This is a genomic window from Streptomyces sp. NPDC002888 (assembly GCF_042888465.1).
GTDB lineage: Bacteria > Actinomycetota > Actinomycetes > Streptomycetales > Streptomycetaceae > Streptomyces.
The window spans coordinates 1-57,671 of record NZ_JBIAPU010000022.1 but is presented as its reverse complement, the minus strand read 5'-3'; the positions used below and the strand labels follow the sequence as shown (position 1 = coordinate 57,671).

48 protein-coding genes (1 of these 48 running past the window's edge) are annotated in these 57,671 nt (G+C 72.1%); 28 read left to right on the top strand and 20 right to left on the bottom strand.

The annotated features are described in order from the left end of the window. Nucleotides 1-736 carry the final stretch of an FUSC family protein gene (locus tag ACFYWX_RS31535; protein ID WP_389427903.1) on the top strand. The gene continues 983 nt to the left of window position 1, outside the view, so 736 of the gene's 1,719 nt are visible here — the last part of the coding sequence; its start codon lies beyond the left edge, outside the window; the stop codon is at nt 734-736. Between the two features lie 70 nt (nt 737-806). Beyond that, a complete protein-coding gene (locus tag ACFYWX_RS31530) occupies nt 807-1,703 on the top strand; it encodes a LysR substrate-binding domain-containing protein (RefSeq protein WP_389427901.1) in 897 nt (298 codons plus the stop codon). 57 nt (nt 1,704-1,760) lie between these two features. On the opposite strand, the gene ACFYWX_RS31525 is transcribed toward ACFYWX_RS31530, so the two are convergent. Further along, nucleotides 1,761-2,051, bottom strand: coding sequence for a DUF6355 family natural product biosynthesis protein (locus ACFYWX_RS31525; RefSeq protein WP_389427899.1), 291 nt, complete (start codon nt 2,049-2,051; stop codon nt 1,761-1,763). 255 nt (nt 2,052-2,306) lie between these two features. On the opposite strand from ACFYWX_RS31525, the gene ACFYWX_RS31520 reads away from it, so the two are divergent. Beyond that, nucleotides 2,307-3,257 (top strand): alpha/beta fold hydrolase, encoded by a 951-nt coding sequence (locus ACFYWX_RS31520; protein WP_389427897.1) that lies wholly within the window; start codon nt 2,307-2,309, stop codon nt 3,255-3,257. Nucleotides 3,258-3,336: 79 nt separating this feature from the next. Here the strand turns inward: ACFYWX_RS31520 and ACFYWX_RS31515 are convergent, their stop codons facing one another. Genes ACFYWX_RS31515 through ACFYWX_RS31505 form a run of 3 tightly spaced genes read right to left on the bottom strand, consistent with a single transcriptional unit; the run spans nt 3,337 to nt 5,976 of the window. After that, nucleotides 3,337-3,867, bottom strand: a complete 531-nt coding sequence (locus ACFYWX_RS31515) for a cupin domain-containing protein (RefSeq protein ID WP_389427895.1) — start codon at nt 3,865-3,867, stop codon at nt 3,337-3,339. After that, nucleotides 3,860-4,975: a phosphotransferase family protein gene (locus ACFYWX_RS31510; RefSeq protein WP_389427893.1), complete on the bottom strand. Its 1,116-nt coding sequence runs from the start codon at nt 4,973-4,975 to the stop codon at nt 3,860-3,862. The genes ACFYWX_RS31515 and ACFYWX_RS31510 overlap by 8 nt, the downstream gene beginning before the upstream one ends. Continuing rightward, nucleotides 4,975-5,976, bottom strand: a complete 1,002-nt coding sequence (locus ACFYWX_RS31505; protein WP_389427891.1) for a C-terminal binding protein — start codon at nt 5,974-5,976, stop codon at nt 4,975-4,977. The genes ACFYWX_RS31510 and ACFYWX_RS31505 overlap by 1 nt, the downstream gene beginning before the upstream one ends. Nucleotides 5,977-6,590: 614 nt before the next feature. On the opposite strand from ACFYWX_RS31505, the gene ACFYWX_RS31500 reads away from it, so the two are divergent. Further along, nucleotides 6,591-7,862 carry an MFS transporter gene (locus tag ACFYWX_RS31500; protein ID WP_389427889.1) on the top strand — a complete coding sequence of 424 codons (1,272 nt, stop codon included), beginning with the start codon at nt 6,591-6,593 and terminating at the stop codon, nt 7,860-7,862. A gap of 92 nt (nt 7,863-7,954) precedes the next feature. Here ACFYWX_RS31500 and ACFYWX_RS31495 read toward each other — a convergent pair whose 3' ends face one another. Next, on the bottom strand, nt 7,955-8,734 hold the full coding sequence (locus ACFYWX_RS31495; protein ID WP_389428101.1) for a fumarylacetoacetate hydrolase family protein: 780 nt from the start codon (nt 8,732-8,734) through the stop codon (nt 7,955-7,957). 189 nt (nt 8,735-8,923) lie between these two features. Between ACFYWX_RS31495 and ACFYWX_RS31490 the strand changes: the two genes are divergently transcribed. Continuing rightward, complete coding sequence (locus ACFYWX_RS31490; protein WP_389427887.1) at nt 8,924-9,976, top strand: LacI family DNA-binding transcriptional regulator; 1,053 nt, start codon at nt 8,924-8,926, stop codon at nt 9,974-9,976. 116 nt (nt 9,977-10,092) lie between these two features. Here ACFYWX_RS31490 and ACFYWX_RS31485 read toward each other — a convergent pair whose 3' ends face one another. Continuing rightward, nucleotides 10,093-10,749 (bottom strand): NADPH-dependent FMN reductase, encoded by a 657-nt coding sequence (locus ACFYWX_RS31485; protein ID WP_389427885.1) that lies wholly within the window; start codon nt 10,747-10,749, stop codon nt 10,093-10,095. 386 nt (nt 10,750-11,135) lie between these two features. On the opposite strand from ACFYWX_RS31485, the gene eno reads away from it, so the two are divergent. The 5 genes from eno (at nt 11,136) to ACFYWX_RS31460 (ending at nt 16,267) form a co-directional block, all read left to right on the top strand. Further along, complete coding sequence (gene eno / locus ACFYWX_RS31480; RefSeq protein WP_389427883.1) at nt 11,136-12,431, top strand: phosphopyruvate hydratase; 1,296 nt, start codon at nt 11,136-11,138, stop codon at nt 12,429-12,431. 113 nt (nt 12,432-12,544) lie between these two features. Continuing rightward, nucleotides 12,545-13,537 (top strand): VOC family protein, encoded by a 993-nt coding sequence (locus ACFYWX_RS31475; RefSeq protein WP_389427881.1) that lies wholly within the window; start codon nt 12,545-12,547, stop codon nt 13,535-13,537. A 46-nt stretch (nt 13,538-13,583) separates the two neighbouring features. Then, the gene (locus tag ACFYWX_RS31470) at nt 13,584-14,126 is read left to right on the top strand and encodes a carboxymuconolactone decarboxylase family protein (RefSeq protein ID WP_389427879.1); all 543 of its coding nucleotides are present in this window, start codon (nt 13,584-13,586) and stop codon (nt 14,124-14,126) included. A 49-nt stretch (nt 14,127-14,175) separates the two neighbouring features. Beyond that, entirely contained in the window at nt 14,176-15,273 is a 1,098-nt protein-coding gene (locus ACFYWX_RS31465) for an alcohol dehydrogenase catalytic domain-containing protein (protein ID WP_389427877.1), read from the top strand. A gap of 88 nt (nt 15,274-15,361) precedes the next feature. After that, a complete protein-coding gene (locus ACFYWX_RS31460; protein ID WP_389427875.1) occupies nt 15,362-16,267 on the top strand; it encodes a LysR substrate-binding domain-containing protein in 906 nt (301 codons plus the stop codon). 23 nt (nt 16,268-16,290) lie between these two features. Here the strand turns inward: ACFYWX_RS31460 and ACFYWX_RS31455 are convergent, their stop codons facing one another. Continuing rightward, nucleotides 16,291-17,475 (bottom strand): acyl-CoA dehydrogenase family protein, encoded by a 1,185-nt coding sequence (locus ACFYWX_RS31455; RefSeq protein WP_389427873.1) that lies wholly within the window; start codon nt 17,473-17,475, stop codon nt 16,291-16,293. A gap of 83 nt (nt 17,476-17,558) precedes the next feature. Beyond that, complete coding sequence (locus tag ACFYWX_RS31450) at nt 17,559-18,776, bottom strand: CaiB/BaiF CoA transferase family protein (RefSeq protein ID WP_389427871.1); 1,218 nt, start codon at nt 18,774-18,776, stop codon at nt 17,559-17,561. A gap of 122 nt (nt 18,777-18,898) precedes the next feature. On the opposite strand from ACFYWX_RS31450, the gene ACFYWX_RS31445 reads away from it, so the two are divergent. The 3 genes from ACFYWX_RS31445 to ACFYWX_RS31435 all read left to right on the top strand — a co-directional run bounded on the left by ACFYWX_RS31445 (nt 18,899) and on the right by ACFYWX_RS31435 (nt 23,890). Next, a complete protein-coding gene (locus ACFYWX_RS31445; protein ID WP_389427869.1) occupies nt 18,899-19,825 on the top strand; it encodes a 3-hydroxybutyryl-CoA dehydrogenase in 927 nt (308 codons plus the stop codon). A gap of 155 nt (nt 19,826-19,980) precedes the next feature. Beyond that, complete coding sequence (locus ACFYWX_RS31440) at nt 19,981-23,175, top strand: glycoside hydrolase (RefSeq protein WP_389427867.1); 3,195 nt, start codon at nt 19,981-19,983, stop codon at nt 23,173-23,175. Nucleotides 23,176-23,368: 193 nt separating this feature from the next. After that, nucleotides 23,369-23,890 (top strand): MarR family winged helix-turn-helix transcriptional regulator, encoded by a 522-nt coding sequence (locus ACFYWX_RS31435; protein WP_389427865.1) that lies wholly within the window; start codon nt 23,369-23,371, stop codon nt 23,888-23,890. Here the strand turns inward: ACFYWX_RS31435 and ACFYWX_RS31430 are convergent. The 6 genes from ACFYWX_RS31430 to ACFYWX_RS31405 all read right to left on the bottom strand — a co-directional run bounded on the left by ACFYWX_RS31430 (nt 23,830) and on the right by ACFYWX_RS31405 (nt 29,786). Beyond that, nucleotides 23,830-25,620 (bottom strand): PP2C family protein-serine/threonine phosphatase, encoded by a 1,791-nt coding sequence (locus ACFYWX_RS31430; protein WP_389427863.1) that lies wholly within the window; start codon nt 25,618-25,620, stop codon nt 23,830-23,832. The two genes, ACFYWX_RS31435 and ACFYWX_RS31430, sit on opposite strands and share 61 nt — an antisense overlap. Further along, entirely contained in the window at nt 25,604-26,686 is a 1,083-nt protein-coding gene (locus tag ACFYWX_RS31425) for a SpoIIE family protein phosphatase (protein WP_389427861.1), read from the bottom strand. Before ACFYWX_RS31425 ends, ACFYWX_RS31430 begins: the two co-directional genes overlap by 17 nt. Further along, the gene (locus ACFYWX_RS31420; RefSeq protein ID WP_389427859.1) at nt 26,683-27,129 is read right to left on the bottom strand and encodes an anti-sigma regulatory factor; all 447 of its coding nucleotides are present in this window, start codon (nt 27,127-27,129) and stop codon (nt 26,683-26,685) included. The genes ACFYWX_RS31425 and ACFYWX_RS31420 overlap by 4 nt, the downstream gene beginning before the upstream one ends. Then, nucleotides 27,129-27,536 (bottom strand): STAS domain-containing protein, encoded by a 408-nt coding sequence (locus tag ACFYWX_RS31415; RefSeq protein ID WP_389427857.1) that lies wholly within the window; start codon nt 27,534-27,536, stop codon nt 27,129-27,131. The genes ACFYWX_RS31420 and ACFYWX_RS31415 overlap by 1 nt, the downstream gene beginning before the upstream one ends. Next, nucleotides 27,533-28,426 carry an STAS domain-containing protein gene (locus tag ACFYWX_RS31410; RefSeq protein ID WP_389428099.1) on the bottom strand — a complete coding sequence of 298 codons (894 nt, stop codon included), beginning with the start codon at nt 28,424-28,426 and terminating at the stop codon, nt 27,533-27,535. The genes ACFYWX_RS31415 and ACFYWX_RS31410 overlap by 4 nt, the downstream gene beginning before the upstream one ends. A gap of 199 nt (nt 28,427-28,625) precedes the next feature. Continuing rightward, entirely contained in the window at nt 28,626-29,786 is a 1,161-nt protein-coding gene (locus ACFYWX_RS31405; RefSeq protein ID WP_389427856.1) for a PP2C family protein-serine/threonine phosphatase, read from the bottom strand. Nucleotides 29,787-29,892: 106 nt separating this feature from the next. Between ACFYWX_RS31405 and ACFYWX_RS31400 the strand changes: the two genes are divergently transcribed. Then, nucleotides 29,893-30,378, top strand: coding sequence for a MarR family winged helix-turn-helix transcriptional regulator (locus ACFYWX_RS31400; RefSeq protein WP_389427855.1), 486 nt, complete (start codon nt 29,893-29,895; stop codon nt 30,376-30,378). Nucleotides 30,379-30,657: 279 nt separating this feature from the next. Here the strand turns inward: ACFYWX_RS31400 and ACFYWX_RS31395 are convergent, their stop codons facing one another. Both ACFYWX_RS31395 and ACFYWX_RS31390 read right to left on the bottom strand, forming a co-directional pair. Continuing rightward, nucleotides 30,658-32,682 (bottom strand): M36 family metallopeptidase, encoded by a 2,025-nt coding sequence (locus ACFYWX_RS31395; RefSeq protein WP_389427854.1) that lies wholly within the window; start codon nt 32,680-32,682, stop codon nt 30,658-30,660. Nucleotides 32,683-32,748: 66 nt separating this feature from the next. Continuing rightward, nucleotides 32,749-33,297, bottom strand: a complete 549-nt coding sequence (locus ACFYWX_RS31390) for a hypothetical protein (protein WP_389427853.1) — start codon at nt 33,295-33,297, stop codon at nt 32,749-32,751. 191 nt (nt 33,298-33,488) lie between these two features. Between ACFYWX_RS31390 and ACFYWX_RS31385 the strand changes: the two genes are divergently transcribed. Genes ACFYWX_RS31385 through ACFYWX_RS31365 form a run of 5 tightly spaced genes read left to right on the top strand, consistent with a single transcriptional unit; the run spans nt 33,489 to nt 37,411 of the window. Continuing rightward, on the top strand, nt 33,489-33,677 hold the full coding sequence (locus tag ACFYWX_RS31385) for a hypothetical protein (RefSeq protein WP_389427852.1): 189 nt from the start codon (nt 33,489-33,491) through the stop codon (nt 33,675-33,677). Nucleotides 33,678-33,685: 8 nt separating this feature from the next. Then, nucleotides 33,686-34,381, top strand: coding sequence for a hypothetical protein (locus ACFYWX_RS31380; RefSeq protein WP_389427850.1), 696 nt, complete (start codon nt 33,686-33,688; stop codon nt 34,379-34,381). After that, nucleotides 34,378-35,394, top strand: coding sequence for a DUF6895 family protein (locus ACFYWX_RS31375; RefSeq protein WP_389427848.1), 1,017 nt, complete (start codon nt 34,378-34,380; stop codon nt 35,392-35,394). The genes ACFYWX_RS31380 and ACFYWX_RS31375 overlap by 4 nt, the downstream gene beginning before the upstream one ends. Further along, a complete protein-coding gene (locus tag ACFYWX_RS31370; protein WP_389427846.1) occupies nt 35,391-36,314 on the top strand; it encodes a DUF6895 family protein in 924 nt (307 codons plus the stop codon). Before ACFYWX_RS31375 ends, ACFYWX_RS31370 begins: the two co-directional genes overlap by 4 nt. Continuing rightward, a complete protein-coding gene (locus ACFYWX_RS31365) occupies nt 36,311-37,411 on the top strand; it encodes a serine hydrolase domain-containing protein (RefSeq protein WP_389427844.1) in 1,101 nt (366 codons plus the stop codon). The genes ACFYWX_RS31370 and ACFYWX_RS31365 overlap by 4 nt, the downstream gene beginning before the upstream one ends. Before the next feature lie 28 nt (nt 37,412-37,439). Here ACFYWX_RS31365 and ACFYWX_RS31360 read toward each other — a convergent pair whose 3' ends face one another. Next, the gene (locus tag ACFYWX_RS31360; protein WP_389427842.1) at nt 37,440-38,819 is read right to left on the bottom strand and encodes an alpha-lytic protease prodomain-containing protein; all 1,380 of its coding nucleotides are present in this window, start codon (nt 38,817-38,819) and stop codon (nt 37,440-37,442) included. 153 nt (nt 38,820-38,972) lie between these two features. Continuing rightward, nucleotides 38,973-40,655 (bottom strand): alkaline phosphatase D family protein, encoded by a 1,683-nt coding sequence (locus tag ACFYWX_RS31355; RefSeq protein WP_389427840.1) that lies wholly within the window; start codon nt 40,653-40,655, stop codon nt 38,973-38,975. A gap of 292 nt (nt 40,656-40,947) precedes the next feature. On the opposite strand from ACFYWX_RS31355, the gene ACFYWX_RS31350 reads away from it, so the two are divergent. From ACFYWX_RS31350 to ACFYWX_RS31325, 6 genes are all read left to right on the top strand, one after another. After that, the gene (locus ACFYWX_RS31350; RefSeq protein ID WP_389428097.1) at nt 40,948-42,525 is read left to right on the top strand and encodes an acyl-CoA carboxylase subunit beta; all 1,578 of its coding nucleotides are present in this window, start codon (nt 40,948-40,950) and stop codon (nt 42,523-42,525) included. Between the two features lie 81 nt (nt 42,526-42,606). Continuing rightward, nucleotides 42,607-44,370, top strand: coding sequence for a fatty acyl-AMP ligase (locus ACFYWX_RS31345; protein WP_389427838.1), 1,764 nt, complete (start codon nt 42,607-42,609; stop codon nt 44,368-44,370). Next, entirely contained in the window at nt 44,367-48,374 is a 4,008-nt protein-coding gene (locus ACFYWX_RS31340; protein ID WP_389427836.1) for an acyltransferase domain-containing protein, read from the top strand. Before ACFYWX_RS31345 ends, ACFYWX_RS31340 begins: the two co-directional genes overlap by 4 nt. Nucleotides 48,375-48,435: 61 nt before the next feature. Beyond that, on the top strand, nt 48,436-49,383 hold the full coding sequence (locus tag ACFYWX_RS31335) for an alpha/beta hydrolase (protein WP_389427834.1): 948 nt from the start codon (nt 48,436-48,438) through the stop codon (nt 49,381-49,383). A gap of 122 nt (nt 49,384-49,505) precedes the next feature. Beyond that, nucleotides 49,506-50,726 (top strand): PucR family transcriptional regulator, encoded by a 1,221-nt coding sequence (locus tag ACFYWX_RS31330; protein ID WP_389427832.1) that lies wholly within the window; start codon nt 49,506-49,508, stop codon nt 50,724-50,726. Between the two features lie 145 nt (nt 50,727-50,871). Further along, a complete protein-coding gene (locus ACFYWX_RS31325; RefSeq protein WP_389427830.1) occupies nt 50,872-51,513 on the top strand; it encodes a cutinase family protein in 642 nt (213 codons plus the stop codon). 56 nt (nt 51,514-51,569) lie between these two features. Here the strand turns inward: ACFYWX_RS31325 and ACFYWX_RS31320 are convergent, their stop codons facing one another. Beyond that, nucleotides 51,570-53,288: a hypothetical protein gene (locus tag ACFYWX_RS31320; protein WP_389428095.1), complete on the bottom strand. Its 1,719-nt coding sequence runs from the start codon at nt 53,286-53,288 to the stop codon at nt 51,570-51,572. Between the two features lie 238 nt (nt 53,289-53,526). On the opposite strand from ACFYWX_RS31320, the gene ACFYWX_RS31315 reads away from it, so the two are divergent. The 3 genes from ACFYWX_RS31315 to ACFYWX_RS31305 all read left to right on the top strand — a co-directional run bounded on the left by ACFYWX_RS31315 (nt 53,527) and on the right by ACFYWX_RS31305 (nt 55,676). Continuing rightward, nucleotides 53,527-53,688 (top strand): hypothetical protein, encoded by a 162-nt coding sequence (locus tag ACFYWX_RS31315; protein ID WP_389427828.1) that lies wholly within the window; start codon nt 53,527-53,529, stop codon nt 53,686-53,688. 17 nt (nt 53,689-53,705) lie between these two features. Next, nucleotides 53,706-54,869, top strand: a complete 1,164-nt coding sequence (locus ACFYWX_RS31310; RefSeq protein ID WP_389427826.1) for a PP2C family protein-serine/threonine phosphatase — start codon at nt 53,706-53,708, stop codon at nt 54,867-54,869. Nucleotides 54,870-54,998: 129 nt separating this feature from the next. After that, entirely contained in the window at nt 54,999-55,676 is a 678-nt protein-coding gene (locus tag ACFYWX_RS31305; RefSeq protein WP_389427824.1) for a LuxR C-terminal-related transcriptional regulator, read from the top strand. A 93-nt stretch (nt 55,677-55,769) separates the two neighbouring features. On the opposite strand, the gene ACFYWX_RS31300 is transcribed toward ACFYWX_RS31305, so the two are convergent. Beyond that, complete coding sequence (locus tag ACFYWX_RS31300; protein WP_389427822.1) at nt 55,770-57,437, bottom strand: cellulase family glycosylhydrolase; 1,668 nt, start codon at nt 57,435-57,437, stop codon at nt 55,770-55,772. Nucleotides 57,438-57,671 lie beyond the last annotated feature (234 nt).

The following is a 57,671-nucleotide window of genomic DNA, read 5'->3' as shown; positions in this document are numbered from 1 at the left end:
GTGGCCCGGGCGGGCGGCGCGGCTGCGCTACACCGTCCTGTTGACGGGCTGCGTGCTCGCCGCCCACCTGCTCGCCGAGGGGCTGCACGGGCCGCGCGGCTACTGGCTGCCCATGACGGTCGCCTTCGTGTACAAGCCTGACTTCGGCCCGGTGTTCACCCGGGCGCTGCACCGCTGCGTCGGCACGGTCGTCGGTGTGGCCGCCATCGGGGCGGTGTCGCTGCTGACGAGCGGCACGTACACCGTCATCGCGGTGGTGGCGGTCTTCGGCGCCCTGATGGCCGTCGGTGTGCGCCACCACTACGCGCTCGCCACGCTGGGCCTGACCGCGGTGGTGTTCGTGCTCCTCGACCTGCTCGGCGACGAACGGCCGCTGCACGGCACGCGCATCCTCGACACCGCCCTCGCCTCGGCGCTGGTGCTGGTCGCGCACTTCGCGGTGTGGCCCGACTCCGCGGCGAGCCGGGCCGAGGCACAGACGGAGGCCGCCGTGGCCGCCGCCCGCCACTACCGCGACCTCGCCCCGGAGGCCGGCCCGATCCGGCGGCAGGCGCTGCGCCGTGCCGCGTACCACCAACTCGCCGAGGCCCGCCGCACCGTGACCCACGCCCGCGGCGAACCCGCCCGCCCCGGCCGGTCGCTGCCCGACTGGGAGGCCGCGATCACGGCGGCGGAGCGGCTGTGCGACCAGGTGACGGCGCAGGTGGTGGCGGGAGCGACGGCCGGTCGGTCGTAGCGGCGACCCGTGCAGACGCCTCCTGGACCCTCTCCGATCCATACGGGGAGGCGGCGGGGAGAATGGCCGCATGGACCTCCAGGTACTGCGCTCCTTCCAGTCCGTGGCCGAGGGAACCACGGTGACCGACGCCGCGGCGGACGCCCGTATCACGCAGCCCGCCCTGTCGCGGGCCCTGAACCGGCTCGAGGAGGAGGTCGGGGCGGAGCTCTTCCAGCGCGTCGGGCGCGTCCTGCGTCTCACCCCGGCCGGGCGGGTGTTCAAGGAGTACGTCGACTCCGTGCTCGACAGTTACGACCGGGGCCGGCGGGCCGTGGCCGAGGTGGTCGATCCCGACGCGGGTGTGGTGTCGGTTGCGTTTCTGCACACCCTGGGCACCTGGTTGCTGCCGAGGCTCGTGACCGACTTCCGGCGGACGTACCCGCAGGCCCGGTTCGAGTTGCACCAGGACGGTGAGATCGGGTTGGCCCGGCATCTCCTCGACGCCACCGCGGACCTGATCATCACGAGCAGCGAACCGGACGACCCTCTGATCACCTGGCGGCGGCTGCTGGTGGAGCCGCTGTGGCTGGCGGTCCCGGCCCGGCACCGGCTGGCCCGGCGCCGCCGGGTGCGCCTGGCGGAGGTGGCCGAGGAGCGGTTCATCCTGCTCAAGCCCGGATACGGGCTGCGCAGCATCACCGAGGCGCTGTGCCGCGAGGCCGGTTTCACTCCGTTCGTCGGCTTCGAGGGCGAGGAGGTGGAGACACTGCGCGGGCTGGTCGCCGCCGGTCTCGGCGTGTCCCTCATCCCGTCGACACCGGACACCGCGGCGACCTCCGACTTCCCGATCCGCTATCTGGAGATCACCGACGTGCGCAGTGCCCGGGACATCGGCATCGCCTGGCTGAGTTCGCGCGCCCTGCCGCCGGTCGCCCGGCGTTTCCTCGACCGGGCCCTGGAGTCGACCGCGGCGCCCGCGCCCTGACAGACGGCGGGCCCCGGACGTCGTGAGGTGGTCCGGGGCCGCCGTGGGGAGGGTCGGTCAGCAGGTGCGGTTGACGTAGTGGGCGCCCTGGATCTTGTCGGCCGAGCCCAGCCAGGTCTTGCCGGGGGCCACACATCGCTCGTAGTCGGAGCCCCAGGCGACCTCGACCTTGATGACGACCCGTGAGCCGTCGGAGGTGCAGTGGTTGTAGTAGGCGTCGGAACCGGTTTCGTAGAAGCCGCAGGGGTCGGCCGCCGCGGGGCTCGCGGTGGCCGTCATCGCGCCCAGTGAGCCGAGCACGAGAGCGGCGGAACCGAGGGCGTTGATCACCGTACGACGTACACGCAAGGGAAAACTCCTTGGCCAGTGGTGGGTTGAGAAGACCGTCCCAGAATCTCCCGCCCGGAGGCCGTACTTGATCGGCTGTCAGGTCGTTCACCCGAGGAATCGATTTGTCGCTACGCCGATGAGTTGATTTCGCACCGATGCGCAGCCGCCCGGCGTCCGGGCGTGGGAGAGGGCGAGGACGCGGCCGGAACTGCCGGGCGGGCTCCGGTCGAAGATCACGGTGTGTATACGCTGGTGCATATGGTTGAACACCGCATGGTTGATGTGAACGGGGTCCGGCTGCACATCGCGGAGGAGGGCGAGGGGCCTCTCGTCGTCCTGCTGCACGGCTTCCCCGAGTCATGGCACTCCTGGCGTCACCAGTTCGGCCCGCTGGCCGAGGCGGGCTTCCGGGTGGTCGCTCCCGACCAGCGCGGATACGGGCGCAGCGAGCATCCGGACGACGTGGCGGCGTACAGCATCCTCCACCTCGTGGGTGACGTCGTCGGGCTGATCCAGGCGCTGGGCGAGGAGAAGGCGTACGTCGTCGGGCACGACTGGGGCGCACCGGTCGCCTGGCACACCGCGCTGCTGCGGCCGGACGTGGTGCTCGGTGTGGCCGGCCTGAGCGTGCCGCCGCCCTTCCGGGGGACGGAGCCCCCGCTGGCCGCCATGGACGCGATGTTCGGCGGCCGCTTCTACTGGAACTACTTCAACCGGCCGGGCGTGGCCGACGCCGAGTTCGCCAAGGACACGCGCACCACCCTGCGGAAGTTCCTCTACTCGGCCTCCGGCGACGCTCCCGACGCAGGCCAGGGCAAGCAGCCGCTGATCGAACCGGGGCAGGGCTGGCTGGTGAGCATGCCGGACCCGGAGGTACTGCCGAAGTGGCTCACCGAGGACGACCTCGACGCGCTCACCGACAGCTTCGCCCAGGGTTTCACGGGGGCGCTCAACTGGTATCGCAACCTCGATCGCAACTGGGAACTCACCGCCCCCTGGCACGGCGCCGTCGTCAGCCCGCCCGCCCTGTACGTCTACGGCGACCTCGACCCCGTCCCGGCCTTCCCCGGCACGCCCGAACTCATCGCCGCCCTCCCCGGCCTGATGCCGAACCTGCGCCGGGCGCCGCTCAGGCTGGAGGGGTGCGGGCACTGGACGCAGCAGGAACGCCCCGACGAGGTGAACGCGGCTCTCATCGACTTCCTCACCGAGCTCAGGGGCTGAGCGAGCCCGCCGACTCCCCTCGTCGCGCCCTGAAGGCGCCGATGAGTGGGGCTGATCCGGGGCCCGGGGGCGGCCTCCGTCAGCGGTCGCGCTCCGCTCCGACCAGGACGAAGGCCACGGTGGCCGGGCGGGTGCCGTGGTTGCGCCAGCCGTGGCGGGTGCCGTTCTGGACGACGATGTCACCGGCGGACAGCGGGGTGAGGTGTCCGTCGTCGAGTTCGAGGACGACTTCCCCTTCGAGCACGATGCCGTAGTCCACCGTCGGCGTGGTGTGCATGCCGTCGGACTCCATGAGCTCCGCGAGCCCGGGGGAATCGGCCCGCTGCTCCCGGTCGAAGGCGACCGGGTCGAAGGCCGGGTCGCGCAACGCCGAGTCGGGCGGCATGGTCAGGACGACGAACCGCGTTCCGCCGGGCGCCGGCAGCAGGCTGGTGACCTTCGGCGTCGGGTCCTCTCCCCCGCGGCTGACGGGCTCCCCCGGTTCGGTGGCCCAGGGCAGGGCCGAGACCCAGCCCGGCAGGCTGGTGAACCGGCGGCTGCGGGGAACGGGGCCGTCGCTCACGACGACGGACCTGCCGTGCTCGTCATGGCCGGTGACGACTCTACGCACGGGTGCCTCCCGGGCCGCTCGGAGTGAGGTCGCTCTGCCCGTGCAGGCCTGACTCCCAGGCGTGCAGGACGCCCTCGACCGTCTCGGCGGGATCCCGCAGCAGGGCGGACGCCATGGTCCGTACGAACACCTTCGCGTGGTCGTCGGTGAGGTACTCCACCGGGGACTTGCCGTCCACCCGGGCCAGCAGCAGTGCCGGCAGGAGGGTCGCGGCCCGGGCCTCCAGGGCCGCCCCGGGCTCCCAGTCGACCTGGCGGACGTACGCCGCGGCCAGGGCGCGGGCCGCGCGCAGCAGGTCGGCGCGGTGTCCGGGCACCACCAGGGTCTTCAGCAGCAGGTGGTTGACGCAGAAGGCGAGGTCGAAGGCCGGGTCGCCGTACCAGGCGCACTCGGCGTCGAGGAGCACGGGTCCTGACGGGCCGACGAGGATGTTCTTGGGGCTGACGTCGCCGTGCACGAGGGTCAGGTGGGTGGCGGCCGTGCGGGCGGCGAGGTTCACAAGTGCCTCGCTCAGGCCGGGGTGGGCTTCCGCGGTGGCCAGCAGGTACGGCTCGATGCGCAGCGCGTGGAAGTTGTCGTCGCTGGCGAACCCGGCGGCGAGGGCGGCGTCGCCCGCGCTCGCCGCGTGCAGACTGCCGAGCACTTCTCCGACGGCCGCCGCGGTCGCCACGTCCACCTCACCCTCCAGCAGCCGCGCCTTCCACATCGGATACCGGTCCGGAGGCAGGTACGCCATGGCGAAGACGCCGGCTTCGGCGTCGTGGGCCAGCAGCCCCGGCACGCAGTCCGGCCGGTGCTGGGACGCGAACCGCATCCACGCCCATTCGTAGGCGTTGCGGGAGACGGGCGCCTGCCAGTCGGCGGCGACCCGCAGCCGGGCCAGGGCCCGTTTGACGCACAGGGAGCGGCCCGGCAGGTCCACCCGCCACAGGTCGGAGGAGACACCGCCGGCGAGTGGCGTCCAGTGGGCGGTCTCGCCGGGTTCGGCGAGGTCGTGGGCTTGCAGGAAGTCGGTCAGCGCGGTGTCGGGTGTGGCGTGGTCGACGTCGGCCGACGCGGTGTCGGGTGTGGCGTGGTCGAGGCCGGCCGGCGCGGGAGTCCGGCGCATCACCGGTCCCCCGCCCCGTCGGGCAGGCCCCGCGGGCTGTTGCAGGGGTGGGCGGGGGCCTCGCCCGCCAGGATCCGGACGACCTCCTCTGCGGCGCGGCGGCGCAGTTCCGTCACCGACGCGTCGGAGGAGAAGGCGACGTGCGGGGTGAGGAGGGCGCCCGGCTGGTCCAGCAGTCCGGCGGGGACGTGCGGCTCGGTCTCCAGGACGTCGAAGGCGGCCGCGTCCAGCTGCCCGGTGTCCAGCGCCTTGATCACCGCGTCGGTGTCCACCAAACCGCCCCGGCTGACGTTGACCAGCAGGCCGCCCGGACGCATCAGCGCCAGCTGCCCTGCCCCGATGACGTGGTGGGTGTCCGCAGTGAGCGGTACGTGGAGGATCACCACGTCGCTGGTGCGCAGCAGCTCCTCCAGGCCTGCCATCTCCACCCCGGGGGCGTCCTTGGGCGGGTGCGGGTCGTGGGCCAGGATCCGGCAGCCGAACGCGGCCAGCTTGCGCGCGGTGGCCCGCCCGATGCGCCCGTATCCGACGACACCGCAGGTCAGCGTTGACAGTCGGCGCAGCCTGGCGCTCGCCGGGTCCCATCGGCCCGCGCGGACCTCCCGGTCGAACACGGCCAGGCCTCGCGTCCAGGCCAGCACCATGCCGACGGCGTGGTCCGAGACCTCCTCCACGCAGTAGTCGGGGACGTTGGTGACCCACACGCCCCGCTCCGTGGCCGTGTCCACGGCGATGTTGTCCAGGCCGACGCCGAGTCGGGCCACGATCCGCAGGTGCGGCGGGGCCGCGACCGCGCTGCCGGACACGGGCGCCCAGCAGGTGAGGATCGCGTCGGGCCGGTGCTCGGCGACCAGTTCCTCGATGACCTCGGCGGAGGCGGGCTCGGCGGGGCCGGTCACCAGGGTGTGGCCCGCCGACTCGATGACCGCTCGCTCGACGGCGTCGTCGGGCCAGGCGTGGTCGGTGAGCAGCACGGTGCCCGGGCGGCTCGGTGTTTTCATGGCAGGTCGTCCTCGCTAAGTCGTGCGGCCCGCAGGGGGACGCCGGGCGTCCCGCCCGGTCACATCCGGTCAGCGGGTCGGAGGGGGAGCGCTGGGCTCGGTCGGTGTCTCGGGCACTCGCCCACTCGTGGTCGGCGGAGCGCCACAGTACGCCCTGGTCCTGTGTTCACAGGGGGCAGGCATGTCGAATCAGTGTCACAGCCACATTGATGCTAACGATAGCACTCGGCGTCTTCGAGACGTCAAGAGCCGGGCGTGCGACGAGGGCCGCCGAAGAAATCCGATGTACGCATCTTGACGCGCCGGTGAGTTCCCCTCATGGTTTTGGCCAGCCCCTGACCGTGCGGCCGACAAGGGTGTCCGCACGCGGCCCGGCTGTCGGAGACGCCATAGCCACGGACGTCCACGACGGGCGAATCACGGCTGGAATTCCGCACGCGGTATTCGACCGCGCGGCAGCCTGCGCCCGCCCTCCCTTCTCACGTGTTCGGCGACATCACCGGTCGCCGTACCGAGTCCGTGTTCTGCTCACCGCTTCTCGCCATCGCCCCGTACATCCGCGTACGGCGCATGCGTCCGCCGCGGTCCGCCGCGGCCATTTCCCAGGAGCCGCCATGAATCACGCAGTGCAAGTCGACGCCGGCGCAGTGCCCGCCCGGGAGACGACGGACAGCGGTCCGGTGCCGCTCTCCCGTCTCATGATCGGGGCGGGGTTCCTGCTGGTGGTCCTCTCCTACATGGTCAACGCGATGGACCGTCAGGTCTTTCCGCCGCTGCTGCCCAACGTCCGTGCGGAGTACGGGTTCTCCCTGGAGGAGGGCGGGCTGCTGGCGACGAACTTCACGCTGGGCATGGCCCTGGCCGGTCTGCCCGCGGGCTACCTCCTGGACCGCTTCCGCCGCAAGACGGTGCTGCTGGTCAGCATCGTGATCTACTCCCTGGGCACGATGGCGACACCGCTGGCGACCGGCTTCGCCGACATGACGGCGTACCGGGTCGTCTCCGGCTTCGGGGAGGGCATGCAGTCCGCAGCCATCTTCGCGGCGATCGGCGCCTTCTTCGTCCACCGGCGCGGTCTCGCCTTCGGCGTCATCGGCCTGGGCTACTCCGTGGGCGTGTTCGTCGCGCCGCTCATCGGTGTCCGGCTGATGAGCCTGCACGGCACCTGGCACGCGCCGTTCTACCTGTTCGGCACGGCCGGCCTGCTGATCGCCACCGCCTCCCTGTTCCTGGTGAGCACCGCTCTGACCGAGCGCTCCGTCGACCACGTCGTCTCGACCAGGACGTACGAGTACATGCCGGTCTCCCCCTACAACCGCAACTCCGTCGCGCTCGCCGTCCACTCGGTCGTCAGCGGTGTGGCGATCTACGGGTTCCTCGGCCTCTATCCGACGTTCCTCATCAGCTCGCTGCACTACACCGCCGAGCAGGCCGCGCTGGCCATGAGCTTCCTCGGTTTCGGCGGGATGCTGGGCGTGGTCGGCGGCTGGCTCGGCGACCGCGTGAACCAGCGCAACCTGCTGGTCGTGAGCCTGCTGGCCACCTCCGCCGTCGGCGCGTGCGTCTACACGTCGCACGCCGGGGTCGGCGCGCAGTGCGCGCTCGCCTTCCTCATGGGGGCCTTCGGACTGGGCCTCCTCTACCCCAACACCAACAGCGCGATGCAGCGGGCCGTACGCCCCGAGCAGATCGGACGCGCCTCCGGGCTCTTCGTCACCAGCTACTACGGGACGGCGGCGTTCTCCGGGCTGATCTTCGCCGCTCTGGTCGACTCCTTCGGCTGGAGCCGGGCCGGACTCCTGCAGGTCACGTTCCTGCCGCTGGTGGGCGTTCTCGCCCTGGCCTTCGTCCGCACCTCGCAGTTCAACAACGCGGTCCGCGGCTGACGGCCGGCGGCACACCACAGGGGCCTGCCCACCGCTCGTCGGTGGGCAGGCCCCTGGGCGTGGGTGGCGGGACGGGCATCCGGTCCCTGATGTCAGACCTGCTCGGCCACGACCGGGTTGCGGAGCACGCCGATGCCCTCGATCTCGACCTCGACCTCGTCTCCGGGACGGATCGGGCCGACGCCAGCGGGTGTTCCGGTCATGATCGCGTCGCCGGGGAGGAGCGTGAGGTGACGGCTGAGGTAACTGACGATGCCGGGAACGTCGAGCAGCAGGTCGGCGGTGCTCGCCGACTGCACGACCGTGCCGTTCAGCCGGGTCGTCAGCGACAGCCCGGACGGGTCGAGGCCCGTCGCGACGACCGGCCCCAGAGGGGCGAAGGTGTCCTGCCCCTTGCCGATCAGAAGCGTCCCGAACGCACTCTCCTTGCGCTGCACGATGCGGTCGCTGACATCGTTCCCGCAGGTGTAGCCGAGGATGTACTCATGCGCCTCGGCGGGCTTCACATGCCGGGCCCGCTTTCCGATGACGACGACCAACTCACCCTCGAAATGGATGAGTTCACCGGCAGCCGGATAGACCACCGCCTCACCGGAACCGATCACCGCCGTACTGGGCTTCATGAAACACACGGGAACTTCCGGGACCTCACGGTCGGTCTCGTCGATGTGCGAGGCGTAGTTGTACGCGAATCCGAAGACCCGGGGCCGATCGAGCGGCGCGAGAACGGTCACGCGGTCGACTTCGTCGGTACGGCCCGTGGGAGACAGTCCGGTAAAGGGGTCACCCTCGCATCGCGCGATTTCGGTGCCGCCGGATTTCCAATCTCCGTAATAGCACTCACCGCCGAGGGAATATCTGACGATCCGCACGGAAAAACCTCCGCAACTAGGCAGCCGCGGACGGCTGCACGGCCCAGACAGCAGTGCTAACGTTAGCATGGACGCCGCGGAATCACCCCGGCGACTCGACCTCTCCGACCACGCAGCGCGACGGCAGTGCTATCGTTGGCACACGGAACGTAACGGTGCGGGATCTGTCTTCCGAAGGGGCTCCACCACGTGATCACCACCAGGGATATCGCCGAACGCCTGGGAATCTCGGTGTCGACGGTCGGCCGGGCTCTGGCCGACGACACGAGGATCAGCGAGGAGACCAAGTTCCGGGTCCGTCAGGCGGCTTCGGAGATGGGGTACGTCGGCAACCGTGCGGCGCGGATGATGCGGGGCGCGTCCAGCAACGTCGTCGGGCTGGTGATCCCGGACATCCGCAACAGCTTCTACTCGACCATCGCGCACGAGCTGTCCAAGAACATGGAGGCCCAGGGCTTCCAGCTGATGCTCTCCGAGACCGACGACGACCGGACGGTGGAGCTGCGCCATCTGCGGGAGCTGTCCGCGAACCGGGTGGCCGGCGTCATCATCGTCCCGACCGCGCGTCCGCACGGGGACTCCGTCAAGCTCCTGCGGGCGGTTCCGCACCTGCAACTCCTGCGCCGCCATCCGTCACTGGGCTCACAGTGGTTCGGCGTGGACGACCACGAGGCGCTGCGCCGGGCCACGGCCCATCTGGTCGCACAGGGCCACACACGCATCGGCTATCTGGGCGGTCCCGTCGAACTGCCCACGGGCGCGGAGCGTCTGCGGGGCTTCCGCGCCGCCCTGCAGGAGGGCGGCCTGCCGGACGAGGCCGGGCTCGTCGAGCTGGGGCCGCCGTCATCCACCGAGCACAGCCGCCAGGCGGTGCGCCGGCTCCTCGATGCCCCCTCTCCGCCCACCGCTCTCGTCCTCGGGTCGGTCCAGCACACCCTGGGCGTACTGGAGGAGGTGGCCCGGCTCGGTGCCAAGGTGCCCGGCGAGCTGTCCGTGGTGGGGTTCGGCGACGAGCCCGGGTTCTCCTGGTGGGGTCCGGGGCTCACCACCGTCGGCCTGCCGGTCCAGGAGATGGCGACCGGGTGCGCGCTGTGGCTGATGCGGCGCCTGCGGACGCAGCCCGAGAACGACGGCCCGTACACCTCGGTGTCCCCCGGTTCCCTGATCGAACGGGGCAGCACGGCGCCGCCCGGGGGCAGGCAGCGGACTCGCCGAGGTGGTTCTTCGTCCGGCGGTGAATGAGGGCGCTCACGGCGTCGGCACAGGTGGGGAACCCTGAGCGAGGGCCCCGCCCGCTGCCGTGCAAACCCGAGCGCCTCGGCCGTGCCACACCGCCCAGCGGGCATCCGCCGCGCAGTTCAGCGCCCGGTTCCGGCCGCCCCGGCCACCCCGGCCACCCCGGTCGCCCCGGCCGCCCCGGCCGCCCCGGTCGCCCCGGTCGCCGAAGCGTCGACACGCAGCTCGCGCATGGCGCCGGCGACGCGATGGAGCTCTTCGAGCATGTGGTCGGCGGCGGTGCCGTGTATCCCGTCGGCCCGGAAGACGCCGTCCTCGACCAGCCCGTTGATGAACGGAATGCTCACCGTCGGTCCCACCGGCAGCATCCTCAGGTTCGCGACGACCAGCTTGGCCATCTGCACGGCCCTGGTCCCGGCCGAGACACCGCCGTAGCTCACGAAGCCCGCGGGCTTGTGCTGCCACTCCACGGCCAGGTAGTCCCACGCGTTCTTCAAGGGCGCCGGGAACGAGCCGTTGTACTCGGGTGTCACGAAGACGAAGGCGTCCGAGGCGTCGACGATCGCGCTCCATTCCCGCGTGTGGCGCTGCGTGTACCGGCGCAGGACCGGCGGGTGCGGCTCGTCGAGGAAGGGCAGCGCCAGTTCCGCGAGGTCCACGGTACGTACGTCGAACAGGTCGGCCTGCGCGGCCCGCCCGGTGAACCAGTCCGCGACGGACCGGCCCACGCGACCGGGGCGGGTGCTCGCCACGACGGTGGTGAGGGTCATGCGTGTCATGCCAGGTCCTGCCTTCCGCTGCTGACCGGTGCCGCTCTCAACCGGTGGGCCGGCTCCGCGCGTGCTGTCCGTCCGCACGGGGCGCGGCCCACCGGGGCGCTGTCAGGCCTCATCGCCCACCAGCTGGTGCTAACGATAGCACTCCACTTGACGCAACCCAGACACGCTCCACCCTTGACAGCACTCGCCCCGCCTCCTCACCATTGCGCTATCGATAGCACCGCCGAGGACGCGGCGGTGCAGGAGTCGGGCGGCACTCGCCGCTTCCTGCCGCACTCACCCCCGCGGCCGCCCTCGCAGCGCCCACTGCCCGAGCCGCCTCGCCCGGCCGCCGGCAGGGCGGCGACCCCGCTCCGCTCACCTCGTACGTCGAAAGGTCGTACCCCATGACAGACACGCGCATCAGCAGACTGCACGGCCGCCGGGTGTGGGACTCACGCGGTCGGCCGACCGTGGAGGTCGAGGCCCATCTGGAAGGCGGGGCGGTCGGACGGGCCATCGCTCCGGCCGGTGCCTCGACCGGACAGGGCGAGGCCCTCGACCTGCGGGACGGCGGCAGCAGGTTCGGTGGGTTCGACGTGCACCGGGCGGTGGGCGCCGTCAACCACGAGATCGCCCCCGCCCTGACGGGGCGGGACGCCGCCGACCAGGAGGCGGTCGACCGACTGCTGGTGCACCTCGACGGGACCGCCGACCGCAGCCGCCTGGGCGGCAACGCCCTCGTGGCCACCTCCATGGCCGTCCTGCACGCGGCGGCCGCCGCGGCGGACACACCGCTGTGGCTCCATCTGGCGGGCGACCGCCCGGTCCGCATCCCCGTACCGGAGATCCAGATCTTCGGCGGCGGCGCCCACGCGGACCGGCGCGTCGACGTCCAGGACTTCATGGTGGTCTGCCCCGCCGCACGGAGCTTCGCCGAAGCCCTGGACTGGACCGCGGAGATCTACCGGTCCGCCGGAAGCCTGATGCGCGGGAAGGGGAAGACCTCTGGCGTGGCCGACGAAGGCGGCTACTGGCCGGCGTTCGACTCCAACGAGGAGGCCCTGGAGACGCTGACCCTCGCCATCGAGGGGGCGGGCTTCGCCCCCGGCACCCAGGTCGGCATCTCCCTGGACGTCGCGGCCTCGCAGTTCGGCAGGGCGGGAACGTACCGGCTGGCCCTGGACGACCGCGCCCTGGACACCGGGGAGCTCGTCGAGATGCTCGGCAAGTGGATCGAGCGCTACCCGATCCTGTCCGTCGAGGACCCCGTCGGCGAGGACGACCACGCGGGCATGGTCGAGTTCACCCGGCGCCACGGCGACCGCTGCCAGGTGATCGGCGACGACTTCCTGGTGACGAACGCGGGGCGGGTGGCAGCGGCGGCGGCCGACGGGGCGGCCAACGCAGTGCTCGTCAAGCCCAACCAGGCCGGCACGGTCACGGAGGCCCACGCGGCGCTGAGGGCAGGGAAGGAAGCCGGCTTCGGCACCATCGTCTCGGCGCGGTCCGGGGAGACCGAGGACGTCACCGTCGCCCATCTCAGCGTCGGCTGGGACGCCGGCCAGCTCAAGGTGGGGTCTTTCACCCGCTCCGAACGCATGGCCAAATGGAACGAGGTCCTCCGCATCGAGGAGGCTCTGGGCGCGTCCGCCGAGTTCAGCGGCTGGTCCGCCTTCCCCTTCGCCGCGCCCAAGCCCTGATCCCGCTCCCAGCCCTCCCCCGCCTCCCTCTCCCAGCCCTCTCCCCTTCCCGCCTTCCTGTCCCCGCCTCCCTCGCCCCTTCTCCCGAACCGGAGACCCGCATGCTGCCACCCGTGGATCTGCGTCCACCCTTCAACATCACCCGCTCCAGCCACGTACGGCTCACGGTCGCCGATCTGGCCGAGAGCCGGAACTTCTACGTGAACGTGCTCGGGCTCGTCGTCTCCGACGAGGACGACCGCACGTGTTACCTCCGCGGCCTGTCGGAGGCCTGCCACCACAGCCTGGTCCTCGAACAGGACGGTGAGAGCGCGGGCTCGTGCCGCAGGATCGGTTTCCGGGTCTTCTTCGACGAGGACCTGGACGCCGCGTACGCCTGGTTCCGCGAGCGCGGCCTGCCCGCCGAGTGGGTCGAGATGCCCCACCAGGGCCGCACCCTCCACGTCAGCGACCCCGTCGGCACCCCGCTCGAACTCTGCGCGACCATGGAGACGCGGCCCCGGCTGCACATCGACTTCGAGCGGCACCAGGGCGCCCACGCCCAACGGCTCGACCACTACCAGACGTTCGCCCCCGACACGTACGCACTGTGTGCCTTCTACGGCGAGCTCGGCTTCCGCAACTCCGAGTACATCGCCCACGGCGACAAGCTGCTGAGCGCGTTCATGTACCGCAAGGGCACCTGCCTGGACCTGGCGATCGTCGAGAACACCGGCCCCGCCCTGCACCACTTCGCCTACACCGTCTCCGAGAGCCGGGACATCTTCACCGCCTGCGACTTCGCCGGCCTGCTCGGCTACGGCGACGGTGTGGAGCGCGGTCCGGGACGCCACGGGCCCGGCGGGATGCTCTTCGTCTACCTCCGCGACCCGGACGGACACCGGGTGGAGGTGTTCAACAGCCACTACCAGACCATCGACACCGAGATCGAACCCGTGCGCTGGGACGCCGCCTCGCTGAGTACCAAGGCCCGCTGGGGTCTGCCCGCGATGGAGAAGTGGTACTTCGAGGCGTCACCGTTCCCGGGCGTCACCCCGATCCCACCGACCGAGAAGCCGGAGCCGCTCACGCTCGAGCGCTTCCTCCTCGACCAGTCCGCACACTGACCCTCCCCCTTCCCTCCCCTCCCCCTCCCTTCCCCGAGGAGACGACATGGCACGAGTCCCCTACCTGCGCCGCGAGGACGCGGACGCGGCGAACAAACCCCTGTACGACCGACTGGAGGCCGAACGCAAGGTCCCCACGGCGAACATCTTCCTGGCGCTCGCCAACGCGCCCTCCCCACTCGACGCCTTCCTGACCTACGCCAACGCCCTGCGGGCCTCCGAGCTGAGCCCGAGGCTCCGGGAACTGGCGATCCTGACGGTCGGCCACACGACCCGGTCCGCCTACGAGGTGGCCCACCACCAGTCGCACGGTCTGAAGGCCGGACTGACCGAGCAGCAGCTGGCGGCCGTGTCGGACTTCGAGTCGGCCGACGTCTTCGACGAGACGGAGCAGGCGGTCATGCGCCTGGCCCGGGAGTCCACGCTCCACGTCGACGTGTCCGAGGAGACCTGGCGGGCCGCGGCGGCCCGGCTGCCGGACCGGGAGATGGTCGAGCTCACCCTGACGATCGCCTGGTACAACTCCGGCGTCCGCGTCATGGGCCTGCTGGGCATCGACCTCGAGAGCGGCTACGCGAACCCCTTCTGACCTTTCATATATCCGATCTTTCATGCAAAGGGGTATTTCAATGGCGAAAATGCTCGCTGCACGACTGCACGCGCTCGGTGAACCGATGTCCGTGGACTCGATCGACGTGCCCGTCCCACGCCCGACCGACGTGCTGGTGCGGGTCAGGGCGTGCGGGATCGTGCCCAACATGGCCAATGTCATCAACAACTGGCCGACCTGGTTTCCGCACCAGCCGCTGCCCAGGTTCCCCGCCGTCTTCGGCCTCGACGCCGCGGGCGTCGTCGAGCAGGTCGGCGAGGCGGTGCTCAACACCAAGCCCGGTGACCGGGTGTACGTCAATCCCCTGCGCTCCTGCGGCAGTTGTCAGGTGTGCCGGGGTGGTGAGCGCAGCCGGTGCCGTTACTTCACGCTGAACGGCTACTTCAGCACCTCGCGCGACGGGCAGCGGATCTTCGACCTGTATCCCTACGGCGGCTTCTCCGAGTACATGACGGCACCGGAGTACTCGATCGTCAACCTGCCCGACACCATGACGTTCGAGCAGGCGGGCAAGCTCGGCTACATCGGCACCTCGTACGGCGCCCTGAAGCACGCCGGGGCCGGCCCCGGCCAGGTCGCACTCGTCGACGGCGTCACGGGCACCCTCGGCGTGGCGGCCACCATGCTCGCCCTGGCGTCCGGTGTCTCCCGGGTTCTCGGGACCGGACGCAACGAGATGCTGCTCAAGCGTGTGAAGGCCCTGGACCCGGACCGGGTCGAGGTGTTCCGCCTGGGCGACGGCTCCTCGGGCGAGTGGGCGAGATCCCTGACCGGCGGCGAGGGCGCCGACTTCGCCATCAGCGCGCTGGGTGCCAGGGCACCGGTGGAGACGATGCTGGACTCCATGCAGGGCGTGCGACGGGGCGGCAGGGTCGTCAACGTGGGCGGTGTGGCCGACCGGCTTCCGGTGGACATGAAGTGGCTGATGGACGAGCAGATCCACCTCATCGGCTCCAACTGGTTCACCACGGCACAGGGGCAGGAACTCGCCGACATGGTAGGCACCGGTGCGCTGGACCTGTCGTACCTGGAACCCCGGCCGTTCCCGCTGGCACGGGTCAACGAGGCGATCTCGGGGCTTCACGACCGGGACGGCGGATTCAGCAACTACGTCGTGATCCCCTGACCCCGCTGGGTCCTGGCCCATGACCGACGCGAAGGGCTTCTACCGTTAGCACGGGGCACCGACACGAGAGACCGGAAAGGAGAGGCCGGTGGAGCTGCGTTGGCTGGCCTCGTTCGTCGTAGTCGCCGAGGAGCTGCACTTCGCGCGGGCGGCGGACCGGCTGCATCTGGCGCCCTCCGCGCTCAGTGCCCAGATCAGGGCGCTGGAGGGACATCTCGGCGTGCGCCTGATCGACCGCGGACGCCGGTCGCGCCCCGCGCTGACCGGCGCCGGGCGCCTGTTCCTGGCCGAGGCCGAACGCACACTCGCCCAGGTGTCCCGCGCGGAAGCGGTGGGCCGCCGGGCCGGGCGCGGCGAACTGGGTCACGCCGAGATCGCCTACGTGGCCTCCGCCGCCTTCTCGGGTGTGGTGACCGGCATCCTGGCGAGCTGTTCCGCACCGGGCAGCGAAGTCACCGTGGGGGTGCGGGAGTTGGAGACTCCGGCCCAGCTGGAGGCCCTGGGCGCCGGGGACGTCGACGTCGGCTTCCTGCGCTGGCGGCCGACGTACCCGCCCGGGGTGACCGCGATCTGCCTGCTCACGGAGGAGGTCGTCCTCGCGGTGCCGGAGGGCACGCCCGCGGCCGCTCTCGACGCGGTACCGGCCGCCGCGCTGCGTGAGGCGCGTTTCGTGGCTCCGTACTTCGACGAGGAGTACGGCTGCCGCGACCAGATCCTCCAGGTGGGCGCCGACGGCGGGTTCGCCCCGGACATCGCCCCGCCGGTGCGGGACTTCATCGCCGCGCTCACCCTGGTGGGCGGCGGGCACGGCGTGGCCCTGGTGCCGGACTCCCTGCGCCGCGTCCGGCTGCCGGGGGTCGCCTACCGCCCGCTGGCGGACGTACGGCTGACCACCCGGCTGGTCGGTGCCCACCGCAGGGGCGAGGCGTCGCCGGCGGTGCGCGGGGTGATCCGGCGGCTGCGGGAGACTGCGGCCGCGGCGGCCGTCGGCTGACGGCCGCCGCGGCCCTGCCGGTCTCAGCTGAAGGCGCGGTGGCCGGTCAGCGCCTGGCCGATCACCAGGCTGTGGACCTCGTCGGTGCCCTCGTAGGTGCGGACGGACTCCAGGTTGGCCATGTGCCGCATCACCGGGAAGTCGCTGGTGACGCCGTCCCCGCCGAGGAGGGTGCGCACGCTCCTGGCGATGTCCAGCGCCTCGCGCACGTTGTTCAGCTTGCCCACGCTGATCTGTGCGGGGGCCAGTCGGCCGTCCTCCTTCAGGCGCCCGATGTGCAGGGCGAGCAGCAGACCCTTCTGGTACTCCACCGCGATGTCCGCGAGCTTGTGCTGGGTGAGCTGGAACCCGGCGAGCGGCTTGCCGAAGACCGTCCGGGTCGTGGAGCGTTCGACGGCGACGCGCAGACACTCCCGGGCGGCCCCCAGGACGCCCCAGACGATGCCGTAGCGGGCCTCGTTGAGGCAGCTGAACGGGCCGCGCAGACCGATGACTCCGGGAAGTGCGGCGTCGGCGGGGATCCGGCAGTCCTCGAAGAACAGGTCGCACTGGATCGAGGCGCGCAGGGAGAGCTTGTTGGTGATGTCGCGGGCGACGAAGCCGGGGGTGTCGGTCGGGACGAGGAAGCCGCGTACGCCTTCGTCGGTCGCCGCCCACACCACCGCGACGTCGGCGACGCTGCCGAGCCCGATCCAGCGCTTGGCCCCGTTCAGCACCCAGTCGCCCCCGTCCCTGCGGGCGACGGTCCTCATGCCGGCCGGGTCGCTGCCGCCGTCGGGCTCGGTGAGGGCGAAGCACCCGATGGTGCGTCCGGCCGCCATGCCGGGCAGCCAGCGCTGCCGCTGCTCCTGCGAGCCCCACTTGGCGATCGCCGACATCGCGAGCGAGCCCTGGACGGACACGAACGTGCGCCAGGCGGAGTCGCCCGCCTCCAGCTCCATACAGGCCAGCCCGTAGCTCACCGCTCCGGCGTCCGCGCACCCGTAGCCCTTCAGGTGCATCCCGAGGACGCCCAGCTCGCCGAGTCCTCGGACCAGTTCGAGTCGGAAGTGCCGGTCCTCGAAGTCGGCGTCGGCGACCGGCGCGATGTGGTGTGCGGTGAACTCCCTGACCCGGTCGCGCCAGCGCAGCTCCTCGACGGTGAACAGGTGCTCGGCGTCGAGATCGAGGGCGGCGGGTGCGGGCGGGGCGTCGGTGGTGACGGACATGGTGGTGCTCCCTTGGAGAACGGGCGTACTGAAGACGGTCGAACTGAAGCTGGTCGAACGGGAGACGCTCGTGCTGAAGACGGTCAGGTGGATACGGGGATGTCGTCGGCCGGGCCGTCGAAGACCTCGTCGGTGTGCTCCCCGAGGTCCGGCGGCGGCAGTCGGTAGCGCGCCGGTGACGCGCTGAGCGTGATGGGGTGGGCGACCTGCCGGGACACCGCTGCGTCCGGCGCGGCCGGGACGTCGAGGATGCCGGGCAGGCCGAGCCGGTCGGCGAAGGCGAACGCCTCGTCGAGCGTGTTGACCGGGCCCGCCGGCACCCCGGCGGGCAGCAGCAGGACGGACCAGTGGTCGGCGCCGGCGGTGAGCAGCCGTTCGCCGAGCACTTTGCGCAGCTCGGTACGGTGTGCCACCCGGTCGGGGTTGGTGCGAAAGCGGTCGTCGTCGGCGAGAGAGGGGCACCCGAGGACCCTGGCCAGCGCCGCGAACTGGCCGTCGTTGCCGACCGCGAGGGCGAGCGGGCGGTCCGCGGTGGGGAAGGTCTCGTACGGGGCGATGCTGGGGTGGGCGTTGCCGAGCCGTCCGGGGACGACGCCGGCGACGGCGTAGCCCGAGGCCTGGTTGACCATGGCCGACAGCAGCGAGCTGAGCAGGTTGACCTCGACGCGCTGTCCGACGCCGGTGGCGTCCCGGTGGCGCAGGGCCGCCATGATGCCCAGGCAGGCGTGCATGCCGGTGATCACGTCGACGAGGGCCACCCCGGCCTTCACCGGTTCGCCGTCGGGCTCCCCCGTGACGCTCATCAGCCCGCCGACGGCTTGGACGAGCAGGTCGTAGCCGGGGATCGCGGCCCCGCCGGTGCTCCCGAAGCCGGTGACGGAGCAGTAGACGAGCCGAGGGTGACGGTCCTTGAGGTCGCGGTGGCCGAGGCCTAGCCGTTCCATGGTGCCGGGGCGGAAGTTCTCCACCAGCACGTCGGACTCGGCGACGAGTTCCCGCGCTCGTCCGCGTCCGGCCTCGCTCGCCAGGTCCAGGGCGACGGACCGCTTGTTGCGGTTGACGCCCAGGAAATAGGTCGAGGTGCCGTCGGCGTCGGTGGGCGGGCGCCACTGTCTGGTCTCGTCGCCCGCGCCCGGCCGCTCGACCTTGATCACGTCGGCGCCCAGGTCGGCGAGGAGCATGGTGGCGTAGGGCCCCGCGAGGACGCGGGAGAAGTCCGCGATCCGCACGCCGTGCAGCGCACCGCGGGTCGGGTCCGCCGCAGCGGGACCCGGGCCCCGGGTGCCGTCGTTGGTCGCCACGTGTGCCTCCTGTTGGTCGTCACCGGACGCGATCAGCCTGGCTGTGCCCGGTCCGCGCGGTCAACGACGTAACGACGCATCTTTGTGCGCGAACGACGCACTGTCGCCGCAGGTCAACAGGGGTGCGACGGAGCTACGCTCGCTTGCGTGGCGGCCGCTGGGACCGCCCTCGAAGGGAGGGACACATGACCGCCGTCAAGCACGTGGGCATCGTCGGCGCCGGACAGATGGGCCGGGGCATCGCCGAGGTCTGCGCCCGTGCGGGACTGTCCGTGACGTTGTGCGACACGACCGAGGCCAGGGCCCGCGCCGGTCTGGCCGGCGTCGCGGACTCGCTCCTGCGGGCGGAGAAGAAGGGCACGCTCACCTGCGAGGAGCGCGCGCACGCCCTCGCGGGCATCACGGTCGCCGCCGACCTGTCCCGCCTGGCCGGAGCGGACCTGGTGGTCGAGGCCGCCGTGGAGGACGAGCGGGCCAAGACGGAGCTGTTTCGGCGGTTGGACGAGGTGGTCGCCCAGCCGGACGCCGTACTGGCCAGCAACACCTCCTCGATCCCCATCGCCCGCCTCGCCGCCGCGACCCGCCGCCCGCAGTCCGTGCTCGGTCTGCACTTCTTCAACCCCGTGCCCGTGATGCCGCTGGTCGAGGTGATCCCCTCACTGCACACCTCCAGGGCGACGGAACTGCGGGTGCGTGCCTTCGCGGGGGAGGCCCTGGGCAAGCGGACGATCGTCGCGCAGGACCGCGCGGGCTTCGTGGTGAACTCCCTGCTGGTGCCGTACCTCCTGGCGGCCGCGCGGATGGTCGCCTCGGGCACGGCGACGGCCGAGGACATCGACACCGGGATGACGGCCGGCTGCGCCCACCCCATGGGCCCGTTGCGGCTGGCCGACCTCATCGGTCTCGACACCGTGACGGCGATCGGGGACGCGCTGTACGAGGAGTACAAGGAGCCCCTGTACGCGCCGCCGCCCCTGCTGCGCCGCATGGTCGAGTCGGGCCTGTTGGGCCGTAAGTCCGGTCGGGGTTTCTTCAACTACGCGGCCTGAGAGAGGCGTTCACGGGAGCGGCCCGAGGTGGTCCGGAGCCTGCGCACTGTCTTGACGTGTCCATTTTCGTCGTCAAGCATGCCTTGAGCTCGATTGCTTCTGGTCGATTCTGTTCGTCTCACGCTTGTCGTCTCCGGGTTGTGGAAGGAAGTGCCTTGTCCCACCGACATCGCATCGTCCGAGCGTTGGTGCCGGCCGTTCCCCTGATGCTGGGCGCGGGTCTCGTCGTCCCGCCCGCCGTGGCCGCCACGGCCGCGGACCCGCCGCCCGGCGCGGTCACGGTGCGGATCGATCCGTCGTACCAACAGCAGGAGTTCGAGGGATGGGGCACGAGCCTCGTCTGGTTCGCCAACGCCACGGGCGGCTATCCGGAGCCCATCCGAAGACGGCTCGTCGACATGCTGTTCGGCGAGGACGGGCTCGCCCTCAACATCGCGCGCTACAACATCGGCGGTGGCAACGCGCCCGACGTCCGCAAGGACTACATGAAGGCGGGAGCCACCATGGAGGGCTTCTGGAAGGCGCCCGCCGGAACCACCCGGCAGGACATGGACTGGTGGGACCCGAACAACCCGGACCACTGGGACTGGGACGCCGACGCGGGTCAGCGCTGGTGGGTGGACCAGATCAAGAAGAAGGTCACCCGCTGGGAGGCGTTCAGCAACTCGCCGCCCTGGTTCCAGACCGTCAGCGGCTACGTCTCCGGCGGCTTCGACGCCTCCACGGACCAGATCCGCGCGGACCGCGTCGACGACTTCGCCACCTACCTCGTGCGTGTGACCGAGCAGTTGGAGAAGTCGCATCACATCAAGTTCGACACCATCGACCCGCTCAACGAGCCCAACACCCCCTACTGGGGCACCCAGCTCGGGGCCGATGGCCGGCCGACGGGGGGCCGCCAGGAAGGCGCGCACGCCGGTCCCGAACTCCAGCAGAAGGTGGTCCTCGCCCTCGACAAGGCGCTCGACGGCGCGCGGACCGACGCCGGGGTCTCCGCGATGGACGAGACCAACCCCGGCATCTTCACCCAGAACTGGAACGCCTACGGCGACCCGGCGCGAGCCGCCGTCGACCAGCTCAACGTGCACACCTATGGCACGGGGATGCGCACCAGCGCGCGGGACATCGCCAAGGGCGCGGACAAGAAGCTGTGGATGAGCGAGGTCGAGGGCACCTGGGGCACGGGCACCGACTTCACCAGCATGGAACCGGGGCTCGGGATCGCCACCCGCATGGTCGACGACATGCGTGAACTGGAGCCCTCCGCCTGGGTGTTCTGGCAGCCCGTGGAGGACTCCGTCCCCCAGGCGGCGGCCGGGAAGAACTGGGGCAGCATCCACGTCCCGTTCAACTGCACGGCTCAGGACACCCTGGAGACCTGCCCGGTGCGGGCCAACTCCAAGTTCCACACCATCCGCAACTTCACCCACTACATCCGCCCCGGCGACCACTTCACGAAGGTCGACGACCCCTCCAGCGTCGCCGCGGTGCGGCGGTCCGGCCGCGCGGCGACCGTGGTGCACGTCAACAGCGGCACGTCCGCGCGCTCCGTGACCCTCGACCTGTCACGCTTCGGCAAGGTCGCGCGGGGGGCCTCGGTCACGCCCGTGGTGACAAGCGCGGACGGTGCCCTGGTACGGGGCACTCCGGTCCGGGTGACCGACCGGTCGGCCACGCTCACGGTTCCCGCGAAGTCGGTCACGACGTTCCTGGTCGACGGCGTCAGCGGGGTGGCGAAGAACGCGGCCCTCGTCGAGCCCGGCCATGTCTACCGGCTCCAGGGCGCGCAGAGCGGGAAGTCCCTCGCCCCGTCCGAGGACGGCAGCGGTGTCGTCATCCGTACGTCCGACGCCGGCAGCGCGCGGCAGCTGTGGTCCGTCAGGAAGCTGACCCGCGGCACCGACAACCGCGAGCGCTACGCCCTCACCAACGCCATCACCGGCAAGCGGCTGGCGGTGCGCGACGACCAGGCCGTCCTGGAGGCCCCGGGCGCGGGCCAGGCGGACGAAGCGGCGCAGTGGATCATGTCGACGACCGGCGACGGCACCTGGACGTTCGTCAACGCCGCCACCGGCCGCCTGATCGATGTCACCGGCCAGTCGTCGGCGGACGGCGCCAAGGTGTCGACGTACACCCCGACCTCGGCGGGGAACCAGCGCTGGTCCGTGACCGACGAGACGGTGCTGCGCACCGAGAAGGCCGACGCCTTCACGGTCCCCGGCCTGCCGCCGAAGCTGCCGGAGACGGTGACGCCGGTGTTCCGGGACGGCGCTCGGGGTTCCCTCCCCGTGACATGGACCCTTCCGCCGGACCGCGCGTGGCGCGATCCCGGGACGGTTCGCGTCAAGGGCCGGGCGACGGACTCCCTCGGGCGGAGGATCCCCGCGGAAGCGGTCGTCACCGTCGACACGATCGCCTCGACCGTGCCCGGCCGGGCCAAGACGTACGTGGGCGGGAAGCCGGAACTTCCGTCCACGGTCACCGGGATCGGCAGGAACGGCGGCCGGGCCGACCTGCCGGTGAGCTGGTCCCCGGCGCCTGACGGGGCGTTCGACGCGACGGGCGTCGTGACGCTGCGCGGGGTCGCACACGTCGTGGACGGCACTACCGTCGACGCGGCCGTACGGGTGCAGGTCACCGAGCCCGAGCAGACCAACGTCGCGCCCGACGAGGACGTCTCGGTCGACGCCACGTTCACCGAGAGCGGGTACTCCGCGGAGCGCCTGCGCAACGGCGACGTGTCCGAGAAGGCATGGTCCAACTGGAAGCCGGGGAACACCAAGAACCCCTCCGACACCGTCACCTTCACCCTGCCGAGGGCACGCGACCTCGACCGGGTCGTGGCGCACCTCTACCGCGACGGGAGCGCGGCCTCCTTCCCCGCGAGCCTGAAGGTGCAGGTGCGGGCGGCCGACGGCGGCACGTGGGTCGACGCGGGCGACGCCGTCGAGGTCGGGACGGAGGGGACACCTGTCGTCGACGTACCGGTGACGGCGGAAGGTCCGACGACCGGCGTGCGTGTGGTGATGACCGCGCGTCCGGGCGGCTACATCACCCTGAGCGAGATCGAGGTGTACGCCAGGACACCCGGCACCTCCTCGGACGCGGCCGCCGAGTCCATCGAGGTGGCCGGGGTCCCGGTCGCCTCCTTCGATCCCGAGACGACCACGTACCGGGTCGCCGCCGACGACCCGCGCCGCAGCACGGTCACGGCCACGGCACGCGACCCCTATGCGACCGTCGCGGTCGACAGGACGACAGAAGGCCGCAAGAACCTGGCCGTCGTGTCCGTGACCAGTGAGGACGGGTCACAGACACGGCGCTACCGGGTCGAACTCGTGCGTCGTTGAGGCGGTGCGGGGAGGGGAACCCCCGGCGGGGCGACCCGAGCCGGGGCCGCCCCCCCTCCCCGCACCGACGAGGCCGACAGCTGTTTCGGATTTCGTACACGCCGTGGGTCGCTTGCCCGTCGGCTCATCGGGTACAGCGATGGAATGAAGGTGACATTCTCAGCCCCTGGAGTTTGCTGGAAGTGATGTGTTCGTGACTCGTCTCGGCGATCCCGGCGATGAGCGGGTGCGGGGTTCGGGCGACGGCGCGGAGGCCGTCGCCCTGGAGATCGCGGATGCCGTGGAGAGCCTGACGAACCTGTGGGCCCTGGCCGCCCAGCAGGCGGCTCTGCGGTTGTCCCCGCACCAGTTGCGGGCGCTGCGGGCGCTGGAGTCGTCGCCGGGACTGAATCTGACGGCCCTGGCGGAGCGGTTGGAGACAGGGCTTCCCACGGCCAGCCGGCTGTGTGACCGGCTGGCGGCGGCGGGCCTGCTGGAGCGGGCGCTGCATCCCGAGCGGCGTCGCGAGGTGCGGCTGGCCCTCACCCCGCACGGGCGCAACGTGCTCGGCGAGATCGCCGAGCGACGGGCGCAGGCGCTGGCCACGGCGTTGGCGCAGATGGGGCCCGCCGAGCGGGCCGCGCTGCACCGCGGCATGCGGGCGTTCCTCGCGGCTCAGGACGGCGGCGTGCCACCGCCCGCCGCGGGTTCGGCCGGCTCCACCGACGTGGAGTGAGGGGCGTCGGCCGGCTCGGCCACCGGGGTGGTGTGGCACAGCAGCAGGCAGACGTCGTCGTCCCGTTCGGAGCCGTGAAGCATGGGCTTGAGCAGGGACTCGGCGGAGGCGTCCAGGTCCTGCTCCAGCTCCGCCGTGCCGAACCCGGCGAGGGTGTGGGCGAGTCGGTCGATACCGGGGTCGATGCCCTCGGCCCGCCGCTCGACGAGGCCGTCGGTGTAGAGGGCCACGGTCGAGCCGGGCGGGAGGGCGAGGGCGTGGTCCTCGTACTGGTAGGGGACGGGAACTCCCAGCATGATGCCCGGTTTGGCCTCCACGACCCGCACCGCGCCGTTGGGGGTCCGCACCACCAGGGGCGGATGCCCGGCGGCGGCCCAGACGACCTCGGGGTCACCGGGCCGGAAGCGGGCGATGACGGCGGTCGCGTACAGCTCGGGCTGCTGGTGGCAGAGCATGTGGTGCAGGCGGGTGAGGATCCGGCCGGGGCTGTCGCCCTCGACGGCGTACGCCCGTAGCGCGGTACGCAGTTGCCCCATCATGACGGCCGCGCGCAGCCCGTGCCCCGTGACGTCCCCTATGACGGCGAGCAGGCTTCCGTCGGGCTGTTCGAAGGCGTCGTACCAGTCGCCGCCGATGTTGAGGCCGCGGGTGGCGGGCAGATAGCGGGCGGCCAGGAGCAGGCCCTCGGCGGTGGGCAGGTCGGTGAGCTGGGCGCGCTGGAGGGCCTCGGCGGTGTCCCGGTGCTGTTCGTAGCGGCGGGCGTTGTCGAGGGCGATGGCGGTGCGGCGGGCCAGTTCGATCAGCATGACGGATGCGTCGGGATCGAAGCGGGGGCCGGGCGCGGTCAGGGTGAGGACGCCCAGCATCCGGTGGGCGGTGAGCGGGATGCACAGCAGTGGCCGCGTCGGGGACAGGACCGAGGCCGGCAGGTCGTCGACGCCGGGCAGGTCGCCGGGGTGGGCGGCGGCGTGCTGGGGGTGTCCGGTGCGGGCGGCGGTCACCGTGGCGGCCGGGCGTCCGCCGTTGCCGGGGGTGCGCTCGTCGTCGAAGAGCCAGACGTCGACGTGGTCGGCGTACTCGGGGACGAGGAGTTCGGGCAGTCGGCGCAGGATGGTCTCGCGGTCGAGCGAGGCGGTCACGGCGGCGCTGGCGTCGGCGAGGAAGGTCAGCACGCTGCGTGCGTTCTCGGCCTGGGCGCGGGCGGCCCGTTCGGCGTCGAGCAGTTCGCGCTCGGCCAGTGCCGCGGCGTCGAGTTCGGCGTGCAGGGCCAGTACGCCCTGGTTGGTCTGGTGGAGTTCGTCGCGGTGGAGGCGGAGCAGTTCCTCCGTCTCGTCCAGCCTGTCCAGTACGGCCGCGGTGTCCTTGTCGGCGGCCAGGACGCCGTCGGCCAGCTCCGCGCGGTCCGGTCCTGCCGTGGGCGGTGGCAGGGGTCGGGGGCAGGCGAGGGTGAACTCCGCGGGCGGCGTGCGCCGCTGGGAGTGGCCGATGGGCCGCAGGGTGACGTTCAGTTGCCCGTCGGTGTCCACGGCGGGCTCGTCGGCGGTGAGGGCCAGCTCCCAGGTGCCGCCCTGGTCGAGGCAGCGCCGCAGCCCCGCGGTGAGGGCGGTCAGGAAGCGCGCGCGTTCGAGCAGCGGTACGTCGGCGTCGGCCGTGAGGCGGGCGACGGTCGTCCGGGCGAGGGCCGCGTCGGCGGCCGAGCTGATCTTCCAGCTGTCAGGTACGGCGGTCATGGGTACGGGTCCGGCGGTCGGGGGCGAGTACGGCCACGCTGGTGTCGTCGCGCAGGGGGCGGGCGGCGCTGCTGGCGTCCCGCAGGATGGCCGCGGCCACCACGGCGGGGGCGTGGATGAGGAGGTCGGGGTCGTCGGGGGGCGTCCAGCGGCTGGGCAGCCCGTCGCTGTGCAGCACGAGCAGGGCGTCCGGTCGCCACGGCAGCTGCGTCACGGGCAAGGTGGCCGGGAAGTGGGCGCCGACGATCCCGGGGCGGGAGACGAGCCAACGCCAGCTGTCGGCTGCCTGCAGACGCGCGCCGATGTTGCCGACCCCGGCGAAGTACAGCTGCTCGGTCGCCACGTCCACCTGTGCCACGGCGACAGCCGCGCCCCGGGTGGGCCGTAGCGCCGCGTGCAGTCGGCGCAGGATCTCGGGGGGCGGCAGGTGTGCGGCGCGGTGCAGCTCCTGCGCGGCGGCATCGGAGGCGTGTGCGGCCTTGATGCCGTGGCCGAGGCCGTCGGCGAGCATGAGGGTGACGAGGTTGTCGGCGTGTACGCAGCTCCAGGCGTCGCCGGAGTACTCGTCCCGGGCGAGCGGGAGGTTGACCCCGCCGACTCGCAGGCCGTCCTGGGTCTGGTTTCGGTCCGGGGGCCGGGCGGCGCGCTCGTGGTCGATGCGGGCCACCGCGACGGTCCCCCGGCCTCGGACGCTGTGCAGGTCGAAGTCGTTCGCTATGCGTCGGCAGGTGCCGAGGCCCGCGCCGAGGGAGGTGTCAACGGTGCTGTAGCCGTCGCTCAGTGCCGCGGTGACGTCGGCGATTCCTGGGCCGTGGTCGAGGGAGAGGACCTGCACCGACGACCGGCGGGGGCCGGTGGTGAGGGCCGGGTCGTCGACGAGCTCGATCACGACGCGGCCGCCCTCGGCGTGTTTGACGAGGTTGGTCGCCAACTCGGTGCCCACCAGGGCGGCGACGTCCGCGCGGCGCGGGTCGAGGCCGGCCTGGACGCAGGCCGCCTCGACCGCCACGCGCACGTCGCGCACGCGCGTGGAGTCGTGCACCGGGATGTCCCACACGCGGCTCATCGCGCCTCCGGACGGGAGGCGGGCACACCGCCGGCCCAGGCGGCGACGGTCACGGTGGTGCCCCGGCCTGGCTCGGTGTCGACGGCGAACTCCTGGACGAGCCGTTTGGCCCCGCTGAGTCCCAGGCCGAGGCCGCCGCCGGTGGTGTAGCCGTCGGTCATCGCCAGGTCGAGGTCGCGGATGCCGGGGCCCTCGTCGGAGAAGGACAGCCGCAGCCCGCGTCGTGGCCCGTTGTCCAGCGGGGTGATGTCCACCTGTCCGCCGCCGCCGTGGACGAGCGTGTTGCGGGCGAGTTCACTGGCCGCGGTGACCAGTTTGGTCTGCTGCACGAGGCTGAACCCGAGTTCGGCCGCGACCTGTCGCACCTCCTGCCGTACCCACGCCAGATCGGCGTCGCTGCCGATCGGAAGGCTGGTCGTGGCGGTGTGGCGGGAGGCCGGCATCAAAGACCCCCCTCGGTGACGGATGGGGTGGCCGGGACAGTCTCCTTGAGGAGTTCCAGCGCGCGTTCGACGTCCAGTGCGGTGACCAGTCCGGGCAGGGTGAGGCCCAGTTCGACCAGGGTGATCGCCACGGCCGGCCGCATGCCGGCCAGCACGGTCCGCGCCGCCAGCAGACTGGCGACGGAGGCGATCTCCGCGAGGACGCGGCCCAGGAAGGAGTCGACGATCTCCACCCCGGAGATGTCGATCACCAGTCCGGTGACCTTGCTGTCCGCGATGCGCTCGCTGATGTCCTGTTGCAGCTGCTCGGCCATCCCGTCGTGCAACTCGCCCTGCAACGTGACCAGCAGGACGTCGCCCAGCGTCAGGACGGGGACGGAGGCGCTGCGACCGAAGGGAGTACTCACCGCAGGCCCGCACCCGTCGTCGGGCGGGGCGACACTTCGATGCCCTGCTGCCCGAGTGCGTACGCCAGAGCGTCGGCCAGCGAGGCCCGGGTGAGCACGGTCCCCAGGTCGATGCCGAGCTGGACGATGGTCTGCGCGATCGCGGGACGGATGCCGGAGACGATGCACTCGGCGCCCATGAGGCGGGCCGCGGCCACCGTCTTCATCAGGTGCTGGGCGACGAGCGAGTCGACCGTGGGCACGCCGGTGATGTCGAGGATGGCGTACCGGGCCCGCTCGGCGACGATCGCGTCCAGCAGACTCTCCATCACCACCTGACTGCGTGCGCTGTCGAGCGTGCCGATCAGGGGTACGGCGACGGTGCCCTCCCACAACTTGATGACGGGGGTGGCCGCTTCGAGGAGTTGCAGCTGCTGTCGCTCGATCAGCTCCTGGCCGGCGCTGAGCGTCGTCTCCATCACGACCAGGCGCAGGGTGCCCATCAGCAGGGTCAGGGACACCAGGGACTCCTGCGCCGACGCCTCGGACGGGTCGGAGTACTCACCGCGCATCAGCTCGGTGATCGACGCGCGCAGGCCGGCCACCTCCTCGGCGATCTGGGAGGGGCTGGATCCGGTGCGGGCGCGGGAGGCGGCCATCCGTCCCAACTGGTCGCGCACCCTGTCGAATCCGGGTGCGGTGATGTCCTCGAGGCGCCCCGTGACGGCCACGTCGGACAGGGCGTCCACCACGGCCTTACAGGCTTCCACCGCCTCGTCGCGGGAGACGGTGAAGACCGTGCGGAACAACGCCGCGTCGGCCCAGCGCTGGGCGATCTGCTCCTGGCGCCGCTCGAGGAAGGCGGCCACCTGCTGTTCCGTCGGCTCGTGGGCCGTGTCCTGTTCCGGCACCTGTTCCGTCTCCCTCCGCACGTGCTACGTGCTCCTTGCTACTGGCTCCTGAGGCCCCCTCGCTCGGCGGGACTTCAGGCAATTATTGCCGTATGACAAACATTAATGCCCGGGCTCCTGGGCGAACAACACGTGATCGTCGGCCCTGGTCGGACTTTTGCGATCGCCCCCGGGCGGGCTTGTGCGATCGCCGTCCGGGTCATCGTCCGCGCCAGTCGAGGCACACCACCAGGGCGTCGTCGTCCGGGGCGAATCTGCCCCGGTGGCCGGTGAGTTCCCGCAGGATGGCGCGTGGAACCTCGGCGGCGGGCAGCAGACGGGTGGCCGTGATCGCCCGGGCCAGGGCCGCGTCGCCGTAGGCCTCGCCGCCCGGCGAGGCGACCGAGTAGACCCCGTCGCTGACGAACACGAGCCGGTCGCCCGGCTCGGCCTGGAACTCCTGTGGCACATAGTCGGTCTCCTCGAACATGCCCAACGGGAGTTGGGCCTCGAAGGTGACGCGTTCCACCGAGCCATGCCGCAGCCGCAGAAGCCGCGGGGACCCGGCGTCCACGACCCGGGTCCGTCCCGTCGCGAGCTCGAAGTCGAGCATGAGGACGGAGAGGTAGCACCGGCCGCTGTAGTGGGCGTAGATCGCCTGGTCGGCCAGGGCGGCCTGGTCGGCGAGGGGGATGCCCGCCCGGCGGGCGTTGCGCAGGGCGTTGATCGCCAGGTTCGTCAGCAGGGAGGCCTCTATGCCCTCGCCCATGCCGTTGGTGACGTAGAGGGTGAGCCGGTCGGCCGTGGCGGACCAGTCGAAGTTGTCGCCGAAGATCGCGTACGCCGGCTCGAGCTGCGCGCCGAGTTCGTACTCGGAGCGGGCACAGGAGCGGCCGGGCAGCAGTTGCCACTGCATCTCGGCGGCCAGCGTGAGCCGTTCCTTGCGCCGTGCCTGCATGTAGACGTCGGTGTCGCGTTCGGCGACGAGTACCTCGTGGCCGAGCACCTGCGCGATCTCCGTCAGCTCGTCCAGGCAGTCGTGCAGTTCGGTCTCGCCGGGCAGGGTCACCGACAGCACGCCGAGCCGGTCGCCGCGCACGGTGACGGGCAGGTGTGCGCGCACCCGGCCGTCCCGCCGGGTCTCCACGAACGGCTCCTGCGCGCCGAAGGCCCGGCCGGCCGGGCTGTTGTGCACGGACACCGACTGAAGCGTGTGCGGCAGGACCGACACCGGTTGCAGCACCGTCAGTCCGTAGTCGGCCATGTACAACTCGACGGAGTCCGCCGTGTACTGCTCGATCAGTACACGACGGACGGCGTCGAGCAACTCGTGGGGAGCCGCCGTACGCAGGGCGCGCTCAGCGGCAACGAATCTCTTCACGATGGGAGAAACACCAATCCTTCGCCTGACACCTACGGGCTCGCTCACAAGACAAGCCGTCTCGCGCGCCTAGTACGCTGGCGAGCGTCCCAGTGCCTGCGAGAGTGTGACAGTGACTACCTTCCGCCCCCGCCCGGAGCCAGACGAGGTCGCGCGTGTGACCTCCACTGCCGCGGAGCTGCTGGAAGTCCTGTGGGGCCGGGCCTCGACCGCGCCCGCGTCCGCCTCCCAGCTGCGCGTCATGCTGATCCTCGAACACCACGAGGGCATCAACCTGCGCACCCTCGCCGACTCCCTGGCCTCCACACCCCCGTCGACCAGTCGGCTGTGCGACCGGTTGCAGGCGGCGGGGTTCGTGGAACGCGTGGTGAGTCCGAGCGACAGGCGCGAGGTGCGCCTGTATTTGAGCGGCCGGGGCCGCACCTTCCTCGCCGACCTGCGTGTGCGCAGGGAGTCGGCGGTGCGGACCGTGCTGGACCAGATGCCTGCCGCCAAGCGGACCGCGCTGCTGCAGGGGCTGGAGGCGTTCTGTGACGCGGCGGCGGCGCGGATACACGACGACGACCGGGATTCCGGCAGCAGAACGGCCTGAACCGTTCGTCGTGGCGCCGGGCCCGCGGACACCTCTCGGCGTCGGCGGCCTGGGCACGGAGTGGCGTCCGTCCACCGGAACATACCTGCTCCTTCCCCGTGCACGTCCGTCACGGCTACTTTGTTGCCCCATGACCATAGTTGTCAAACGGCAACTGTCTTGTGAGCGACTGTTTCAGAACCCGGGTACCCCGAGCGGACGCAATCCTGTACGGACTGTGGTGGACGTCTCCCCGAGGCGACGAGCGGCTGCTGTCGGACCCGCTGATCCAGGGTCGTTCTAGTCGTCGTGCCCCTGCGGGGGCAGTTGGGTGCCGGCCGTGCAGCCGGTGAAGGTGGCGTTGGGGCAGAAGGCGTCGAAGCCCATGCCGAAGCGGGCGAAGGCTCCCCATGCGGCATCGCGGACGGCGTGGTACTCGTCCTCGGTGAGCCGGTTGCCCTCGAAGTCCTTCAGGGCCCGCAGGATCGCGTCGCGGGCGGTGAGGAAGGAGGGGTTCTTCGGGGTGAGTTTCAGTCCGTCGACGACCGCCTGCCAGGTGGTGCGGTAGCCCGCCTCCTTGCTGCCGAGTGCCGCGCTGACCCGGCGGGTCATCTCGATGAGAGCGGCGCTCCAGATCTCGCCGACGTTGTGGACCTCCGTGTAGTCGAGCCCGTCCGCGAGTTGCCCCCGCCCCTTGCCGATGTCCCCGAACCCGCCCGGGTACTGGGCGTCGTACGGCCGCTGGCGGATGCCGCCCTCGTCGTCGACGACCCAGTTGCCGACGACGGTGCGCTCCTCGTCCTGGGAGACGTTGCGGGTGGTCAGCGCGAAGAAGTCCGACCAGCCCTCGCCCATCGCGCGGGACTGGCGCTCGCGCAGACCGTTGGCGTCGTGCAGGCCGCCGACGAGCCGGTTGGTCACACCGTGCACGAACTCGTGGAAGACGACGTCCGCGTCGTTGGCCGTGTGCCGTCCGGTGCGGGCGACCAGGCCCATGTTCATCACCGCCGCCACTCCGTCGGCGCGGGTGGTCATGTTGGCCGTGCCCTCGACCGTCCCGGGGTGGGCGAAGGCGATGACCGGGTCGGCGCCCTTGCCCAGGCCCGAGACGTTGACGGCCTGGAAGTTGCCGTGTTCCTCCGTGAAACCGAGCGTCACGAAGAAGTCGTGCATGTAGTTGCAGAAGAAGAAGATGTTGGTGACGAACTGCTCCGGCGTGCCGGGCGGCGGGGCGAACACCGCGTCGCCCGCTGTGGGGAGAGCGACCCCGAAGACCTGCTCGGTGGTCCCGTCGACGGCCCGCACGTTGTTGCCGACGGTCGCCACCTGCCCGTTGTCCTGACTGGTCCAGGCATCGGGGAACCCGGGCGACAGATCCGGTGGCGGCAGGGTCGGGTAGTCGCTCAGCGGCAGCGGGAAGGGGACCTCGTCGAAGCCGCTCTCGGCCGGGTTGCGCCGGAACACCCGTCCCGAGACGTGGCTGGTCAGGTTCTGGAAGTACAGGATCGCGGGCGCCGCCCCGCCCGCCGTGGGCTCGTCGGCCTCCACGAGCGCCTGGTACTGCACGGCCAGGTGCGCCCGCGAGAACTTGAACGCCCAGGCGAGACGGACGACCGGCCCCATGTTGAAGTACACGAGCCGACCGGGGATCGCCTCGTCGAAGGGCCCTTGTTCGAACGTCATCGGCTGGTCGTTGCGCGCCTGGTACGTCAGCCGGGTGAACGCGGCCGGGACGTCCAGGGCGGGCAGCTCGTCGGCGCCGAACGGCCCTTCGACCGTGAGCGGTTCGGCGGCCTTCGCGGCGGCCACGGCCAGCGCCGTCTCGGCCGGCACCCTCGGCATCGTGGGGATGTCGGCCGACACACTCGCGGTGTCGCCGACGACCCGGTCCACCGTGCCGTCCTCGCGCAGCCACACCTTCGGGGCCATGCCCCATACCTCGATGCCGTTGAGCGTCTGCTGGAGGCTGACCACGCGCATGCCCCCGCTGGTGGCCGTCACCTTCGGATCGGCCACGAACTCGGCGGGTTCCCCCGCGGCGAAGCCGATCGCCCCCGCGACCGAGGAGAGGTACTCCCTGGCCCGGGCGATGTAGTCGCCGTCGGTGACGTCTCGGCCCGCCTTGTCGGCGAGTGCGGCGGGAGCGCCCTCCACGCGCAGCTCGGTCAGATGTCCCGTAAAGCGGTTCACCTTGCTGCTCTCGGCGATGAGGGTGTGGTTCACCGACTCCGCCACGCGGTCGGTCTCCTCGAGGAACGCGTCGGCGCCCTCGGACTCGGCCAGCCGGTCGTACTCCAGGTCGCGTTGGTCGATCGTCTGTGTCATGACGGATGCTCCTGCCGCGGGCCGGGCCCGTTGTCGGCGGTCTGACGGGTTACAGGCCCGCGAGCGTCAGGGCGGTCGCCGTGACGGAGCGGGCGATCGTGGCCGCGAACCGTGTGCTGTGGTCCGGGTCGAGGAGGGTGTCGCCCGGGGTGTGGTGTTGCCGGGTGCCGGTGCCGGGCCCGCCGTCGGACGCGAAAAGGTCCTCGGAGACGGCGCCGCCCGCCCACCCCCGTTCGTGGAAGCTCGTGTGGTCGCTGCGCCCACCGCGGGATCGGCCGAGCCCGTGAGCCGCTGGACGGCGTTGAAGAGCACGAAGCGCACGCTGCGGGCCGGTGCGCCTCGCGGCTCGCCGGCCGCGTCGACGAAGGCGCCGCCCGACGCGGTGGAGTCGAGGTGCGCGGTGACGGGGACGGTGGAGTCGGCGCCCGGGACCGAGGCGGCCCCCAGGGCGGCGCCTTCGCACGATCCGGGGTTGGAGATGATGCCCTTGCGCCCGTCACGGAAGGCGTCGAGCACCGCCACTACACGCGGCCCGGGCAGGAACGTCAGCGAACCGTCGGCCTCCGGACGGGCGTCGGCCAGGGTCGCTCCGATGTCGAAGAAGAGCACGGACATCTCGGTGCCTCCGACTCCATCGTCCTCCCGAGGTGGCGTTCCCGCATCCCGGAAACCCCTGCTTGAATGTCGGACATGTTGAAAGAGTAACTTATGAGGTTTCCATACCAGTTGCACAAATTTATCCCCCTTGGTGGACTTCATTCGAAGGGTTGTTGACCTACACCCCGAACCCAGAAGGAGTTGGTGGCATGTCTCCCACCGAGCACACGGTCGAAGAGCTCACCCACCTCGCGGGCCTCGACATCGAGGCGGCTCTCGACCCCGCCGAGCCCGACGGTGTCTTCCGCGACAGCAGGGAATGCGCCGCACTGGCGATCGCCGGAGGCGGCGGGTTCGTGCTGCTCTCCCCGCCGACCCCGCGCCCGAAGAAGGGCTAAGGCATCGAATGGAGCAGTCAGGCACTTCGCCCCTCTTGCTGGGCACGGTGCAGGACCTCGCTTCCGGCGTGGTCTCCGCCCTTCGGGGCGGGGACCACGCTCGTGGGGCGGGCCTCGCGGCGGTGGACGGTGGTGCGCGAAGACTCGTCACGGCGGCCGTACGCGTGGTGGGAGCCGACCTGCTCCTGCCGAACGTCCTGCGCGGCACCCCGCCCGACGACGCGGAACTCTCCCTGTTCACCATGGCCGTGGAGACTCATCCGCCCCGTGCCCACGCCGCACCCGCCGTCGCGTGGAGCCACTGGGCCATGCGCCGGACGCTGCGGCTCCTCGACGCGCCCCCTCCCGGCCGGCCCGCCGAGGAACCCGACGACTCCTGGCTGATCGAGGCGGACTGGCGGTCCCTGACGCACCAACTCGCGGTGCTGGCGGCACTCGCCCTGCCCGAAGAGGACAACGCCGTCGCCCGTGTGGCCCAGAGCCGACCGGTGGACGTGGCCCGCGGCTTCGTCCGGGCGGTACGCCGCAGGGACTGGCAGCAGGCGGCCGGAGCCGGACGCTGGCTGACCCTGCTGCACGGTGTGCCGGACACCCTGGGGCTGGAGACGGGGCTCGACTTCGTGGAGCTGATGGGCGGGGACGACCCCCGCGTCGCGCTCCAGGTGGAGGCGGCACGCCTGATGCGGGCAGGAGCGCTCGTGTGACGGCGGCGTGCGTCCGGGAGCTCCGGAATGTGGAGGAGGCGGCCTTCGCCTGGGTCGCCGCCCACGGGGACGACTTCGCCCTCGGCGACGACGCGCTGGCCGCGGACGGCCAGGTGAACGGCAGTTGGAAGCCGCTGGGAGAACTCGCTCGGGTGTGCGCGAGCGTCGCGCGCCACACCGCGGCGACCGACCCGCTGCACGCGTGCGCGTCCGACCTGCTGACCTTCGCCTGGCGGCAGACCCGTCAGGGCGAGTTGTTCGTCCGGTTGCAGCGATGCGAGCCCTTCGCCACGTATCCGCTGGAGGTGTACGCCGCCTTCGCCGCCGCGGGCCTGCGGCATGCCGGCTACGAGGCGGCCACCGCCAGGGTGGCCCGCACCCGCGGCTGGCGGCTCACCGAACAGGCTCCGACCCGGCGGCTCGGCGTGCTCGACGCCGAGCGGCGCAGCGGCCTCCGCCCGCAGGACGAGACCTCGTCCGCGCTGCGACGTACCTGGCTGGGCGGGCTGCCGGAACCGTGGACCTTCGAGCGGCCCTCCGGCTACGCGCTCACACACGTGGTGTTCCACCTCACCGACTGGGGCCGCGCCACTGACGGCGTACCGGCGGACCTGGCGGCCTATCTGACGGACTGGCTGCCGCCCTGGCTCGACACCTGCCTCGACGCCGGGATGTGGGACCTGAGCTGCGAACTGCTGGCCGTGGCGGCGAGCCTGCCCGGCCCGCCCGAACCGGCCGTGCTGCGGGACGCCTGGGAGCGGATCTCCGCAGCACAGCACACCACAGGGGCGCTCCCGGAGGAGAGAGCGGCCACGGACGGGGACGTCTGGCAGGACTTCACCCGCTGCTATCACTCCACCCTGATGGCCGCGTTCGCGGCGGCGCTGACGCTCGGCCGTGTCGACGGGGAGGGCGGGCGGGGCGCTGGGCGGCCGCGTACGCGGGACACGCGGAGGCGGCACGGCGCACTGGACACGCGGATGCCGTACGAGGGACAAGGAGCACTCGGATGACCGACACCCGACTCATCCACACGGTCGGTGTCCACGCCCTGGAGTGGCTGTGGTCCCATCGCGACGGATTCCGTCTGGAGCCGGACGTCGACCCTGAAGTGGGTTTCCTGGAGCGCTTCAAACCGATCGGTGAACTGGCCCTGATCTGCCAGGTGTTGTTCCGCGAAGGGGTGGCGGGGGCCCGGCAGGCCCAGCTGGCGCGGCAACTGCTCGACCACGTGTGGCGGGAGACGCTGGACGGCGGCCGCATGCTGGTACGCGGCCAGCGCACCGAGCCGATCTCCCCGATCCCGTTCGAGGTGTACCTGCCGTTCCGGGAACTGGGGTACAGCCAACCCGAGGTGGAGCGGGCCGCGCTCCTGAACCACCGGATCGACGGCTGGTCGGCCTTCGAGGTGACACCCACCCGGCGGCTCGGCCTGTCCGCCTTCCAGCGCCGCTTCGGCCTGATCCCCCGCCCGTCCGAGGCCGACGCCCTCGCCGCGACCTGGCTGGCGCGCACCCCCGAGCCGTGGGCGGTGGAAGGGCACATCGCGTACGCCGTCACACACACCGTCTTCCACCTCACCGACTGGGGAGAGAAACCGGAAGGCCTGCCGCCCGACCTCGCCGACTATCTCGCCCTGTGGCTGCCGGTCTGGATCGACGACTGGCTGGACCTCCAGCGCTGGGACCTGCTCGGCGAACTGCTCGTCGTGGACGCCTGTCTGCCCCGGCCCACGCTCGACGAGCGGGCCTGGGCGGGGTTCGCGGCCGCGCAGCAGGCCGACGGCGCGATGCCCGCGGTGCACGCGATGCCCGAGGGCGATCCCGGCGAGGTGTTCGACGTCGTCTACCACCCGACGCTGGTCGCCGCGTTCGCCTCCGTGCTGGCCTCCTCCCGCGCCCTGACCGAGCTGGCGCACGCCACGCCCTCATGAGGGGCCGGCTCATGCCCTGGCCGGGCGCGGTCGTGGACGACCTGCGCGCGTCCGACGGGCCGGCGAGGGCGACGGGCCCGGACGACGCGGCCCTGGGACTGCGACTGGAGCAGGCCGTCGACGCCGCCGACGGGCCCGACGTCGTCTTCGCCGTCTCCCGGCGCGGCCGCCGCACCATTCGTTCCGGCGGCACCGCGCCCTCGCCACCGGTGCCCCGCTCCGAGCTGCGCTATGAGCTCGGGTCCGCCTCGAAGACGTTCACCGGTCTGCTGCTGACCCAGCTGATCCAGCGGGGCCTGCTGTCCGGGGGCGAGCCGGCCGTCGCCTGTCTCACCCCGGGCCGGGCGGCCGGGCCGGCCCCCGTGACGTTGGCGCATCTCGTCACGCACACCTCCGGGCTGCCCTCGCTGCCGCGCGACTTCTTCGCCCGGGCCCTGCCCGCCTGGCGTACCAACCCCTACGCCCGCTACCCCGCCCCGTACGTGATCGACGCCTTCCTGCGCCACCGTCCGCGACACCGGCCCGGTACGCGCTGGCACTACTCCAACTTCGGTGTCGCGGTGCTCGGACACGCCGTCGCGGCGGCCACCGCAACGGACTGGGACGAGCTGCTGGCCGCCCAGGTCCTGCGTCCCCTCGCCCTGAGCGAGACCGGCGCCCGGCCCCTGGGCCCCGGTGTGGACGCCGTGGGACACGGCAGGGACGGCCGCACAACCGTCCCCGCCTTCGACGCCGGTGGCTTCCCGGCGGCGGGTGCCCTGCGCGCCACGCCGCGCGACCTGCTCACCTTCCTCGAAGCGCACCTCGACCCGCCTGGCACACCCCTCGCCGACGCGCTGCTGTCGGTGCGCACCCCGGTGCTGCGGCGGGGCCCGGGACACCGGCACACGCACACGGTGGCCTGGTTCCGTCACCCCACGGATCGTGGGCCCATGTACTTCCACGGCGGGGCGACCATGGGCCAGCAGGCGTTCCTGGGCTTCCGGCCGGACACCGGCACGGCTCTGGCGGCGCTGTGCACCCGCCGGTTCCGTGCCGGCGACCCGTTCGTGGCCTCGGCCTACGCACTCCTCGCGCAGGACGCCGAGGAGGAGTAGGCCGAGGAGCGGGCCGTGAGCACGAGCGTCACACGCGCTGCCAGAGCGCCGGGGTGCCCTCGGGCGACCAGATGGCCTGCGCCTGGTGGGACTGCAGGCACTGGTAGCGAACACCCGCGTGGGTCACGGTGTCCCCGACGCCGTAGACGCGGCCCGCGGCCCACGACTCCTTCGGTGCGGCCTGGCCGGGAGCGGGCGTGCCGGACTGGGCGGAGGCCGTCACGAGGGTGAGGCCGAAGTCGCCGAGCAGCGGGTTGACCGGCTGGTAGAACGTGGTGCCGCCGCTCGTGCAGTCGCCCGAGCCGCCGGACGTGACGCCCTGCGCCTGCGCGCCCGCCAGGAAGGGGCCGCCGGAGTCCCCGGGTTCGGCGCACACCGTGGTCCGGGTGAGGCCGTTGACGGTGCCCTCGGCGTATCTGACGCTGCTGTCGTGCTGCTCGACCGTTCCGCAGTGCCATCCGGTGGTCGAGCCGGAGCGGCACACCGACGCCCCGACGAGCGCCTGCACCGAACCGGCGACCTGTACCCTCTGCGCGCCTTCACCCCTGACGTCGGCAGTGGCCGTCCAGTCGCTGTTGGCGGCCACCCAGGCCATGTCCTTGCCGGGGAAGGTGGACGCCTGGACGGTCCCCTGGTCGGCCATGTCGAAGCCCGTGGTCCTGGCGCCCGCCCTGCCGCAGTGGCCCGCGCTCGCGAAGCCCTGCTGCAGGTCCTTGGTGACGGAGAAGCCCACGGAACAGCGGGCGATGCCGTCGATGTAGTAGGCGTCGCCGCCGACGATGTCCGCCATCACGCGCGGCCGGTCGGCCGAGATCCGGACGGCCACGCCCCGGCCCTCGGCTCCGGCCGCCTTGATGAAGGCGGTGGCGGCCGACCGCTTCGTCGCCTGGATCACGACCCGGTTCCTGCGGACGTCGACGTACCACACCGGCGTGTCGTGGGTCGGGGTGCGGGTGGCCGCCGCGTCCAGCTTCTTCTTGAGGGAGCCCAGGTCTGCCAGTGCCGTCTTGACGACCTTGGCCTGGGCGCCCTGCGCCCGGATGACGGCGGCGTCCGCGGCGTCGGTGGTCGCCACGGTGAGGTCGGCGGCGGTCGCGCCGCTCACCCAGGCTCCGGCGAAGCGCTTGCCCAGCGCATTGTGGAGGCGGCCCGCGCGGGTGCCCGCCTCTGCCTCGTTGACCAGCCGTGCCGCCGCCTGTTCCGGCGTCAGCAGCAGGTCGCGTTCCAGGGCGCGCAGCACCTCCTGGGACGGCCGGTCGGCGCCGAGGGTCTGGGCGGCGGAGGGCACGGGTCCGTGGGCGGGCGGCGGGTCGGCCGCGGCGGCCGAGGGGACAGCGGTGAGGGCGAGGGTGGTCAGAGCGGTCAGGGCGGCGGCGCGGCGTCCACCGCCGGCATGTCTGCCGGCCATGGGGCGTCCTTCCTTCGGGTGCGGATGAGACATGGCGAGGCCTTGCCTGATGTGTACGAAGAGATGTCAATAGCACTGGCGTTTCGCGCTTAGGGGGCGGCGGGGGCTGCCATGTGCAGTACACGCACCGTCCGCAGGATCACTGGTCGCGTCTCACGCCGGTTCCAGGCCCGGGGCGCCCGCCTCGGTGACGAAGGAGCCGGAGGTGGTGAGGGCCGCGCCGGGCGTGGTCACGGAGGAGACGGTCTTGAAGTCGGCCCGGGCCGCCTGGCGTCCCAGCTCGACGCGCACGTAACCGCGTTGACCGTTGTAGAACTTCAGGTGGGGATTGGCCGTCATGTACCGGTCCCAGTTGGCGGGCTTCTCGGCACCGTCCTTGCCGCTGGCGACCGAGGTGGAGGTGAGCTCCGTGCCGAGGGTCCTGGAGGCCGGGTCGTCGAAGTCGTCCTTGATGTCGAAGGCGTAGCCCACGTGGACGTCGCCCGTGAGGACGAGCCAGTTGTCGACCCCGGCCGCCTTCGCGCCGGCGACGATGCGCTCGCGTGAGGCGCGGTAGCCGTCCCAGGCGTCCATGGAGACCCGGGACGGCTCGGTCAGGTCGAACTTCCGCTGCGAGAAGCACACCTGCTGCGGCATCACGTTCCACAGGGCGGTCGAGGCCCGCCATCCGTCGATCAGCCAGCGTTCCTGCTCGGCGCCGGTGAGGGTGCGCGCCGGATCGTCGGACTCGAGTCCCGGCGCGTGGGGCTTGTCGGCGTAGGCCTGGTCGGAGCGGTACTGGCGGGTGTCGAGGACGTCGAACTGGGCGAGTGTGCCCCACTGGAGCCGGCGGTACAGGCGCATGTCGGGGCCCTGCGGCAGTTGCGCGGCGCGCAGCGGCTGGTTCTCCCAGTACGCGCGGTAGGCGGCCGCGCGCCGGGGCAGGAACTGCTCCGGCGGGACGTCGCTCTCGGGGAAGCTCGCGGCGTAGTTGTTCTCCGTCTCGTGGTCGTCCCAGGTGACGACGAAGGGGTGGGCGGCGTGCGCGGCGCGCAGGTCGGGGTCGCTCTTGTAGAGGGCGTAGCGCAGCCGGTAGTCGGCGAGGGTCATGGTTTCGCGGTCGAAGACGTCGGGGAGCTGGGCTGCGGCGGTGTAGCGGCGCTCCCCTCCGGCCGCGTTCACGGGGTACTCGTACAGGTAGTCGCCGAGGTGGAGTACGAGGTCGACGTCGTCCTGCGCGAGGTGTTGGTAGGCGGTGTAGTAGCCGTCGTGGTAGGCCTGGCAGGACACGGCCGCGAAGCGGAGCGTCGAGGCGTCGAGGCCCTGCTCGGGTGCGGTGCGGGTCCGGCCGGTCGGGCTGATCCAGGCGCCGGTTCTGAAGCGGTAGTGGTAGACGGTGCCGGGCAGCAGGCCCTGGACGTCGACGTGCACGCTGTGGCCGTACTCCGCGTGGGCCAGGGCGGTGCCCTGCTTCACCACGATGCCGAAGTTCTCGTCCAGGGCCACCTCCCACTGGACGGACACGCGCTGCTCGCCGAGTCCGCCGTCCGGTTCGAACGGGGTGGGGGCCAGCCGTGTCCACAGCACCACGGAGTCCGGGAGGGGGTCTCCGGAGGCGACTCCGAGGGTGAACGGGTCGTCGGAGATGCGGGCCGCGTCGAGTTCGGGGGCGGCCGCCGCGCCCCGGGCCGGCTGGTTGGTGGTGAAGGCGAGCGTCGCGGCGGCCGCGGCGACGGTGAGGAAACGGCGGCGGTCGATGTGCCGGGCGGCGGCACGCAGGACGGCGTCGTGCGCAGAGAAGGGGTGCTGGCTCAGCAGGCTGTGACGACCCGTTCGCACTATCTGACGTCCTCTCATACAGGGGCGGCGGACCCCGCATGCTAATCAGACAAAACACCTGAAACAGGGGAGGACGTGCGGTGCGGTCACACAAGAGGCGGCGCGTCCGGTCGGCGCGCCGCCTCCTCCCACCTCGGTGGAACCGTGCTCACCGCCGGTCGGTTCCGCCACGAGCACCCCGGCCGCCCCTGCCTTGTCACCCGAGGACGAAGGTCCGTCCCGGAGGACTCACCTCGCGCAAACAGAGCCGCGATCCGCCCGGTTCCCCGCCCTGTCGCTGCCATATTCGAAAGCCACTTCGGAGGTGGCTGTGACGCGAGAGGCGACAACATCCCAGGCGAGGGACACGGCGACGCCCGAGCCCGACCGAACCGCCGAACGCATCGCCGACCTGGAACGCCGCAGGTCGGGGGCGAGGGCTCCGGGCGGAACGAGAAGACGGGGCGAGTTCGGCGCGCGGGAGCGGATCGAGCGGCTGCTGGATGCGGGCTCCTTCGCCGAGACCGGCCTTTTCGTGCGGGCCCGCTCCCTCGGGGACGGTGCCCGTCGCCCGTACGGGGACGGCGTCGTCACCGGACACGGCACGGTCGACGGGCGTGAGGTGTGCGTGTTCGCGCAGGACTCCACCGTCTTCGGCGGCAGCATGGGCGAGGCCTTCGGGGAGAAGACGATCGCCCTGATGGACCTCGCCCTCAAGACCGGCTGTCCGGTCGTCGGGCTGAACGACGGCGGCGGCGCCCGCATCCAGGAGGGCGTCGCCTCGCTCGCCCTGTACGCCGAGCTGGTGCGCCGCAACGTGCAGGCCTCCGGCGTGATCCCGCAGATCTCCGTCGTCCTGGGGCCATGCGCCGGCGGGGCCGCGTACTCACCCGCGATCACCGACTTCACGGTGATGGTGGACGGCGCCTCGCACATGTTCGTCACCGGGCCCGACGTCATCGAGGCCGTCACCGGCGAGCGCACCACCGCCGAGGAGCTGGGCGGCGCCCGCACCAGCAACGCCGTCAACGGCAACGCCCACTTCCTCGCCGCCGACGAGGAGGAGGCGCTCGACACCGTGCGCGACCTGCTGGCGTATCTGCCGGGCAACAACCTCGAACGGCCTCCGGAGTACGCGCCCGGGTCGGAGCCCGCCCCCGGGGACCGGCTCGACGAGGTCGTCCCCGACCGGCTCGGGCAGGCCTACGACATGCGGGACATCCTGTGCGCGGTCGTCGACGACGGCGAACTGCTGGAGGTGCAGGAACTGTTCGCGCCGAACATCATCTGTGCCCTCGCCCGCGTCGAGGGCCGTTCCGTCGGTGTCGTCGCCAACCAGCCGCTGCACTCCGCGGGCGTCCTCGACATCGACGCCTCCGAGAAGGCCGCGCGCTTCGTACGGTTCTGCGACGCGTTCGGCATCCCTTTGTTGACCTTCGCCGACGTCCCGGGCTACCTCTCCGGCGTCCGCCAGGAGCAGGCCGGCATCATCCGGCGCGGCGCGAAGCTGCTGTACGCGTACGCCGAGGCGACCGTCCCCAAGGTCACCGTGGTGGTGCGCAAGGCGTACGGCGGGGGCTACGCGGTGATGGGGTCCAAGCACCTGGGCGCCGACATCAACCTGGCCTGGCCCACGGCCCGCATCGCCGTCATGGGTGCCGAGGGCGCGGTGGGGGTCCTGCACCGGCGTGAGCTCGCCACCGCCGCCGACCCCGAGGCGCTGCGCGCCCACCTCGTCTCGCAGTACGAGAGCACCTACGGCACCCCCTACATCGCCGCCGAACGCGGATACGTCGACGACGTCATCGCCCCGCGTGACACGCGCGCCCATGTCTGCCGCGCCCTGCGCGCGCTGCGCGGCAAACGCGCCCCGATGCCGCAGCGCCGGCACGGCAACATCCCGCTCTGAGCCTCCCCCTTTCCCACGGATCCCTGTTCGCACGGATCCCTGATCGAGCCCACCCCCGCGACCGTGAGGAGCCACGCCCCCATGGACAGCCGCCGCCCCCCGCTCGCGCCCCCGTGCCGGACCCTGCCGGAGTACGTGCGGCACTGGGCCGAGACCACTCCCGACCGGAGGGCGTTCACCTTCGTCGACCACCCCGACCCGGATTCGCGCGGCGTCCACCGCACCCTGACCTGGCGCCGCCTGGAGCTGCGGGTGCGGGCGCTGGCCGCCCGGCTCGCCGAGGAGGCGCGGCCCGGGGACCGGGTGGCGCTGCTGTGCCCGCAGGGCACGGAGTACGTCACCGCGTTCCTGGCGTCCCTGTCCGCCGGCCTCGTCGCCGTGCCGCTGTATCCGCCGGGCCTGCCGGGACACGCCGACCGGCTGGCAGGCGTCCTGGCCGACGCGCGTCCCTCGGTCGTCGTGACGACGAGCGCCGCTCTGGAGGAGGTCCGCGGCTTCTGCGACGGGCAGCGGGTGCGGATCGTCGCCGCGGACCAGGTGCCCGACGAGGCCGCCGGGGACTGGCGGCCGGTCGAGCCCGACCCGGGCGCGACCGCCTACCTCCAGTACACCTCCGGCTCGACCCGGGCCCCGGCCGGCGTGGAGATCACCCACGCCAACGTCGCCGCCAACGCCTGGCAGGCGCTGACCGCCTACGGCGCCGACGAGCTTCCGGTGACCTGCGTGGGCTGGCTGCCGCTCTACCACGACATGGGGCTCGTCCTGAGCGTCGCCGCCCCGGTCGTACGCGGAGTGCTGTCGGTGCTCATGGACCCGGCCGCGTTCCTGCGGCAGCCCGTGCGCTGGCTCCGGCTGCTGACCGCGCATCCGCGGGCGGTGAGCGCCGCGCCCAACTTCGCGTACGACTACTGCGTCGCGGCCGTCGCCGAGAGCCAGAAGGCCGGGCTGCGGCTGGACCGGGTCACCGCGCTGATCAACGGCAGTGAGCCCGTCCGTCCCGGCACGGCCGACCGCTTCCACGCCGCGTTCGCCGCCCAGGGGCTCCCGGCGGAGAGCCACTGCCCCTCGTACGGCCTGGCCGAGGCCACCGTCTTCGTCAGTGCCGCCCGGCCGGGGGAGCCGTTGCGCCGCTTCGCCCTCGAACGTGACGCCCTCGCCACCGGCAAGGCGCTGCCCGCGCGACCGGACGACCCCACGGCCGTGCTCCTGGCGGGCTGCGGCGCCCCGGCGGGGCAGCGGGTCCGCATCGCCGACTCCGTGACCGGCGCGGTCCTGTCGGAGGGGGAGGTCGGCGAGATCCGGGTGCAGGGGCCCAACGTCGGGCGCGGCTACTGGAGCCAGGACGCGCACACTCGGCGGGTCTTCGACGCCGAGACGGCCGAAGCAGGACGCTGGCTGCGCACCGGCGACCTGGGGACCGTGCTGGACGGGCAGCTGCTCGTCACGGGGCGTCTGAAGGACCTGATCATCGTCGACGGGCGCAACCACTACCCGCAGGACGTCGAGGCAACGGCCCAGGAGGCGCATCCGGCCGTGCGCCGCGACCGGCTCGCCGCGTTCGCCGTGCCCGGCGGGGCGGGTGAACAGGGTGAGCGGGTGGTCGTGGTGGCCGAGCACGCGCGGACCACGAGCCTCGCCGAGATCGACGTACCGGCCCTGGTGCGTGCCGTGCGGGCGGCCGTCTCCGCCCGGCACGGGCTGCGGTTGGCGGATGTGGCGCTCGTGCCGCCGGGCACCGTGCCCCGTACCTCCAGCGGCAAGGTGTCGCGGGCGCTGACCCGTGGGCGGTACCTGGAGGGTGCGTACGAGGACCGTACGGCGGGCGTTGCCGGGGGCGTGGCATGAGGGCCGCCGACCAGGACGCCCTGCGTCGTCTGGTCACCGGGCGGGTGGCGTCGTGGAACGGCACGGATCCCCGGGACGTCGCGACGGACCGGCCGCTCGCGGACCTCGGCATGTCCTCGCGCGACGCGGTCGCCCTGGCCGGGGAACTCTCCCTCGCCCTGGGCCGTGAGCTGCCGTCGACACTGCTGTGGGAGACGCCCACGGTGGAGGCGCTGGTGGAGCGTCTGAGCAGTACGGCGCAGGAGAACCCACCCACGGCCGCCCAGGCTCCGACGCCGTACGCCGGCGAGCCCGTCGCCGTCATCGGCGAGCCCGTCGCCGTCATAGGGATCGGCTGCCGGCTGCCCGGCGGGGTGCACGGTCCCGCCGATTACTGGCGGCTGCTGACGGATGGCGTCGACGCGATCCGGCGCGTCCCGGAGGACCGGTGGCGGGACTTCACCGCGTTCCCGCCCGCCGACGCCCTTTTGTACGGCGGCTACCTCGACGACGTCGCCGGGTTCGACGCGGACTTCTTCCGCGTCAGTCCGCGCGAGGCCGCGGTGATGGACCCCCAGCAGCGCATGCTCCTGGAGGTCGTCCAGGAGACGCTCGACCACGCCGCAGTGCCCGCCGCGTTGCTCGCCGGCACCGCCACCGGCGTCTTCGTCGGTGTGTCCGCCCCGGAGTACGGGCAGCTCACCGGCGCCGACCCGGCCGCAGTCGATCCCTGGGCGCCGGCCGGCGGTTCGCTGAGCGTCGCCGCGGGGCGGCTGGCGTACGTGCTGGACACGCGGGGGCCGAGCATGGCCGTCGACACGGCCTGTTCCTCGTCGCTGGTGGCCGTGCACCAGGCCTGTGTCAGCCTGCGCTCGGGCGAGAGCGACACGGCGATCGCCGCCGGGGTCAACGTGCTGCTCTCCCCCACGGTCACCGTCGCGTTCCGGCGGGCGGGCGCGCTCGCGCCGGACGGGCGGTGCAAGCCGTTCTCGGCGGCGGCCGACGGGATCGGCCGCGGCGAGGGATGCGCGGCCGTGCTGTTGAAGCGGCTGTCCGACGCCGAGCGGGACGGCGACCGCGTCCTCGCGGTCATCCGTGCCACGACGGTCAATTCCGACGGCCGCTCCAACGGCCTCCTGGCCCCCAACCCGGTCGCGCAGCAAGCCCTGTTGGAGACGGCCTACGCGCGGGCCGGGCTCACCCCGGCGCACGTGGACCACGTGGAGGCGCACGGCACCGGCACCCCGCTCGGCGATCCGATCGAGGCGGGCGCGCTCTCAGCGGTCCTCGGCCAGGGCCGCGACCCGGACCAGCCTCTGCTGCTCGGCTCCGTCAAGGGCAACCTGGGCCACCTGGAGCCCGCAGCGGGCATCGCGGGCCTGGTGAAGACCGTGCTCGCCCTCCACCACGACCTCATCCCGCCGTCCCTGCACTGCGCGGACGGCAGCTCCCTCGGCGACGCCCGGCTGCGCGTGGTGACCGAGCCCGAGCCGTGGCCGCGCTACGGCGGCACGGCCACCGCCGGGGTCTCCGGTTTCGGCTTCGGCGGCACCAACGCCCATGCCGTACTGGAGGAATGGCGGCCCGCCGCCCTCCCGCCGTCCCCTGCCGACGAACCCGCCGCCCGCCTCCACCTCCTCTCCGACACCGACACCGACCGCCTGCGCGACACCGCCTCCCGGCTCGCCGACTGGCTCCGCACGCCCGAGGGAAGCGCCGCGCACCCCGCCGACGTGGCGCGCACGCTCGCCGGGCGCACCGGACGCGGATCCGTGCGTGCCGCCGTCGCGGCCCGGGACGGAGACGAACTCGTCGATGCCCTGGGCGCGTTGGCGGCGGGGCGACCGGACCCCCGGGTCGTGACCGGCGAGCGCGACCGCGTCGGGCGCGGCCCGGTGTGGGTCTTCTCCGGGTACGGCAGCCAGTGGATCGGCATGGGACGCCGACTGCTGGCCGAGGAACCCGCCTTCGCGGCGGCCGTGGAGAAGCTCGACGCACAACTGGCCCCGGAGTGCGGGCTGTCGCTGTACGACCACCTGGCGACCGGGGGCGACCTCGATCACCTGGAGGTCGCCCAGCCCGTCCTGTTCGGTGTCCAGGTGGCGCTCGCCGAGCTGTGGCGCTCCCACGGCGTCGAGCCCGCCGCCGTGATCGGCCACTCCATGGGCGAGGTGACCGCCGCCGTGTGCGCGGGCGCGCTGGAGGTGCCGGAGGCGGCGCGCGTCATCGCCGTACGGGCCCGGCTGCTGAGCGGGCTGCGCGGCGGGGCGATGGCGGTCGTGGACGTGGAGGACTCCGAACTGGGCTCTCTGCGACGGGAGTTCCCCGATGTCCACGTCGCCGTTCACTCCTCGCCCCGCCAGAAGGTCGTCACCGGTGAGGAGGAGGCGGTGGCCCGGCTCGTGCGCCGGCTGGAGGAGCGGGGGCGGGCCGCGCGGGCCATGCGGGTCGTCGGGGCCGGGCACTCGCCCCAGGTCGACGCGCTGCTGCCGGAGCTGACCGGGGCGTTGTCCGACGTCCGGGGGCGGCGGCCGCGCGTCCCCGTCTACTCCACCGTCCTCGACGACCCGCGCGGCGACTGTGTGTTCGACGCCGCCCACTGGGCCGCCAACCTGCGCCGTCCCGTGCGCCTGGACCGGGCCCTCGCGGCGGCCGCCGCCGACGGTCACACCGCGTTCGTCGAAGTCTCGCCCCACCCGGTGCTGGCGGGGGCCGTGGCGGACACCGTGCCCGACGCGCTCTTCGTCGGGACGCTGCGGCGCGACGCCGACGGTTCTGCCGCGTTCGCCGGGCAGTTGGGCGCACTGTACGCGGCGGGGCAGAGACTGCCTCGACCGTCCGGACGTGTCATCGACCTGCCGGCGCCCCGATGGCGGCACGTGCGGTACTGGTGGACGGACGGGCGGGCGGCCCCCGCCACGGTCGCGTCGGCTCCGGCAGACCATCCGCCTGCCGCGACCCCCACCGTCGCGGGCGATTCCTCCTCCGCCCTGGCCCGCCTGACCCACCACATGTCCGCCGTCACCGGCCACCCGCCGACGCGTATCACCGCCACCACCGCACTCGCCGACCTCGGCCTGGACTCCCTGATGGCCGTCCGCATCCGCACCGCCGTGGAACGCGAGTTCGGGATCGACCTGCCGCTGCGCGACCTGTTCGGCGCCACCACCGTCGAGGAGGCCGCCGCCCGCATCGACCGCGCCCTCCCGGCGGCGACGCCCCTGCGTACGCTCCGCGCCACCGGCTCCGGCGCCCCGCTCTTCCTGGTCCACGCGGCCGGCGGGCCCACCGACGTCTACCGGCCCCTCGTCGAACGGCTCGGCGACGACCGGCCGGTGCACGGACTGGAGCGCGTCGAGGACGCCCGCAGCGTGCCGGAGAAGGCACGTCGCTACGCCGAGGCGATCTCCGCCGTCCACCCGGACGGGCCCTGCCTGCTGGGCGGTTGGTCCTTCGGCGGCTTCGTCGCCCAGGAGTGCGCGCGGCAACTGACCGCCGCCGGACGCGAGGTGCGGTCGGTCGTGCTCATCGACTCCGTACGGCCCCTCCCCCAGCCCGGCCGCACACCGGCCGACCGGATCCGCGCCCACTTCTCGGGCTTCGCCCGCCATGTCGCCGAAACGTACGGCGTGGTGCTGAAGTTGCCGTACGACGAGCTGGTCGCGACCGAGGACGACGGCGACCGTATCGACACCGTGCTGCGGGCCCTGCGCGAGGCCGCCGACGTGCCGCCCTCGGCGCTGGCCCACCAGCGCGCCTCCTACCTGGACCTGAGGATCGGCGAGGCCCACCGTCCGGACCGCTACGAGGGGCCGGTGGTCCTGTACCGGGCCACCGAGCCCGCCCCGCACACGGTGCGCGACCCGGCGTACGAGCGGGACGACGAGACGCTCGGCTGGGACGAGGTGTGCCCGCGCCTGGAGGTCGTACCGGTGGCAGGGCACCACCTGTCGCTGCTGGACCTGCCGCACGTCGACGAGATCGCCGCCCATCTGCGGCGGGCCCTCGCCGAGCAGAGCCACTGAGCGCCGCCAAGAGTCGCCGAGAGCCGATGACACCCGCCGACCCGCATCCCGAGGAGCCGCCATGTCCGACCGCACCAACGGCGTGTCCCGACGCGCCGTCACCAAAGCCGCGACGGCCGCCGGTCTGGCCGTCCTGTTCGGCGCCGCGTCCGCCACCGCCCGCGCCCGGGCCGCCACCACCCGCCTCGGAGCGCGCACCCTGGACGTGTCCGTCGCCTCCGCCGCGCTGGGCCGCGCTGCGCCGGTCCGGCTGATCCTCCCGACCGGGTTCGACTCGCAGCCCGGGCGCACCTACCCCGTGCTGTACCTGCTGCACGGCGCCCACGACGACTACACGTCGTGGACCCGGGAGACCGACATCGAGGCCTTCACCGCGGGCCGCGACCTGATCGTGGCGATGCCGGACGCGGGCCCGACCGGCATTCCCTCCGCCTGGCGCAGCGGCCCCGACTACGAGACGTTCCAGCTGAAGGAGGTCCCCGCGCTGCTGGCCCGCGACTACCGGGCGTCCGGTGTGCGGGCCGTCGCCGGGGTCTCCACCGGTGGCTACGGGGCGATGGCGCACGCGGCCCGCCACCCGGGCATGTTCTCCGCGGCCGCCTCCTACAGCGGCATCCTCGACACCACCGCACCCGGTGTGCCGAGCATCCTGGACGCCATCGTGGCCCGGGAGAACCTGCTGCCGCTGTCCCTGTGGGGCAATCCGGTCCTGAATTTCCTCACCTGGCGCGACTTCAACCCGCGTACCCGCGCCGAGGGGTTGCGCGGCACCCCCCTGTACGTCTCCAGCGGCAGCGGGGTGGCCGGCGGCAGCGGTGACTGGTTTCCCGAGGCGCTGGAAAGCGCCCTGTGGCCGTCCGCCCACTTCTTCACCGACGCGCTGGCACTGCTGCGCATCCCCGCCACCGTCCACTACTACACGGGAGGAGGACACAGCTGGACCTACTGGAAACGGGAGTTCACCGCGTCATGGCCGATGCTCGCCCGTGCGCTGGGGGTGCCGGAGTGATGTCGGTGCCGTCGGGGCACGGAACGGAGCGCAGGGGACGTCCGTCCAACACCGGACTTCCCACTCGCCCCACGGGCAGCGTCCCGCGGGTGAGCCGCTTCCGGGTGAAAGGAGTGTCCGCCGTGGCTGTCCCCACCCCGCACGGTGTACCGGACGACCTCGGAGCCGCGCCGGTACCGGCCGACCTGGCCGGGCTGCTGCGCGCGCAACTCGAGGCCGTCGCCGACGACGTGGAGGAGGAGGTCCGCAGACAGGTCCCCGAGTACGCGCGGCCGGCCGACGGCGCCTACGGCAAGAACCTCAGGTCCGGAGTGGTGCAGGCGCTGACCCTGTTCGTCGACCACATCGCCGACCCGCGCCGAGGGGCTGACGCGATCGCCGCGACGTACTACGAGCTCGGGCGCGGCGAGGCTCTGGAGGGCCGCAGTCTGGACGCGCTGCAGTCCGCGCTGCGCGTCGGCGGGCTGCACGCCTGGCGGCTGATGGGCCGTACGGCGGAGGAGCTCGGGCTGGACTCCGCGGTGGTGGCCGCGCTGGGCGAACTGGCCTTCCGGACGGTCCACGAGGTCGCGGAGGCGGCCGCGGCCGGGTACGCGGAGGCCCAGCTGCGCAGCACGGACGAGTTGGAGCGCCGCCGCAGGCGCCTGCTCGACCTGCTCCTGGCGGAGGGGCCGGTGTCCCTGGAGGCGGTGCAGGGGGTGGCGCACGGCGCCCGCTGGTCGGTGCCCCGGCACGTGGCGGTCGTGGCGCTGGCGGCCACCCCGGACCAGCGCGAGGAGGACCGGCCACTGTCGGCGGCGGGCGCGCTGGTGGACATGGAGTCGCGTCCGCCGCGCATGCTGGTGCCGGACCCGGACGGGTCCGGCCGCTTCGGCGGCCGGGCCTTCGCCCTCGCGCTGCGCGGCCGGCCGGCCGCGATCGGCCCGACGGTGCCGCTGACGGAGGCCGCGCAGTCGTTGCACTGGGCCACCCGGGCGCTGGGGCTGATGGGCCGGGGCATCCTCCCGCGGCAGGGTGTGGTGCGGTGTGCCGACCACCTCTCGACGCTGCTGCTGCACAGCGACGAACCACTTCTCGGCCAGTTGCAGGCACGGGTCCTCGCCCCGCTCGGCGCGGTGTCGGCGGGGCAGCGGCCCCGGCTGGCCGAGACGCTGCTGGCCTGGCTGCTCAGCGGCAGCAACGTGCCCGACGTGGCCGCCCGTCTGCACATCCACCCGCAGACGGTCCGCTACCGCCTGCGCCAGCTGGAGAAGCTGTTCGGCGACGCCCTGCACGACCCGGACACACGGCTGGACCTCGTTCTCGCGTTGCGCGCGGAGGCGCTGCGGGCGCAGGAGACGTAAGGAATTCATCCACCCACTCACCGCAGAACAAAAAGACGTGGGGTTTCTGAATTCCCGTTCATAACACCTCGTCAGGAAACACGAATACGTTCGGGACCGTCCTTTTCCCCAGGCGCTTCATGCGCCCCACCCACAAAGGATCCCCATGCGTATCCGCTTGTGTCTCGCCGCGCTCTCGCTGGTCGGCGGGGCTGGTATCGCCACCCTCTCGGCACCCGCCGCGTCCGCCGCCGCCTGCTCGGACATCGACGTCGTCGCAGCTCGCGGCACGTTCGAGCCGGGCACGCTCGGTTTCATCGTCGGTGACCCGGTGTACTCCGCGCTGCAGAAGAAAGTGACGGGCAAGAGCCTGTCCAGCTACAAGGTGAACTATCCCGCGGACCTCTCCCTCACTTCGGCCGCACAGGGCAACTCGGATCTGGTGAACCACGTCAAGAGCCAGGCCGCGGCGTGCCCGAATCAGCGTTTCGTGCTCGTCGGCTATTCGCAGGGCGCGAACGTCGTCGACAACTCGATCGGAATCAGCAGCGCCGGCGCGGTCGTCGGCAGCCCCATCGTGGCCACCATCCCCGCCGCGCTGGAGCCGAGGGTCGCCGCGGTGCTGCTGTTCGGCAACCCGATACGCGCCCTCGGCAAGAGCGTCACCGGCACCTACCAGAGCCGCACCTTCGACACCTGCGCGAAGGGCGACCCGGTCTGCGAGAACGGCGGGGGTGACGTGGGGGCGCACCTGAGCTACCGCGACGACGCCGACGCCGGGGCCTCCTTCGCCGCCGGCAGGGTCTGAGCGAGCACAGCGGTGGGGCCCGGGAGGACTTCTTCCCGGGCCCCACCCATGTACGGCTACCGGGGCGAGCGGGCGAACGCCTCCAGGTTGGTGGAGACGGGCTCGGGACGCCCGTTGTTCTGCTCGGGTGCCGCGGTCAGCACGTCGAGGTGCTGGTAGCCGTCGGCGACGACGGGGTGCAGGTCGGCCGGGACGCGGCCCGCCAGCAGCCCGTCACCGGCGAGCACCGTGAGCGTCGGGTTGGCCGTGAGCCCGTCGGGGTGGACGACGAGCCGCTTCACCTGCGGTGAGGTGCCCAGCTGGATGTCGGTGACCAGCTTGGTCGGGAAGTACTGCTCCGTGAAGTCCAGCGGCTGCTCCGCCAGGCTGCGCGCCAGTTCCCGGACGTCCGTGACCTCCTTGCCCGCGCCCGTGAACGGCGTGCCGTCGGCCGACCGGTAGCCCGGGTCGTCGGGGTCGCCGACCCGGTCGTAGTTGCGCCAGGTGAAGAGCGGCCCGCCCGGCTGGTCCGGGATGGCCTTGTACGCGGTGCCGTAGAGACCCGGCTGCTGGGAGCCGCCGTTGGCCACGGGGAAGCTCTTGTCGGCGATCGGTCCGCCGTCGAAGAAGCCCACGCTGCTCTGGAGGAACGCCAGGGGTACGGAGTTGTCGTCCAGCAGCGCCCCGAGCACGGCCGCGTTGGTGAGCCGGAAGTCCTTCACGGCGGGTGAGCCGGTGAGGAACGCGGCGGCGTCCTTGGAGAACAGGAAGCGGTTGGTGGCCTCGATGTTGACGTTGGAGGGCAGGTATCGGGGCAGGTCGGCCTCACCGCCCGCGTCCTGCACGACCCCCAGGCCGGCGATGGCCAGCAGGGTCATGGTCTCCGGGTTGAGCAGCACCGGCGCGGACAGCGTGCGCGGCAGCACTCCGGTGTCGAGCCCGGCCTGCACCACGCCGTAGCCGAGGCCGATGTCGGGCAGGTTGGTGTCGTCGGGAATGCTGCCGCTGAGGTCGGCCAGGGAGGTGGAGACGGTGGTGTCCAGGGCGAAGTAGCCGGCGCAACTCTGGTACCCGGCGTCCGCAGTGGTGGCGCGGTTGCCGTCGAAGTCGGCGGCCGCGAAGTAGCCGGTGATCACGCCGCCCAGGGAATGCCCGCCGCACAGCACCTTCCGCTTGCGCAGGCCCTGGTCGGGCAGTTCGGCGGTGAGCAGGTCGTACTGGTCGCGGACGGTCTGCTCGATGCCGAGCTTCGCCATCCAGCCGAGTTCCCCGTTGCCGGTGAACCCGCCGAAGGTGCGGCCGTCGACCTTCTTGCCGCGGTAGTAGTACTCGACGGCCGTGTGCTGGTCGCCGGAGGCGATGCCGGTGCCGTCCTCCAGACAGTTGGAGCGCCGGTCCAGGGCCCAGAACTCGATGTGCCGCCCCTGTTCGGCGGCGCGCGCCACGGTGTTGCGGGCGACGCTGTCGAAGGCCCCGGCGCCCTCCAGGATGCCGGGCTGGGCGACGAGGATCCGGTCGGCGTCGGCCGACGCGGCGGGTCCGTCGGCGGAGCGGTAGCGCAGGTACGACAGCCAGTCGCACGCCGCGGGACGCGCCCCGAACGACGCCGGCAGCGGGATCTTCACCCGCACCACCGACTCGGTCACCTCGGTGACGGGGGAGGCCGACGTCACGGGGGTCTCGGTCCGCGCGTTCTGTCCCTGGGCCTCGGGTGCGGCGGCGGTGAGCGCGCCCGCGGTCAGCAGCGCCGCCAGCACGGCGCCCAGGCCTCGCCCTGTTCTTCTTCTGCTGCGCATTCTGCTGCGACTCATCATGTCCATGGCCGGACGGTAGGACCGTGGCGGGCGCGGGATCAGGCAGTACTCACAGGAACGCAGCTTCCCGGTGGGGGCTTGTCATCGGGCCACATGCCGGAAGACGGGACACGCACGGGTACGCGTGCGTCACGCTCGGCGAGCGGCGCGAGGGGTCCGACGCGAGGGGTCCGGCGGCATGCATCACACAGACGCCCGTTGCCGGGCGTAATGTCCGAGTATGAGCAAGGCGTCGGCTTGCGCTGACACCGGGCCGGAGGGCGGCATGTCCGGGATCGAGGAGGCACCGGGGGTCGTCGAGGCACCGGACGACGCCCTGTGGGCGGCCCTGGCCGGCACCGTTCGGCGCACCGGCGCCTCCGTGGGCGCCCTCTGTACCTGATCGACGACGCGGGGCCCGTGCTGCGCCTGGTGGCCGTGTGCGGCCTGCCGGTGGAGTTCACCGCCCCCTGGCAGCGTCTGCCCCTGACGGCGCCGGCCCCGGTCGCGGACGCGATCCGTGACGACCGGCTGGTGCGGGTGGGGACCCAGGACGAGATGGTCCGCCGCTATCCGCGGGCCGCCGCCGTCCTGCCCTACCGCTTCGCGCTCGCCGCGGTCCCGCTGACCGGGGCGCGCCGCCGCTGGGGCGGGATCGTCCTGATGTGGCCCGCCGACCACCCCAAGGAGACCAAACACGCCTGGGCCTTCCTTCCCCTCATCATCTCGGGCCGCCCGGTGGGCTGCTGCATCCTTTCCTACGGCCATCCGCACACCTTCACCGCCGACGAGCGCGCCGGCCTGATCGCCCAGGCCCTGGACCGCGCCCGGCTCTACGACGCCAAGCACCGCCTCGTGGAGGAGCTCCAGCAGGCCCTGCTCCCCGGTACGCTGCCCGTGCTGCCCGGTCTCGACGTCGCCGCCCAGTACCTGCCCGCCGGACACGGCATCGAGGTCGGCGGTGACTTCTACGACCTGCTTCGCCTCGACAGCACCACCGCCGCCGCGGTCATCGGCGACGTCGAGGGGCACAGCGTCACCGCGGCCGCCCTCATGGGCCAGGTCCGTACGGCCATCCACGCCTACGCCACGGCCGGCGCGCCCCCCGACCAGGTCCTGGCCCGCACCAACCGGCTCCTCGCCGACCTGGACTCCGACCTGCTCGTCTCCTGCCTCTACGCGCACCTGGACCTGGCCCGTCACCGGCTCGTCATCGCCAACGCGGGCCATGTCCCCCCGCTGCTGCGCGAGGCCGACGGGCGCGCCCGCGTCCTCGACGTCGAACCCGGCCTTCTGCTGGGTGTCGACACCCGCGCCCAGTACCCCACGACCACGGTCACCCTGCCGCCGGGCGCGACCCTCGCCTTCTACACCGACGGCCTCGTCGAGGTCCCCGACACCGACGCCACCCAGGCCACCTCCGGTCTCGTCCGACACCTGGCGGCGACCGACGACCACGACCTGGACGGCCTGATCGGCAGTCTCGTCGACCACAACTGGCCCACGGGCCAGTACACGGACGACATCACCGTCCTCCTGCTGCGCTCGACCCCCGACCAGGGAGCAGGCGCCCGGCGGTCCTGAGGGGTGGCGGCAGCGGAGGACACCGAGGGATGTGACCCAGGCCACGAAAGAAACGGTGTCGTTTCGATGAGTGCCGGGCTACTCTGATCGCAAGGTGAACGAAACGGTTTCGTTCAGAGTGGAACCATCATGACCGCCGTCCTGATCGTCAACACCCAGTCCCTGCAACGCCTCGGACTCCGCATGCTCCTCGCGGCCCAGCCCGGACTGACCACAGTCGGCGAAGCGGCCACCGGCGCCGACGCGGTCCGCATGAGCGCGGAGCTCCACCCCGACGTCGTCCTGATGGACAGCCGCATCCCTCAGCGGGACGGTATCGACACCATCCGCCGCATCACACGCCCCGACCCCCAGCCCCGCCCCGGCACCCGAGCCCCGCGCGTCCTGCTGCTGACCCCCACGAGCGACGACGCGTATTCCTACACCGCCCTGCGCGCCGGAGCCGCCGGCTTCGTCCTGCACGACGCCACCCCCGACGAGCTCACCTCCGCCGTCCGCAGCGTGGCCGCCGGCAACGCCGTCATCACCCGTGGCCTCACCCGCAAACTCATCGACGCCGTCCGCCAACAGCGCCCCGCCGACCCGCCCGGGGGCGAACTCCGGCTGGACGCCCTCACCGACCGTGAACGCGACGTGCTCACGGCCATCGCCTCCGGCTGGTCCAACGCCGAGATCGCCACCCGCCTGTCCATCGCCCCGACCACGGTCAAGTCCCACGTGAGCCACATCCTCACGAAGATCGGCGCCCGCGCCCGCGTCCAGGCCGTGGTCTTCGCCTACGAGTCCGGCCTGGTGCGGCCGGCCTGACGGACCGGCGACCGGCAGGCCGACCGGCGGGGCGAGTGGCCCCGCCGGTCGATCGGGTTTCGGGGTCAGGCGTTCCGGGTCAGGCTTTCCGGGTCACGCGGTGGCGCAGGTGCTGCCGCTCAGGGTGAACGCGGTCGGCGCGGTGTTGGTGGCGCCCTTGGCGGCGATGAAGCCGACGGTGACCGAGCCGCCCGCGGAGATGGTCGAGGTGTAGGAGGCCGGGGCGACGCTCACCGTGGCGCCGCTCTGGGTGGGAGTCCCGCCCCACATGTTGCTGATGGTCTGGCCGTTGGCGAAGGCGAAGCCCAGGGTCCACCCGTTGATGGCGGCGGTGCCCGTGTTCTTGATCGTGATCTCGCCCTGGAAGCCGCCCTGCCACTCGCCCGCGACGCGATAGCCGACGGAGCAGTTCCCGGCCGGGGCGCTCGTGGTGGTGACGTTCACCGTGGCCGATCGGGCCGACCGGTTCCCGGCCGCGTCACGGGCGTACACCGCGAAGGTGTACGAGGTGGCCGCGCTCAGGCCGGTCACGGTGACGCCGTTGGTGGTGGAGGCGGCCACCTTGGTCTCGGAGCCGCCACTGACGCGGACGACGTCGTAGCCGGTGACCCCGACATTGTCGGTGGCGGCGCTCCAGCCGAGCGTGGCGGACGTGGCCGTCACGGCGGAGGCGGCCGGTGTGCCGGGCGCGGTCGGGGCCTGGGTGTCGCCCGGGTTGCCGCCGCCGAAGACGGTGGCCTCCTTGGAGGTCTGGGCGATGCCGTTGACCCCGTTGAAGATGCGCTGGCCCCACGAGCTGAGCTGTTTCGGGTCGAAGCCGATCGACAGGTCCAGGATCGGGTCGGTGTTGCCGCTCCAGGACCAGGCCAGGTAGCCGAGCTTGAGCTGCTGGGCGGTGGCCATCATGGTGTCCTCGTCGGGGTCGCCCCACTGGTCGGCGGGTCCGCCGAACTCACCGATGAGGATGGGCAGCTTGGCGGTGACGAAGGCGTTGAGGTAGTCGGTGATCTCCGCCGCGGTGTCGAAGACGCTGTACATGTGGATGGAGAAGATCAGGTTGCCGGTGGGATCGGCGTCGTAGACGGTCCGGGCGTTGGCGCGCATGACGCCCTGCCAGTCCTGTCCCCAGTTGGGCGCGTCCACCATGATCGTGTGCTCGAACCCGGCGGCCCGGAGCTTCTTGACGGCGGCGACCGTGGGGTCGGTCCAGCCGTCGGGGCTGGTGTTGCCCCAGGGCTCGTTGCCGATGTTGATGACGACGTAGTTCTCTTCGCCGGCGAGCACGCTCTTCAGGCCGATCCAGTAGTCGGCCGCGTGGTCGAGGGTCCCGGCCGCGGCTTCCTCGCCGTAGCCGGTGGTGTCGTGCACCTCCAGTACGCAGATGAGCCGGTTGGCCTTGCACTGGGCGACGACATTGGCCACGTCCTGGGCGCTGTTCTTGGTCCAGCGGTGGCCGTCGGAGAGGACGACCCGGACGGTGTTGGCGCCCAGCGCCTTCACGTCGGCGAGCGACTGGAGCTGGTTCGGGTACCAGGTGTGGGCGTGGTTGACGCCGCGCATGACGAAGTCGTTGCCGTTGCCCTCCAGCAGACGGCCGTTGCTGATGTGCAGACCGGTGGCCTGGACGCCGGGCGGCGACTGGGCCGCCTGTGCGGCGGCCGGGACGACGGCACCGAGGACGACGAGGCCCACGAGGGCGGCCAGGACGGTCAGCAGGCGGGCGAGGGGGCTCTTTCGGGTCGTGCTTCTTGCTCTTCTCACTGCGGACTCCAGGGAGTGAGCGCCAGGAAACATGGGCGTCAGAGGGAGGATGGGAGCGCTCCCATGAAGCCATCTCGCCAAGAACACGTCAAGACATCGCGCGCGTTCGCGATGCGCAAGACACGGAAGGCGCAGGTCGGTTCGCCCGAGTGAGCGTCTGGAGTGGTGGGATCGGAGTGGCTGTTTGACGGTGGATCACGTCAGACCGGGTCGTTCAGCTGACACCACGTCGGC

Coding starts and splice junctions, on each gene's coding strand:
- ACFYWX_RS31530 (WP_389427901.1), top strand. CDS start 807: ATGGACCTCCAGGTACTGCGCTCCTTCCAGTCCGTGGCCGAGGGAACC.
- ACFYWX_RS31520 (WP_389427897.1), top strand. CDS start 2,307: ATGGTTGATGTGAACGGGGTCCGGCTGCACATCGCGGAGGAGGGCGAG.
- ACFYWX_RS31510 (WP_389427893.1), bottom strand. CDS start 4,975: ATGCGCCGGACTCCCGCGCCGGCCGGCCTCGACCACGCCACACCCGAC.
- ACFYWX_RS31505 (WP_389427891.1), bottom strand. CDS start 5,976: ATGAAAACACCGAGCCGCCCGGGCACCGTGCTGCTCACCGACCACGCC.
- ACFYWX_RS31500 (WP_389427889.1), top strand. CDS start 6,591: ATGAATCACGCAGTGCAAGTCGACGCCGGCGCAGTGCCCGCCCGGGAG.
- ACFYWX_RS31485 (WP_389427885.1), bottom strand. CDS start 10,749: ATGACACGCATGACCCTCACCACCGTCGTGGCGAGCACCCGCCCCGGT.
- eno (WP_389427883.1), top strand. CDS start 11,136: ATGACAGACACGCGCATCAGCAGACTGCACGGCCGCCGGGTGTGGGAC.
- ACFYWX_RS31470 (WP_389427879.1), top strand. CDS start 13,584: ATGGCACGAGTCCCCTACCTGCGCCGCGAGGACGCGGACGCGGCGAAC.
- ACFYWX_RS31465 (WP_389427877.1), top strand. CDS start 14,176: ATGCTCGCTGCACGACTGCACGCGCTCGGTGAACCGATGTCCGTGGAC.
- ACFYWX_RS31455 (WP_389427873.1), bottom strand. CDS start 17,475: ATGTCCGTCACCACCGACGCCCCGCCCGCACCCGCCGCCCTCGATCTC.
- ACFYWX_RS31430 (WP_389427863.1), bottom strand. CDS start 25,620: ATGACCGCCGTACCTGACAGCTGGAAGATCAGCTCGGCCGCCGACGCG.
- ACFYWX_RS31425 (WP_389427861.1), bottom strand. CDS start 26,686: ATGAGCCGCGTGTGGGACATCCCGGTGCACGACTCCACGCGCGTGCGC.
- ACFYWX_RS31420 (WP_389427859.1), bottom strand. CDS start 27,129: ATGCCGGCCTCCCGCCACACCGCCACGACCAGCCTTCCGATCGGCAGC.
- ACFYWX_RS31395 (WP_389427854.1), bottom strand. CDS start 32,682: ATGACACAGACGATCGACCAACGCGACCTGGAGTACGACCGGCTGGCC.
- ACFYWX_RS31390 (WP_389427853.1), bottom strand. CDS start 33,297: ATGTCCGTGCTCTTCTTCGACATCGGAGCGACCCTGGCCGACGCCCGT.
- ACFYWX_RS31385 (WP_389427852.1), top strand. CDS start 33,489: ATGTCTCCCACCGAGCACACGGTCGAAGAGCTCACCCACCTCGCGGGC.
- ACFYWX_RS31380 (WP_389427850.1), top strand. CDS start 33,686: ATGGAGCAGTCAGGCACTTCGCCCCTCTTGCTGGGCACGGTGCAGGAC.
- ACFYWX_RS31370 (WP_389427846.1), top strand. CDS start 35,391: ATGACCGACACCCGACTCATCCACACGGTCGGTGTCCACGCCCTGGAG.
- ACFYWX_RS31365 (WP_389427844.1), top strand. CDS start 36,311: ATGAGGGGCCGGCTCATGCCCTGGCCGGGCGCGGTCGTGGACGACCTG.
- ACFYWX_RS31360 (WP_389427842.1), bottom strand. CDS start 38,819: ATGGCCGGCAGACATGCCGGCGGTGGACGCCGCGCCGCCGCCCTGACC.
- ACFYWX_RS31355 (WP_389427840.1), bottom strand. CDS start 40,655: ATGAGAGGACGTCAGATAGTGCGAACGGGTCGTCACAGCCTGCTGAGC.
- ACFYWX_RS31345 (WP_389427838.1), top strand. CDS start 42,607: ATGGACAGCCGCCGCCCCCCGCTCGCGCCCCCGTGCCGGACCCTGCCG.
- ACFYWX_RS31340 (WP_389427836.1), top strand. CDS start 44,367: ATGAGGGCCGCCGACCAGGACGCCCTGCGTCGTCTGGTCACCGGGCGG.
- ACFYWX_RS31335 (WP_389427834.1), top strand. CDS start 48,436: ATGTCCGACCGCACCAACGGCGTGTCCCGACGCGCCGTCACCAAAGCC.
- ACFYWX_RS31325 (WP_389427830.1), top strand. CDS start 50,872: ATGCGTATCCGCTTGTGTCTCGCCGCGCTCTCGCTGGTCGGCGGGGCT.
- ACFYWX_RS31320 (WP_389428095.1), bottom strand. CDS start 53,288: ATGCGCAGCAGAAGAAGAACAGGGCGAGGCCTGGGCGCCGTGCTGGCG.
- ACFYWX_RS31315 (WP_389427828.1), top strand. CDS start 53,527: ATGAGCAAGGCGTCGGCTTGCGCTGACACCGGGCCGGAGGGCGGCATG.
- ACFYWX_RS31305 (WP_389427824.1), top strand. CDS start 54,999: ATGACCGCCGTCCTGATCGTCAACACCCAGTCCCTGCAACGCCTCGGA.